The sequence below is a fragment of the Shewanella glacialipiscicola genome (assembly GCF_023283485.1).
In the GTDB taxonomy this organism is placed as follows: domain Bacteria; phylum Pseudomonadota; class Gammaproteobacteria; order Enterobacterales; family Shewanellaceae; genus Shewanella; species Shewanella glacialipiscicola.
Window position 1 is genome coordinate 1 of sequence record NZ_JAKILU010000016.1, and the last position, 57,671, is coordinate 57,671.

Genomic DNA, 57,671 nt, shown 5'->3' on the forward strand with positions numbered 1-57,671 from the left:
GCCTGTCACGCCGGGGGTCGCGGGTTCGAGTCCCGTCCGCTCCGCCAACATAAAGACAAAAGCCTCATCGAAAGATGAGGCTTTTTTCGTTTAGTAGATTGTCATTATCTATCAAAAAACGCCGCTTAGAATCATCTATTTGCGACGTCAACATTTCTCTATTCTCTCAAAATTAACGTAAAACTCGTTGGAAAAAAGCCACGGCTTGCAGGTACATTTGCAGTGCTAGTGCGGCATCGTAGCGTTCGCCTTCATCACGCATAAAAGCATGCTGTGCATTGACTTCAAGCCAAGTGACATTGCTATTTAATGCCATTAATCGTTGATGAATCAACACTCGACCTTCTGCGGATACATGGGGGTCTTGTTTACCAAACACGAGCACCAATTCCCCTTGAATATCGCCGCTGCGGCTCAGAGAATCATTACCATAAGCACAGGGTAGGGTATTCGAATGGATGTCAGTTGGATAGAGGCAAAATGCGCCGAGTATAATGGGATTGAGTGCGGCGCGGTAAGCTAAGTGCCCGCCGATACAAACGCCCATACTGCCAATTTTGCCGGTGCAATAGGTTTGTTGAAGAGCAAAGTCTACCAGTGCTTGAGTGTCACTATCATGATGCTCTAAAGGCTTAGTAAATTTATCGGCGTTACCTTTATCTTTACCTGACTCATCGTAGGCTAGCACTGTACCTATGGGATTGAGTTCGTGGAATACTTCGGGGACTAAGACCGAAAAACCGTGGCTCGCGAGAATATTAGCTGCGCGCGCGATAGGCGCCGTTTGTTGAAATATTTCAGAATAAAAGATAATGCTTGGGAATTTTCCCAGTGCTTCTGGGCGGTAGATATAAGTGCGCATTGGCCCTGAGGGCGTAAAGATATCCTGAGTTTCCTGAATCACTAACATATTAAGGTCCGCTAAAGTGAGGCTTCAAAGGTGAAGCCTCACTTTAGCAGTCAGAATTTTGTCTGTCAGTTAAAACAGTTCGTTACCTGATAGTTCACCTGCAGAGAGTGCTTTTATGTTACTTAAAGTCGTTTTGGCAATGGCGCTTAGGGCTTCTTCGGTGAGGAAAGCTTGATGCCCCGTGAAAATTACGTTATGGCAGGCTGATAAACGGCGGAATACATCATCTTGAATGATTTCATTCGATTTATCTTCAAAAAATAAACCTTTTTCGTTTTCATATACGTCTAAGCCAAGTGAACCAATTTGACCTATTTTTAACGCTTCCATGGCATCAAAGGCATTTAGCAGGCCACCGCGGCTAGTGTTAATCACCATCACGCCGGGTTTCATTTTGGCGAAACTGGCTTGATTGAGTAGATGATGGTTATCGGCTGTGAGTGGGCAATGTAGGCTGATAATGTCACTGTTAGCATAAATGGTGTCAAGATCCTCATACTCCACATTGAGCGCTAACACTTCTGGATTAACGTAAGGATCCGCTGCGACGACTTTGCAGCCAAAGCCAAGGAGTACTTTAATTGTTGCTACACCGATTTTACCAGTACCAATCACACCGACGGTTTTACCAAACATGTTAAAGCCGACTAAACCTTCAAGTGAGAAGTTAGCATCGCGGGTACGTTGATAGGCTTTATGGATTTTACGATTGAGAGTCAACATTAATGCGACTGTGTGTTCAGCAACAGACTCAGGGGAATAGGCCGGTACGTTAACGACTTGCATGCCCAAACGCTTGGCAGCGACTAAATCAACATTGTTAAAGCCAGCACAACGCATCGCGATCACTTTAGTGCCCCCCTTAGCCAGCTCGACGAGTACTTCTTCGCAGAGTGAGTCGTTGACAAAAGCGCAGATAATTTCAAACCCTTCTGCAAGTTTTACTGTTTGCATGCAAAGGCGATAATCAAAATATTCAATTTGTGCACCAAAGGCGGTATTAGTGTGGTCAAAATACTGCATGTCGTAATGTTTTGCGCTAAAAAATCCAATTCTCATTTCAGTCTCCTACCGAGTTTGCAGATAGTGTTATCTGCTAAAGAGTGTAAGTGACTTAGGGCTTTTTGTCCTAAGCCTTAGAAAATCTCCCGTTAAAAGAGTGAGCTTTGTCATCAATTGTTTAATGGTTATAAAAAAAGCGAGCCAAGATGGCTCGCTATGAATTATGACATTTAGCTTTATGTTCTTTAGTTTATAACTTTGGGCTAGTGATCCTTGGCAAATTTAGCCGCTTCAGCACCGGCAATACGGCCGTAAGTGACGATATCGGATACTGCGTTACCACCTAGGCGGTTAGCACCGTGAACGCCTCCAGTTACTTCGCCCGCGGCATAGAGACCTTGGATGGGTTTACCCGTTTTTTCACTCTTCACTTCGGCTTTAGTATCAATTACAACACCACCCATAGTGTGGTGAACAGCGGGTGCAATTTCTAATGCGTAGAAAGGTCCGACATTAAGTTCACGCGGTAAATCAGGACGTTCAAATTGAGCATCTTTACCAGATTTCACAAAGCCGTTATAGGCAGCGATAGTTTTTGCCAGTTCAGCAGCAGGAATATTAAGGTGTTTAGCCAACTCTTCAACGGTTTTACCTTCTTTAACAATATTCAGATGCACATAACCTTCAATTGCTTTTAAGCTCTTGCGGATTGAGTCATCAAATACTAGATAAGCACTTTCACCTTTTTGTTGCAAAATGGCCGCAGAAGCTTTGTCACGGGTGGTAATTTCATTCATAAAGCGCTTACCTTCACGGTTAACCACAATAGCACCGTTACCACGAACCGCTTCGGTAATCATCACGCCACCCGCTGGTGAATAGGTTGGGTGAGCTTGAATGAACTCTAAATCACGAGTGGCTGCGCCAGCTTGCTGAGCTACGTCTAAGCCATCACCGGTTGCGCCTGGGTGGTTAGTGGCTTTAAAGCCTTTTAGCTTAGGATCGTATTTAGCTACGCGATCGTTGTTTTTGGCAAAACCACCGGCAGCAATAACAACGGCATCGGCTTTGATGACGTAATAGCCAGTGTATTCGCCTTTGACTAGTACACCAGTCACATTGCCTTTAGCATCTTCAATAATGCGAACAACACGGCTATTTAAACGGATATCAGTACCGCGCTTAACGGCGTTGTCCCACAGGACTTGTGCCACATGTGCACCCACACCAGCGCCACCCGTTGGACGGTGACTGCGGTTAACACTAGCGCCACCCATACGGCCAACGTCTGTCATATCGGCACCCATAGAGGTTAGCCAATCGATAGAGTCAGAAGAGTTATTCGCGAGGACTTTAACCAGTTCAGGATCGTTGATGTTACGGCCACCTTTCATGGTGTCGTCGATCATGATTTGCTTTTTGTCTTCAATATTTAACTTAGCTTGTGCCTTGGTTTCGGCAGCGTTCATTCCACCTGCAGCAAGTTTAGTATTCCCCCCTGGAACTGGTTCTTTTTCTAACAGGATAACTTTAGCGCCAGCATCACGGGCTGATACCGCTGCGGCAAGACCTGCACCACCTGAACCAATAACGACCACATCAGTGGTTTCTTTTACGCCTGCAGCAATGGCTTTATCTTGTGCTGCCTTGTCGGCATCAACAGGGACAAACTTACGTTCCCATTTACCACCGTAAGGCATGTTGAAGTCAAAACTATGGCAAGCATCGCAATAGGTGACTGACTTTTCGTGACCTTTATGGCAACTGGTACAAGCAATTTCGCCTATAAGGTGAGATTTATGTGGTGATACTTTATCTTTAGGTGCGGCGGCGGCCAGTTCTTTTAAATCGCCGTGACAGCTAACGCATTGAGCATTTTCATGGCTAAGATTGTCATCGCTGACGCCACCTTTGTCTGAAACATGGCAGCTATCGCAACTGCCCATTTCACCGTGAAAATCAGCTAGCACTTCTGGAGCTGCATAGGCTGTTCCTGCCATTGCACCAGAGATCAGCATGGCTAGTGCTGTTTTTTGAATTTTTGTTGTGAACATGATAGTTCCTCCGCCGTACATTCATCTACTTAAATAAGGGATATTTATCGTGGCGTGATATTGTACATAGATCACGCGCTTTTAGAGTATTCTCCATTTGCAAATTTAGCACTATCTAAAGAGGTATATATGTGTTTAGGTCACATAACCTTTTTATAGCGGAAATATCTTATTTAAAATGTGCAACACAATGGAAAATAGACATGTAGTTGAGGCTAATCACTAATCGAATACGGTATAACTTGCGTGAGTTAACAAATTCTGAGGAGTAATTATAATTTGGTGAAATATAAGAAATGCTGATTAATATGTTAAACATTATCCTTTTGTTTTTATAAATATTATGATTTTATCATCGCGAATGATATGTATGATTTATTATTGAGTGTTCTCTTAATAATATAATTTCATCAAGATTCATTACATCCAAGTAAAATCAATATTGATATTATTGATTTTTAAAGAGTTATAATGCAAAAAAAAACTATATCAGAAAAGCGTTTTTGGTTTCAACGTTTGAGCAAAACCAGTTTAAGGGCATTACATATTTTAGGCATCATTGGTGTTGGCGGAGGGATTTTATTGGGTGTTGATAAAGTGCAATGGTTCAATTATTGGTATCTTGCTATGACGACGGGCTGCATATTAATGCTATGGGAAATCGTACGGGATTGGCGCTGGCTTATCCAGCTTAAGGGTGTGTTAACGATAGTCAAAGTAGGCTTGCTGAGCTTGTTTGTACCTTTGGCAAATTTTAAGCCTGAGCTGTTGGTTGCGATCGTTTTTCTTTCAGTGATTGTATCCCACGGCCCAGCGGGGCTGAGGCACTATTCTATCGTGCACCGTCGGCAAATCGACTCGAAAAAAGAAATTAAGGGCTAATCATGATGTCAGTCACTCATGCATCAACCGTAACGCCGGCAGCATTAATCACAGAATTTGCTTGGCCTAACTTATGCTTTGATGGACTTAAGGTGCTTGATCTTGCCTGTGGTTCTGGACGCAATGGGTTATGGTTTTTAGCGCAGGGGGCTGAGGTGACGTTTATTGACAGAGATCTCTCTGGTATGTCACACATTGAGCATGTGAATGCCCACAAATATCAATATGACTTAGAAGCAGAAGCTGCGCCATTATTGCCAATTGAGGCCTATGATATTGTCTTAGTGTTCAATTATCTGCATCGGCCATTATGGCCGCAAATCATTAATGCGGTTAAGGCTACAGGCGTTATAGTCTATGAAACCTTTACAGCGCAACAGGCTCAGATAGGTAGGCCACGTAACCCCGATTTCTTACTGACTGAAAATGAACTTAAATCAGTGTTTGCTAACTGGCAGTCTTTACATTACTTTGAAGGTCAATTATGTGATCCGCAGTCCACTTCTATTAGTTATAAAGCACAGTTGATTGCACGAAAGCCTAAAACGTAAGTTTATCGATTGATATAAAAGAGGCCGTAGGATGTTTCCCTATCCAGAGCAATATCGCATTGCAACACCACCGCTAACCACTGCCACTATGGTTGTTTGGGCTTTATTAAGTCATAGCTTATTTTCAGATGCCAGCCCTGTCGCACTTTATCCGCTGTTAGTGCTTTTTCCGCTAGTGATTACCATACACTTATATTTGATTTGGCTAGCAAAAGGAATGGGACGACTCGATCAGTGTTTTTATGCTTTAGTGCATATCCCACTGGCATTTGTAGTGTGGACATTTACCATTATGCATGTGAATGGTAATGCTTTTTCTTAAATGACTCTGACTGTCTATCAACAAATAAGCAAAAAAAGCGCCCTATGATTAGAGGCGCTTTTTTGATGCTAACAAGCAAACAATTAGGCCGTAGTGTTGATATTGTGGCCTGCATTGCCTACTGGCTTTGGCGCTGCGGCAGCAATTAAATCTACCGCAATTTTACCTTCGGCTTTTTGCTGCTCTTTGGCTAATTGAGCAACCTTAACGCCAATTGCACCATTTTCTAAATTAGGTGCGATAGCTTGGGTGTTCAGTGAAATTGACATAACTAACCTCGATTGTAAGCTGAGCCCATTTATCGGCGGATCCTATATTTACTTTAGTCATAATAGGTTAATTTGCCTATTTTCGATTACTTTTTATAAGTTGCTAACCATTTTCGACCCAGTAAGATTATCGCGGTAATCCCGAGTGAACCAAAGATTAATCCGAGTGCCAACCCCACATTTTGCAGTGCTGTTGGGTCGATAACCAGCGCAATCCCCATACCGCACATCATCACACCTGACATGAGTTTTAGCGTTTGTCCTTCTTTTTCAGTCAGTTTGCGTTTACCTAAAGTCGCACTGAACACGATAACAATAATCGCTAGCGGTATTACATAAACAATATTGTACAAAACCAGGTACATATAGCGTTCAATGTCAGGTAAATTGTGCATAGACAGTACGCTGGTGTAGATCATCGGGAAGCCCGCGGTACAGAGTAATTCATAGGCATTAGCGAGAATGGCTAATACGGTAGAGCCGATAAGTAACGCGCCTAAGCTGCTGGAGTTAGACAGTTTGCCCATACGCTTGATCAAACTGGTGCGATTTTCTGCCGACATCGACAGCGTGACATCTCCCTTAGTAAAGAAGTAATCCTTGACGTTGATAACCCCAGCTATCAAGGCTAAGCAACCCGCAGCTAGGATAATCATGCCACCATCGCTACCCGCGCCCAGTAACTGGAAGATGTTCAACCACGCCGTCATAAATAAGAAATAGATAAAGCCTGAGAAGAACACGAAAATTCCGCCAACCAGCAACATGCGGCCGCGACTCTTGGCGTTGACCATGATTGACAATAAAAATAACAATACGAAAAAAGCGCAGGGGTTAAATGCATCAACACCTGCGAGCACTAGGGTAAGTAGCGGTAGCGACATGGTCTCGGGCGTGACGACGCCAATTAAGGGTAGTTCAACAGGCTGAACTTCAGATTGGTCATTTGACAGCGTAGCTGGCTCATTCATGCTTGTTGTATCGCAGGTACCGTCGCCAGTATCGGTGCCACAAGTACCAAAGAGTGGTGCATCCGCTGCTGCGTTTTGGGCTGTATTGGCCAATCCCTTAGTTGGTAAGTCTACTTCGCTTAATTTACCGCCAAGGGATAAATAACAATTCTTCAGGCGATTGACTAAGAACTCCCCGGTCACCGCGGCACTTGAGTAACCGATAATCGCTTTTTCACAACTGGCCATATAGGGCACAGAACGCGCTTCTGTGCTGGTTTTGGCGGCGATGTTCTGCCAAATATCCTGCACGCCGGTGTCGGACACTTTATGGGATACGAGCTCTATCCAAGGGTATTTTTGTGGTAAGGAATCAATAAAAGGATGAGCTTCTGCACAATGGGGACAGGTTTTTGACCAAAAGAAATATAGCTTAATTTTAAGCTCACCCTGTTCATTCACATAATGCCATGTTTGATCTGTTGTGTCTGACGACGCTATCTCGGCCCAACTTGGGATAGAAAAGGTAACGAGCAATAACAGTGAGAAACAGAGGGATAATTTCGATAGGTATTTTGTCATAGTGCCTCCCACTCATAGTGGGTTTAAGTATCGTCACACGATTTGGTTAACTCTTACTCTACTTAAATCAATCAGTTTGCTTAAATTAGATATGAAGAAGTGTTAGTTAACTCGCGAATAACCATTTTTTGGGAACTGAAACAAGTTTATCTTTAGCTGTGGTAGTGCGTTGCGCACTTCGGGGGCCACGAGTTAGGCTGTACTCACCAGCTTAACTCTTTATAGTGTCATAAAAATAAAGCACCCTAAGGTGCTTTATTGCTGGTTAGATCAATGTTTATAGACGATAGGGTTAACCTAACGCTACGCCATTTACGCTGAGCTTAACGTCGATATTATTACGTGTTGCGTTTGAGTATGGGCAAACTTGATGTGCATGACGCACTAAAGCTTCAGCCGCCTCTAGCGGTAAATCTAAGCTGACCTCTAAGGCAACCGCTAATGCAAAACCACCGGCATCATTGGCACCTATGCCTACATTTGCACTCACTGGAGCTTCGGTAATATCCACTTTGTCTATTTTGGCTACATGTAAAATCGCATTTGAGAAACAGGCTGCATAACCTGCGGCAAATAGCTGTTCTGGGTTAGTAGCAAGTCCACTTCCCCCCATGGCCTTTGGATAGGCCAACGCGACATCGAGTAAACCATCATCAGTACTGACTTGACCCTGGCGACCGGCTCTAGCTGTGGCGCGTGTTTCATAAAGTGTTTTCATAGTATCGACCTTTTAAGGTTAAGGATTAATTTTGGTTGTGCGCAATTCAATTGTGGTAAACTATAATTCGATCTTCAGTGTGAATGCAAGTATATTGTGCACAACATAGTTAATGTGTCGGATCTTCCTATGACAACAACCCAGTCCAATGTTCGTGTTAATTCTGTCGATATAACCAAACATGCCAGCACAGATGATGCGTTATGTCTTGAAAATCAAGTCTGTTTCTCACTTTATAGCGCTGCGAATGCGATGGTGCGGGCCTATCGTCCTTTGTTGGATAAATTAGATTTAACCTATCCGCAGTATTTGGTCATGCTAGTGCTGTGGGAAGAGCAGGGGATCAATGTTAAAACCTTAGGCGATAAACTTTTTCTCGATTCAGGCACGTTAACGCCATTGCTAAAACGTTTAGAAGCTAAGGGATTAGTGACTCGTGGCCGCAGCGAACAGGATGAACGAGTGAGAGTGCTAGCCTTAACCCCAGCTGGGTTTACTCTCAAAACACTGGCAAGCGAAGTCCCCCATTTAATGCGTTGCAAAGTAGGGGGTGAGGCGAGCGAGTTAAAAGCCTTAAAGGCTATTTGCGATCAAACACTTAAGCAATTACAAGCTAGTGCTGATGCGCCTACTGCTTCAGATATTTGATCTAAGACTCACTTATTGACATATTAACGCTTATGAACTGTTCGATTAAGCCTGATTGCCTGTATGGTTGAGCCTCACTGTATGGTGAGGCTCAGTAGGTCGACCGTCTATTAAACGTGAGCGAGAGTGAGTTATGGCCTGTTTCGATATAGCGATTGTTGGCGGAGGGATTAGCGGTGTCGGCATTGCACAATATGCGGCTGCAGCCGGCTATTCCACTCTGTTGGTCGAAAAAGGCGAGATTGGTGGCCAAACGTCGGCTAATTCCAGCAAACTTATCCACGGCGGTTTGCGTTACTTAGAAACAGGTCAAATTAATTTAGTCCGTAAATCCTTACTTGAACGACGTCATTTGCTCGATCTGGCGCCCACTCTGGTTAAAGCTGTGCCGTTTTATATTCCCGTATATGACAACAGTCAGCGCAGTCCTTTGACCATACGTGCTGGGCTGAGTTTATATGCGCTGCTAAGCCAGTTTGATCCCTTAGGACAATTTGTATCATTACCCGCTGTACATTGGCACCGCTTAACCGGGCTAAAACTCATAGGATTAAAGGCGGTATTTCAGTATTGGGATGCGCAGACCGACGATAAATTGTTAACACAAGCCGTCGCACGTAGCGCACAAGCGCTTGGCGCTGAGGTTTATGCAGATGCTGAGTTGGTAGCATTAACGCATAGGCGCGAGGGCTGCGAGCTGAGTTTTAACCATCGAGGCGAGACCCACAAAGCCGAAGCTAAATTAGTGATTAATGCAGCTGGCCCTTGGGTGAATACGGTTTTGAGTAAAGTGTTACCTCCGCTGGCGGGGGTTGAACTCGATTGGGTGCAAGGCGCCCATGTGCTACTGGATATTCCTGCGCCTGATGGCATCTTGTATTTAGAGTCTTGTTTTGATAAGCGAGTCATTTTTGTGATGCCTTGGTATGGGCAAACTTTGGTTGGCACCACAGAAACTGAACTGGCTTCTTTGGATAAACCACCCGAGGCGACCGAGTCTGAAATTAATTATCTGCTGGGGATTTATAAACATTACTTTCCGCTAGCGCCAGAGTTCGATGCACTTAAAGCAAAGATAAGCCAAACCTTCTGTGGTATTCGAGTCTTGCCTAAGCAAAATAGCCAAGCCTTTGAACGGCCGCGGGATACCCTGATGCAGACATCGATTTCCCATCCCCGAATACTCAGTTTGTACGGCGGTAAGTTAACCACTTTTCGTAGTACCTCGGCAGAAGTGCTTGAATGGATTGAAAAGGCCATTGGTAAGCGAGTATCGATTGCCGATGTGAATAAACTCACCTTATCTTGAATACGTCATAAATTGTGTGCTTGATGCGGATTTGAGTGCGCTTCAAGGTGATTTTTATCCGTAAAACCGCTACAGTATGGCGCTTTTTACTGATACCTAGGATTTTTTGTGAGTGCTGCCACCGTGAACACTGTCATTGTTAATACCGTCAAACAATGTGATTATTTTAATCAAGGCCAGTGTCTTTCTTGCCGACATATTCAATTGCCTATGGCGCAGCAAGTGGCGGCTAAAAGCCAAATATTACAGCAATTACTCGCACCTTTTATTCCTGTCAATGCCGCTGATATTTTTCAGCCTCCCATTATTAGCGATGACAGTGGCTTTCGTAATAAGGCTAAAATGGTGGCCTTAGGTGCTGCCCATGCGCCAGTGTTAGGGATTATTAGCCCAAATGGCGAAGCCGTTAATCTTTGCGACTGCCTATTATATCCCACTGATATGCAAAAGTTATTACACCGCTTAACCCGATTTGTGCAGCAGGCAGGCATTCCTCCTTACCGCGTCGATAAAGCTAAGGGCGAACTTAAATTTATTCTGCTCACCCGAAGCCAAGTGCGCGGCGAGTATTTGCTACGTTTTGTTTTACGCTCTACCAATGGTATCGAACGTATCGAACGTGAATTGCCAACATTACTTGCGGAATATCCACAGATCAAAGTGGTGTCAGTTAATATCCAGCCCGTTCATATGGCAATTCTCGAAGGTGAGGAAGAGATTTTTTTAACCGAGAATACCCGCCTCGAAGAGCGCTTTAATCATGTGCCTTTGTTTATCAGGCCTAAAAGTTTTTTTCAGACTAATCCGCAGGTAGCGGCAAAGCTGTATCAAACAGCCAGAGAATGGGTTGCCGAGTTTTCCCCTGACTCATTATGGGATTTGTTCTGTGGTGTGGGCGGTTTTGGACTGCACTGTGCATCGAAAGATATCAAGTTGACCGGAATTGAAATTGAAGCCGAGGCGATTGCCTGCGCACAAATGTCAGCGCAAATGATGGGGCTTAAAAATATGCAATTTATGGCGCTTGATTCCACCGACTTTGCTAAGGGCAAAAGCGCTGCCGAAAAGCCCGATTTGATTATTGTGAATCCACCGCGGCGTGGTATTGGTGAGGCGTTGTGTCAGTCCTTAAGCGAGTTTTCCCCTAAAGCGATTCTCTATTCAAGCTGTAATCCTAAAACCTTAGCCAAAGATCTCGAGCACATTAGAGGTTATCACTTAACCAAAGTGCAGTTATTTGATTTATTCCCGCATACGGATCATTTTGAAGTGTTAGCCCTGTTAGTGAGAAACTGATGTTTTATTGCTTCTCTATTTTAAGCTAACTTACTGTACCGGTTTATTTTATTAATCTTTTCGTTCCAGTTAATCATCTTAAGGGCTCTGCCGTGTGGAGCCTCTTGCCTTACGTTTATCAACATTGCTCGCGCGATACTTCATCATAATGTCTTTTTAGTGGCATAATCTTAAGTACTTTAAGCATTGATGGGCGGCATTTTATGCTACAGATTTTCCTACGCTTTTTTACCTTGGGCTTAATGAGTTTTGGCGGGCCTGCGGCGCATATTGGTTATTTTCGGCATACTTTTGTCAACGAACTCGGTTGGCTCGATGATAAGCGTTATGCCAGTTTGGTTGCCTTAAGCCAATTTATACCCGGACCAGGTTCGAGCCAAGTGGGCTTTGCCATTGGTTATCAAAGAGGCGGGCTGGTGGGGGCGCTTGCTGCCTTTGCTGGTTTTACGCTACCTTCCTTTATCTTGATGTATTTACTGGCAGTAACGACGGCCGCATGGCTCGCTAACCATTACGTTCAAGGAATGATTTACGGGCTTAAATTGATGGCAGTCGTTGTGGTTGCCGATGCTGTTATTGCCATGTTTACACAGTTTTGCCAACGTCAAACCGCGCGTTTATTAATGTTAGCCAGTGCTGTAGCTATGTTGATGGCACCATTTATGTGGACACAAATGGCGCTGTTACTCGTTGCTGCGACTGTGGGTATTTATAAATTGAGCGCGACGCAAGATGATGCGACTCCATTTGCGCCGATTCGATTGAACTACATCTATTTATTGCTGTTTTTAGTGTTACTCATCGGTAGTTTTTTTATCGTGCCGCTTGGGCCAGAGGCGTGGATATTTGGTAAGTTTTACCGTGTGGGGAGTTTAGTGTTTGGCGGCGGGCATGTTGTACTGCCGCTGTTAGAAACGGCAGTGGGCGATACGCTCAGTGGTGATCGCTTTCTAACAGGTTATGCCTTTGCCCAAGCAGTGCCTGGACCTATGTTTACCTTTGCCAGCTTTTTAGGCGCTGAGATGTTGCTCGATAGCCCATTGAAGGGCGCTGCGATTGCGACCGTTGCCATTTTTTTACCGGGCTTTTTATTGATGCTGGTGGCCCTAAAAAGCTGGCATGCCATTGCGGCAAAACCTAAAATTGCTGGCGCTATCGCGGGAGTGAATGCCTGTGTTGTGGGGTTACTCGCCGCGGCGCTTTATCAGCCGGTTTTTTCCCAAGTAGTATTTTCGGGCAAGGATATGGCTTTAGTATTACTCGGTTTTGGTGCCTTAAAGTTATTTAAACCATCGATGTTATTACTGGTAGTCGGTTTTAGTCTGAGCGGAATGTTACTGCATTCATTCTAATTTATAATTAAAGGAAATTTTCTGAGTAAAATTAATAATCTGTTAACTAAAATGCATCGGTATGTATCAATTTTAGCTATACTCCAAAAAATATAAGTTGTATTCCTTTGGAGTATTTAGGTATGTCGAATTTTAGTTTGCGCAACAAATTACTGATGTTATCGCTATTTCCGTTGATCTTAGCGTTACTGGTATTGATGTCGGTATCATATTATATCGAGGAAGATGCGCTTACTGATACTGTCGCGACCTTCAGAACTAAGCTGGTTGATGAGCGTAAACAACAAATTAAAGAAGCCACTGAAATTGCCGCTGGGATTGTTAGTTATCAACTGTCGTTAAAAGAACAAGGTGATGTAAATCAAGCATTAAGGGATGTACGTTTTGGCAGTGCTGGTTACTTTTTTATTTATGATTCTCAAGGAAAAAGTATTTTTCATGCCACGATGCCCAATCTTGAGGGGCAAAATAAGATGGATATGACCGATCCTCGCGGCACTAAAATTATTGTTGGCTTGCTGGACGCCGCTAAACGTGGTGATGGTAGTTTTTCCTATTATTACCAAAAACCCAATACCAATGAGCAGATTGAGAAAATAAGCTACGTGATGATGGTGCCAAGTACTGAATGGATGTTAGGTACAGGAGCTTACATTGATGATATTGAGGCGGTTGTTGAGGATTATCGAGCGACAGCGGCAGCAAAAATGGCTGATAAATCCTTTACCATTTTAGTCATCGCATTGTTACTGACCATGATTACTGGTTTCATTATCATGATAGCGGCCCATCGCATGGTATTGCCAATTAAGAATATGGCGGATAACTTAAATGATATCGCAAAGGGAGAGGGAGACTTAACCAAGCGACTTAGCGTAAAAGGCGAGGATGAAATTGCGCAATTGGGGCAATCCTTTAATCTTTTTGTCGATAAACTCCAAACGATTATTGGGGATGTCGCCAGTGCAACATCCCGTGTAAAAGATGCCGCTAATGCGATTCACAACCAAACTAAAGTGATGTCAAGTCAGTTGGTGAGTCATAACAATGAAACCGACCAAGTAGTGACTGCTATTACTGAAATGTCATCTACCGCTAACGAAGTGGCTAAAAATACCACTCAAGTGGCTGAAGCGACCCATGCCGCTACGGGTGATGTGGCCAATGCCCAGCGCTGTGTTGATGCTTCGCTAGAAGAGATTGCCTCGTTAATGTCGCAAATAAATAATGCGGCGGGTAGCATTCAATCTTTGAGTGAGCAATCGCAAAAAATCAACAGTGTGTTGTCGGTGATTGGCGGTATTGCTGAGCAGACCAACCTCTTGGCATTAAACGCCGCTATCGAAGCCGCTCGCGCTGGCGAACAAGGCCGCGGTTTTGCTGTGGTGGCCGATGAAGTGCGTAACTTAGCGAGCCGAACTCAAGCAAGCACCTTAGAAATCAACGAGATGTTGTCGGCACTACATAAGTTAGTGGCGCAGGCCGTTAAAGCGATGGAAGAGAGCCAGCAAAGCTGTGTACGTTCGGTGGATTCTTCTCGTACGATTTCAGAAAGTTTAGGTTCAGTGACATCTGCCGTGACGGCGATTAATGATATGAGTACCCAGATTGCGGCTGCGGCGACAGAGCAAAGCTCAGTGACTGAGGAAATTAACCGCAACGTGTATGCAATTCAAGAGATTGTGAATGAGCTGCTTCATTCCAGCGAAGATGCCGCTAGAGTGAGCCTGACAGTCTCAGAGGAAGGTATTCACTTAGGTAAGTTGGTGGGACAGTTTAAGATTTAACATAGAATCAATCTTAACCAATAACGGGAGATTTTATGTCTCCCGTTTTTATTTGGCTTTTTTTAATAGTCATTTATCAGTAGCTTCCATGCTGCCGTTTGAGTGCATAAATCGGAGTTGAATTCGGGAGTGAGTCTCTATTCTACTGAAAGTCTAACTAACCTGTAGAGACACAGAGTTTATTCCGAGTTAACTAAACAATGCATCGCCTCAGAACCCCGACAGCGTTAGCTCTGCGTTATAAACTCACGTTAATTGAATATGAGTTTGAGTAGGAGGAGGCGTTCAGTTCATTTGCCTTGCATTAAAGATTAAGGTTAAGTTGATTTAGCCCTTTTCGCTAATGTGGCTTAATGCTTAGAAATAATCGGTGTTATCCCATTTTATGAACAGTGCCCCACTAGGTTTACCCGCTGTGTTAGGTTAAAATGTGCGGTTATAGATACTGTTAATCATCGCCTCTTTTAGTGGGAAATCAATTAAAGCGGCCAAATAAAGAAAGTAGAAAATTCATGTTTGAAGTTAATCCCGTAAAATTCAAAATTAAGGAGCTTGCCGAGCGCACGCAGCTTCTTAGGGGGTATCTTTGACTACGATGCCAAAAGTGAGCGTCTAGAAGAAGTGACCCGTGAGCTTGAAAGTTCAGAAGTATGGAACGACCCTGAGCGCGCCCAAGCCTTAGGCAAAGAACGCGCCGGTTTAGAAGCTGTAGTTAAAACTATCGACGATATGGACTCAGGTCTTGAAGATGTTGAAGGCTTACTTGAGCTTGCTATTGAAGAGGAAGACGAAGATACCTTCAATGAAACCAGTAAAGAGTTGGATTATCTCGAAAGTCGCCTTGCTGATCTTGAGTTCCGCCGTATGTTCTCCGGCCCGCAAGATGCGTCAAACTGTTATTTAGACATTCAGTCTGGCAGTGGCGGTACAGAAGCCCAAGATTGGGCCAACATGGTACTGCGTATGTATCTACGTTGGGGCGATGCCCATGGTTTTAGCCCTGAATTAATGGAAGTCACCGATGGTGATGTCGCTGGTATTAAAGGCGCGACCATTAAATTTACTGGCGAATACGCCTTTGGTTGGTTACGTACCGAAACAGGCGTACACCGTTTAGTGCGCAAATCGCCATTTGACTCATCGGGTCGTCGTCATACCTCATTTTGCTCAGTATTTGTTTATCCAGAAATCGATGACGATATCACCATTGATATCAATCCATCGGATCTACGGATTGATACTTACCGCGCATCTGGCGCGGGTGGTCAGCACGTTAACAAAACGGAATCAGCCATTCGTATTACTCACTTACCGACGAACACCGTCGTGCAGTGTCAAAACGACCGTTCTCAGCATAAAAACAAAGACGCTGCGATGAAACAGTTGAAAGCCAAGCTGTTTGAGTTAGAAATGCATAAGCAAAATGCGGATAAGCAAGCTGCTGAAGATGCAAAGTCTGATATCGGTTGGGGTAGCCAAATTCGCTCTTATGTATTAGACGATGCCCGTATTAAAGACTTACGTACAGGCGTTGAGACCCGTAACACGCAGGCGGTGCTCGATGGTGATCTGGACAAGTTTATCGAAGCCAGTTTGAAATCTGGGCTGTAATTAATTCAAGCTATAGACGAGAAATTAAGATGACTGAACAAGTAATAGACGAGAACAAACTGATCGCCGAGCGCCGTGCTAAGCTAGATAGCATTCGCCCAAACTGCAGTGCTAATGCACATCCTAATACGTTCCGTCGCACTCATAAAGCGGCGCAACTGCAAGAGTTGTATGGCCATAAGACGAAAGAAGAACTTGAAGCCTTAGGTTTTAAGACCAGCATCGCCGGCCGTATCATGGCCAAACGTGGTCCTTTTTTAGTGATCCAAGACGTATCTGGCCGTATTCAAGCTTATGCTGAAAAGAGTGTACAGGGCGATTTGAAAGAGCGTTACCAAGGTCTAGATATCGGCGATATTATCGGTGTGACGGGCCAGCTGCATTTATCTGGTAAAGGCGATTTATACGTCAACATGGAACAGTACGAGTTACTGACCAAGGCACTGCGTCCATTGCCTGCAGATTATTATGGTCTTGCCGATCAAGAAATGCGTTACCGTCAGCGTTACGTTGATTTGATTGTTAACGAAGATTCGCGTAATGCCTTTATTATGCGTTCTAAAGTGGTTTCTGCAATCCGTAACTTCATGATCAAAAAAGACTTCATGGAAGTTGAAACCCCTATGATGCACGTGATCCCAGGTGGTGCTTCGGCCCGTCCTTTTGTCACTCATCATAATGCCTTAGACATGCCAATGTATCTGCGTATCGCACCAGAATTATATCTGAAGCGTTTAGTGGTGGGGGGGTTTGAGCGGGTGTTCGAAATCAATCGTAACTTCCGTAACGAAGGTCTATCGCCACGCCATAATCCTGAATTCACTATGATGGAATTCTATATGGCTTACGCTGATTACAATGATTTAATGGACTTAACCGAAGAAATGCTCAGCTCAATTGCGATTGAATTGCTCGGCAGTGCGCAAATGCCGTACGGTGAGCACACGGTTGATTTTGGCGGTCCATACGCGCGTTTAAGCATGTTAGAAGCAATTCAGAAATACAATCCTGATAATGCCACTATCCAAGCTATGACCTATGAACAAGTGAAAGATGTTGAGTTCATGCGCGATTTAGCGAAAAGCTTAGGCATGAAAATTGAGAAGTTCTGGACTTGTGGTCAGTTGCTTGAAGAAATCTTCGGTGAAACAGCTGAAGGGCAATTAATGCAGCCTACCTTTATCACTGGCTATCCAGCAGATATTTCACCATTGGCGCGTCGTAACGATAACAACCATTTCATCACTGACCGTTTTGAGTTTTTCATCGGTGGCCGCGAAGTGGCTAACGGCTTTAGCGAGCTGAACGATGCCGAAGATCAAGATAAACGCTTTAAAGCACAGGTTGATGCTAAAGATGCTGGTGATGATGAAGCTATGTTCTACGATGCTGACTATATCACTGCACTAGAGCACGGTTTGCCACCAACGGCAGGTCAAGGTATTGGTATTGACCGTTTAGTGATGTTGTTCACTAACACCCACACAATTCGCGACGTGATCTTGTTCCCAGCCATGCGCCCACAGGCGTAAGGCTGTCGGATAACCCAAGTTAGCTATCGCTGTTTGGGTTTATATGCTCTGCAGTGAATCGGTGGCTCTTGTCCACGATTGCAGATATGAATGCGATGTAAAAAACCAGCCAACGGCTGGTTTTTGTTTTTTAATACATTTATAGGCGATGAGTGACTTAGGTAAGCATAGGGAATTGGTGTCACGGTAGAAGAACCGCTGGAGAATATCTTCGCGGCAGAAGGTCATTAGCTATATTGATTAAGCTCCTTTGCACAAATACTGAGCGTCAGTCTTTCGTGGGAGGGATTGTTAAACAGTATGGTGCACTATTTTTCAAATGCTTTTAGGTTAAAAGCCATTGGCGCGGCGGTTTCAAATAATCTACTCGACCTTAGTCTAGTGCCCTGTTGCTTGACCTAGGTGTCTAACTCAATGAAACTCTACATTAAATAACTTCATAATAAAGCATGGATTAAATAATGTTAATTTTCTTTATTTGTATCGCACTTCTTGTGCTCGCGTACAAGTTTTATAGTCCCTTTGTCGAACGTCAAGCGGGCATCGACCCAAAAGCACTGACGCCACAGGCAAAATTCGAAGATGGCGTCGATTATGTGCCAGTTCATCCCGCAAAAGCGTTTTTAATCCAGTTTCTTAACATCGCAGGAATAGGACCTATTTTCGGTCCTATTCTGGGTGCACTATATGGACCCATCGCGTTAGTGTGGATTGTGCTAGGTAATATTATCGGTGGTGCAGTACACGATTACTTTTCTGGTGTGCTGAGTATTAAAGAAGATGGTAAAAGTTTGCCAGAAATTGCAGGCCATTATTTTAATATCTACTTTAAAGGTGTGATGCTGTTATTTACCGCCATGTTGTTGTTTTTTGTGGGCGTTGTTTTCATTATGAGCCCAGCAGGATTACTAAGTAATCTTGACTTTTTTAAAGATACTATTTTTAGTAATAATACCTTTTGGGTGTTAGTCATTTTAGCCTATTACTTTTTTGCTACTATGCTGCCAATTGACAAAATTATCACTAAGTTATATCCCGCATTCGGTTTACTGATGATCGTTATGACCACATCAATTGCGGTCGCATTATTAATGAATGCGCCTCAGTTGCCAGAAATTGGCGATATATTCGCTTATTTTGATCACAGTCATTACAACAACGATTTACTGGCACCAAACCCTGATGGTTTACCAGTATGGCCGCTGCTATTTGTAACTATTACTTGTGGTGCGATTAGTGGTTTCCACTCAACTCAAGCGCCTATTATGGCCCGTTGCTTAACTAACGAAAAATATGTTCGCCCTGTGTATTATGGCGCTATGGTGGCTGAAGGTGTAGTGGCGTGTGTATGGGCTATCGCTGGTATTGCAGCATTCCCAGGTGGCTATGTTGAACTTAAAGCCATACTTGACCAAGGCGGCCCAGGATTAATCGTTAACCAGGTTGCAACCTCATACCTTGGCGTATTTGGTGGTGTGATGGCAATTCTTGCAGTGGCAGTGTTCCCTATAACCTCGGGTGATACCGCGTTTAGATCGCTACGATTAACCATTATCGACGCATTTAATATTCCACAGAGCATGCGAAATCGCTTATTCGTGGCAGTACCAATTCTGACCATTGCCTATTTTATGACTAAAATCGATTTCACATTGATTTGGCGTTACTTTGCCTTCTCAAACATGCTGTTGTCGACCAGTGTCTTGTGGCTAGCAACTAAATATTTATTTGATCGTGGTACTTTCCACTGGATTGTTAGCTTACCTGCGATTGGCGGTACTAGTGTGACAGTGTCTTATATCATGACTGCGGGTATTGGTTTTGGTTTACCACAACCTTTGAGTCAACCAGTCGGTATTGCTGTTGGGGTTATCTGTCTAGTCGCATTAATTATTGCGCATAACAGACGTAAGCCACTAGCCGAGGCTAAGTAGGCTTCAGATGAATGGATTCAATTAATCTATTCAATAACTGACCGAGTATAAGTAAGGGCTGCATTTGCAGCCCTTACTTTTTTTCATAGGTACTAAAGCAACTCTTTTTAGTACCCCACCTCGGATTGCCTTCTACCTATATTGTAGGTTCAAGCCAAAGAAAAATAGCGGTGTTTCCATACCGAGGCTGATGGCAAGTTACTTAATTACGGGATGGAGGTTTATGTTCGTTGCGCATTTGTGTAGTGAAAAAGCGTTAAGTTTGTTAATCATATTTTCATAAATAAGGATTACCATTGAAAATAGCTAACATGACATATTCCATTCAATAGAAAGTATGTTAGATTCTGGCGAATTGTTGCCGATAGCTGTATTGTTACCGCTGTCATCAACAGTTCTCCATAGGGCCATCGCTGCAAATTAGTTAAACTTGCAGAGAAGTGTCAGGAAGTTACACCAATTCAGAGTCTGCTTATGCTACCCAACTTATTTCCCGAACAAAAAAATGTTTACCCACAATCGATGATGACTGCATCGTCGATTGAAGCTCAATCCTCTAGTCGTCGCGGCCGTTTGCAGCGTATGGTTGGCAGCGTATTGTTAACCTGTAGTGTATTACTGAGTCTTTCAGCTTGCGCTGCGAGCAAACAAGCATCGCCAGAAGGTGAAGAGTTTAGTTATGCTTGGCTTAAAGGTTATGCCCGAACTATGGCATCACAACCCTATGAGAGCCATAAAGGCGAAGTGCCTAAAAGTCTTCAGGGTATGAGCTGGGATGATTACCAACAATTTCATTTCAAGAAAAAAGCCGCATTGTGGCGTGATCAAGAGTCGCAGTTTCGCGCAGAGCTATTCCACCTTGGTCTGTATTTCGACACGCCAATTCATATTTATGAGTTGAACGATGGCAAGGCGAAGCCAATCGAGTATTCGTCTTCCATGTTTGATTACGGTAAATCAAAGGTCAAAGGCAGTCAGTTACCTAAAGATCTTGGATTTGCGGGTTTCCGTATGCAATTCAATACAGATTGGGAGCGCGATATCGTGGCTTTCCTCGGTGCCAGTTATTTCCGCGCCGTGGGCCAAGAGATGCAATATGGTTTATCGGCGCGTGGTTTAGCGGTCGATACGGCGTTGCCTAAGCCTGAAGAATTCCCAATGTTCACCAACTTTTGGTTAGAAAAACCTAAACCAGGGTCAAATATCACCACAGTATATGCCTTGTTAGACTCACCGAGTGTAACGGGTGCTTATCGTTTTGATATTGAGCCGGGTGAACGCTTAAAAATGAAAGTTGATGTGGCTGTCTATCCACGTAAAGCGATTGAACGTTTAGGCGTGGCGCCACTGACCAGTATGTTTATGGTGGGTGAGAATGATCGCCGCACGGGTTATGATTGGCGTCCAGAAATCCATGATACTGATGGCTTAGCCATGCATACGGGTAACGGTGAATGGATTTGGCGTCCGTTAGGTAATCCAGAAAATCTGCGATTCAATGCCTACAGCGATGAAAACCCTAAAGGTTTTGGTTTACTGCAACGTGACCGTAACTTTGATCATTACCAAGACGATGGCGTGTTTTATGATAAACGCCCCAGTTTGTGGATTGAGCCTACCAGTAGTTGGGGTAAAGGTTCGGTGCAGTTAGTTGAAATTCCAACACTGGATGAAACCTTCGATAATATCGTGGCTTTCTGGAATCCGGCAGAGCCGATTTTACCAGGGCAAGAACTGCTGTATAGCTACAACATGTATTGGGGCGGCATTCCACCGGTTCAATCACCTCGTGCCCGTGTTGTCGATACCTTCACTGGCATTGGCGGTGTCGTTGGCCAGAAACGCAAATACTACAGTAAGCGTTTTGTGGTTGATTTTGCCGGCGGTACTTTACCTATGATTGGTAAAAACACCCAAGTTAAAGCTGTGATTAGTACCTCTGCAGGCAAAGTAGAAATTGAATCTGCACGCCCATTGGCGTCTATCAATGGTTACCGCGCGATGTTTGACGTAGTGCCACCAGAGGACAGCCTTGAGCCGATTAATTTACGCGTCTATTTAGAAGTTGATGGTCAGCCGTTGTCTGAGACATGGATGTATCAATGGAGCCCACCGGCTCAAGATGACCGTGAACTGCATAACGCAGGTCATCTGCAGTAAATAATTAGTCTATGATTACCCTAAAACGTCAGCTAAGTCAGCTGGCGTTTTTATTTGGGCAGTAGCGTTACGGTTTATGGTGTAGAGCGACTCTGTTCAATTGCAAGTTTAGCGCTGAATTATTGGGGTCTAATTCACTTTTTGGCGATCTAAACAATTTATCACTGTAACAGAAGCCAAACTTGGGCGTAATCTGTAGCCGTTATCACCTAGGGTCAGTATTTTATGTTTGAGATGTTCACTACACTCGGTTTTGCTTGGTCAGTGGGATTAGTGCTTGCAGTACTTTTTGTATTGGCATACGAATTTATTAATGGCTTTCACGATACGGCTAATGCTGTTGCGACGGTTATTTATACCAAGGCTATGCCGGCAAACCTCGCTGTTGTTTCTTCTGCATTGTGTAACTTTGCTGGTGTGTTGTTAGGCGGCTTAGGCGTTGCTTATGCGATAGTGCATTTGCTCCCGGTAGACTCCTTGCTGGGTATGGATTCTAGTCAAGGTTTATTGATGGTGTTTTCGCTGTTGTTTTCGGCCATTATCTGGAACTTAGGCACTTGGTATTTTGGCATTCCGGCATCGAGTTCTCATACCTTGATTGGCTCGATTATGGGCGTGGGTGGAGCATTTGCATGGATGAACCATCTACCTATTCTACAAGGCATTAATCTTTCTAAAGCATCACAGATCATGTTGTCCTTAATCATTTCTCCTACGTTAGGGTTTGTGATGGCCGCAATATTTCTACTCGTGATGAAATTGATCTGGAAAAAACATAAAATTCACCGCACTCCCGATGAACAGATGCAGGTTAATGGCAAAAAACATCCGCCGTTTTGGGCAAGGGTAAGTTTGATTGTCTCTGCTATGGGCGTAAGTTTTGCCCATGGTTCTAACGATGGGCAGAAAGGCATTGGCTTAGTGATGCTGGTGCTTATTTGTGTTGCGCCAGCTTATTTCGCTTTGGATATGGGTAGCCAAGCCTACGATTTAGAAAAAACGCAAGATGCGAATAGACGCATTATGGCGATTTACGATCGCAATCAAGCGGTTATCGCTGAGATGATCGACTTTAATGCTCCGGTAAATCCGCCTGAAAATATGCTGGTCCATTGCTCTTCGGTCAACGTATTGCCCGCGATGTCGCTGCTCGATCGCCGCTTAGCTAACGCTTCTACTTATAAAGACATGAGCATAGAAGAGCGACGAGAAGTGCGACGATTATTACTCTGTATTGATGATACTGCTCGCCAGGTATCGAAATTAGATCTGCCGGCTAAAGATTTACGTTCATTAGCTAAGTGGCGCCAAGATCTCACTAAAACGACGGAATATGCGCCCCTTTGGGTGATTATAGCCATTGCGACAGCGCTGGGTTGTGGCACCTTAGTAGGCTGGCGACGCATCGTTTATACCGTTGGAGAAAAAATTGGCTCATCGAGTATGACTTATAGCCAAGGTATTGCTGCGCAGGTGACCGCCGCGGCCTCGATTGGAATTGCAAGTTTAACGGGGATGCCAGTATCGACGACGCATATTTTATCCTCTGCCGTAGCCGGTACTATGGTTGCAAACCGCTCAGGTTTACAGAGTCAAACGATTAAACAAATCATGCTTGCCTGGATACTTACGTTACCCATTACTATGCTGCTTGCTGCTGGAGTGTTTATCCTCGCCAATACACTTTTTGGCTAGTTCACTTACCCCATTATCTCGTTCAATACTAAGCGCCAACACCATTATCTGGGTTGGCGCTTTGCGTTTCGGTTGTGACGTTTACCAAATAAGTCCCATCTGTGTGCTGGTTTGTTCAGTTTTTTTCTCAAGCAGGTTTATCTCGGCGAGTTGAATTTGCGCAGCAATTTGGCTGCGCAGTTTTTGATATAAACGAATCGCGAGTTCGGGTGCGTGGTGATTATCGGGCGTATGGATAAATAGATAGGGCTCTCGTCCTTCTTTAAGCCACTGCGGCAGTTGGGCTAACCAATTATCGAAAAAGACATCGTTATCTTTGGGTAAAGCACTCACACCTTGCTGTGATAGTTGCGCTACGGCATCGTCAGGTTGCCCGATAAAACGCACGACAGGATGATTGGCGGTCGCGATAGCATGCACGGGTACCCGAGGTTTTTTATTATGAGCATCGATAATGGCGGCGTTATGCGGTGGCAGGGCAAACAGTGGGCGACTGTCCATGATGATACGATTGGCTTTCTTTTCTATTAACAATCGATTCAGTTCCCGCTCTGCATCACCCTTAGCGAAAAAGGCGGGATGCCGTACTTCGACACCATAGGTAAGCCCCTGTGGGACTTGCGCTAAAAATTGTTTAAGTACGGGGAGTAACGCTGGGCCAAAATGTGCTGGGAGTTGAATTTTCCACATGCCAGTTTTATCGATTAATGGCGCCATTACGTCAAAGAAGTCCTTCAATTCTTGGGCGCAATATTGCAATAACTTTTGGTGTGTAATCGTTTGCGGTAGCTTAAAAGTAAAGCGAAAATCATCGGGTGTGGCACTGTGCCAATTCAGTACGGTTTTCTGTGCTGGCGTAGCATAAAAACTGGTATTACCTTCTACAGTATTAAACATAGTCGCATAGCGTGCGAGCCTTTCAGCCTGCTTTATCCCTTGCCCATAAATACTCTCTTGCCAATGTGGATGTGACCACATGGCAAGCCCAAGGCGTAAACTCGTCGGATTATGGGGTGAAGAAAAGCGTTGTTCCAAAAATAGATTCCTTCAGTCTGGTTAGCGTTTAGGGAATGTACATATCGACTATAGTGCGAGGCTATCACTTTAGGTATGGTGCCGACATCATTTCATCTGAGATTAAACGAGCCCTTATGCACGCTGCTATCATTGCATTCTGTTCGGGTTGTTGTGAATTTAGTTTAAGTTAAGTCGAACTATCATGGAACGTTTTAGAGAATTAACCTACTCTAATAGTATGATTTATGTTTATTATTAGACCTAGTTGGTTATCGATATTAATTGGAGCCTTGTGTGAATAATGATGGCTACACTTCCTTAAGTAATTTTATCGATCTTCTTTTAGATGCTATTTGTGTTGTTGATAAGACGGGACGATTTGAGTTTGTCAGTGCTGGTGCCGAGCGTATTTTTGGTTATACCCCAGAAGAAATGGTTGGCATGCAAATGCTTGAGCTTGTCTTACCTGAGGATAGAGAGCGCACCCTTGTAACGGCTAATGAAATTATGGCAGGTCGATTTAAAGTCGATTTTGAAAACCGCTATGTGCGCAAAGATGGTGTTGTTATCGATATTCTATGGTCTGCCCGCTGGTCTGATGCTTATCAACAGCGCGTAGCCGTTGCCAGAGATATCACTAAAAGCAGAAATGCAGAGCGCAGGCAAGCGGCCTTATATGAGATTTCTGAAGCTGTGCATGTTGCAGAAGATCTCCTTGCCCTCTATCGTCGTATTCACGAGATTATTGCTAAACTTTTACCGGCAACAAATTTTGCTATCGCATTGTATGATCAAGATTTAAACGAGCTCAGTTTCCCCTATAAAGTGACGGCTCAAGAAAATACATATATTGATATTAGTCGTTTTAGTATCTTTACCGCACAAGTCATCCACAGTGCAGAATCTTTATTAATTTGCCCAACGTGCTTAGCTGACTATCCTGAGATGATGCAGGAAGGGCTTGATAATGGCAGTTTAAGTTGGCTAGGAGTGCCGCTAAAGCTACAAAAAGGAGTTATCGGTGCTTTGATGATGCACAATGAGCCAGATTCTGCTTCTTACACGCACCAAGACCGTGAACTGTTGGAATTTGTATCGACACAAATTGCCTTTGCCATTGAGCGCCGACAAATGCTTGCTCGACTAGAGCATATTGCACTTTATGATCAACTGACGTTGTTACCCAATAGAGAGCTCTTCTACGATAGATTTCAAAAAGCGTTATCTCGTGCACATAGAGAGTCAAGTTACTTCTCTTTACTTTATTTGGATTTAGATAAATTTAAATGGATTAATGACACCTTTGGCCATAGCGTGGGTGACTTATTATTGCAAGAAACAGCACAGCGGATAGTGAGTTGCGTGAGAGACGCTGATACGGTCGCGCGTTTTGGCGGTGATGAGTTTGTTATTTTACTCGAACGTGTTGACTCAGCGCACAATACCTTAATGGCGGCTCAAAAAATATTACAAGCATTGAATCAGCCCTTTGAACTTGTTGATGAGCAGCTGTACATACTTCCAAGTATTGGCATTGCCTTGTATCCAGAGCATGGTGCGGATGAAAAACAGTTACTCTGTTGTGCAGATGCAGCTATGTATAAAGCAAAAAAGAATGGCGGAAATCGAGTTGAAATGGGCTATCAAGGATTAAGAACCGTACATGTGATGTCTCAATCAGTTCGTTCTGACTTTGATACTCCAGATGACGTGACAGCTAAAATGAGTTAAGTCTAATTTATTTGGATTATTCATGTGGTTATAGAGGTTTCGTCGTTTGATAGCTGAGTGTTAAAAGAATATAGTCACTTATTAAATGCCCGCGTATGTCAGTGACATACGCGGGCATTATTATACTAGCGGTCAGGCAGCGTCTTGCTTTAAAGCTTAAAGCTATTCACTTCTTGCTGTAGTGAGGCGGCTAAATGAGCCAGTTCCTGAGCTTGAACCATAGAGGTTTGTGCTTCAATTGACAGGTTTTCAGATACTTCACGAATCGACTCCGTATTGCGGTTGATTTCGCTCGTGACTGAAGTTTGTTCTTCTGCTGCTGTTGCTATCTGGCTAGCCATATCTGAAATATCATTAATCGCTTTACTGATAAGCAGTAAACTTTCGCTGGCTGAATTAGCATCATTCACGCTGGTTTCTGCCATCTCATGGCTCTGGGTCATAGACTTAACGGCTTTGCCCGCGGTTTGTTGTAGGGTTTCGATCATGGCTTGAATTTCTTGTGTCGATGAATGGGTGCGTTGTGATAGTACGCGAACCTCATCTGCAACGACTGCAAAGCCCCTACCTTGGTCACCTGCTCGTGCGGCTTCGATGGCTGCATTGAGTGCGAGTAAGTTGGTTTGCTCGGCGATACCACTGATGGTCAATAAGATACTGTTAATTTTCTGTGAGTGCTCATTCAACTCACCAATAATACGCCCAGCGGTTTCAACTTCACTGGCTAAATTACGGATAGATTGCTGACTCTGTGTGACTTGTTTATGGCCATTCTTTGACAGCCCAACCGCATTTTGTGCTGTCTGCGCCGTATGTTCTGCATTGCTGGCAATTTCTTCAGTCGCGCTGGCCATTTCGGTCACAGCGGTGGCGACCATAGTTACTTCATCTTGTTGTACTTCAATGCGCTGGCTGTTATCTGTTGCCGATGCACTGCTGCCCTTGGCTTGATACTCGAGTTGACCTGCAATCTTATGCATGCGAGAAATCATGCCGTGAAGACGTTCGACAAAGCGGTTAAAGCCCGATGCTAGCATACCAATTTCATCGTGCTTGTTGGCTGTATGAATACGTACGGTCAAATCACCTTCACCTTCGGCTATGTCGTTGAGGGCTTGAGCAACGCGTTCGAGGTCTTTAAATTGGACTTTGAATATCGCGAATAAAATCAAACCGAATAGTATTAGAAGAGCGATACCCACGGCAGACATCCACCAAGCTAATGTCGTGGCGTGTGTCATAATCTCTTGTTTATCCATCACGAAAATCAGCGCCCAATCCGTCGAAGGGATTGCCGCAACATAGACTAATTTAGTTGCACCATCGAGAGTGCGTTCTTCTATGGTATTGGCAGTAATGTGTTGTGATAACCAACTATTATTGAAATTAGTATCAATGTCAGTCAGTTGCTGAGCGTTTAACTCACTTTTAGGGTGGCTGATAATCATTCCCGCACTATTGGCCATTAGTGCATAGCCTTTACCGGGCACTTCTAAGCGTTGCACCGCATCAGTTAGTTGATCTATCGTTAAGTCTGCGGCCGTGACCCCAAAGAATGTTCCCGCGTTCATGACGGGTTCGGCAATGGTCACGACTTGTTTTTTTAAGGTTGCACTGGAGTAGGGCGCCGTCATGATCATTTTTTTTGCGGCTTTAGCACTAATATACCAAGGGCGTGTGCGGGGGTCATAATTAGCGGTATTCAACGAGGGATCTTGGCGATACATGTCGCCTTGCTCGTTACCATAGTAGGTGAGCGAAAAGTCCATCGTATTATGTGCTTGCTGTAAAAATGGCGTAACGTCAAGGTTTGGATTCGTTTCGATTGTTTTTTTTAGGCTGGTAATGGCTATTTTTCTATCTTGCATCCATAAACCCATTCCTTGCGCAAAGGTGTTAGCCAATTGATCAATTTCATTCTGAGTATTTATTAATGCGTTACTTCGAATAAAATAACTGGATATGCTGACTAGCACCGCGATGGTGAGTACTACAGCGAAGAGACTGCTAAATAGCAGTCGTGTTTTGAGCGTCGTTTGCATAACTCATTCCTTATTTATGTTAGTTATTTAACGTTTTAATATCGCGGCGGAAATCGTTAAGGTATTAATCAATAATAGGATAATTCAACATAAACAGCTTTAATTCATTGATATTAAGCTTTGTTAAATTAAATATTGAAAATACCGATTATAGAGAACAATACTAAGCATGCTTTGAGGTTAATCACTTTATCAAATACAATGTATTCTTTAATAATGCAAAAAATATGTTGAATTAAAATATAATTAAGACAGAGTGAGATGTCTTAAAGGGACTACATTCATCACCTTAAAAGTATCAGTTTATATAAGTGAGTGTTGTGATATGAAGTGGATTTTACCGTGTTAGAGTTAAATAGCTTTTGGCCACGAATCAAATATGGATATAGTGGCAGAAGGCGTTGAAACTCAAGTGTAAGTTGATTATCTCGCCGCTAAAGGTGTGTACCTTCATCAAGGTTATTTTTACGCAGAGCCATTACCGTTAGATAAATTGATCCATTTTTATAATAATTCCTCCCATTAATAAAAAAGAGGCTCAGTAGAGCCTCTTCAGTAATGGCGATGACTCAGTTTAGTGAGCCATAGTATTTTTTATTAGTACACAACGCTGCTCTTTTTGGCGGGTCTCGAGTAAAGTGCGACGAGCGAGATTCGATAATCCGGTTTGGCTATCGAGAACTTTATTTAATGCGGCAATACTTGTGTAATTACAATCTGTAGGGATCAGGTTGTAACCGTAGTTGCGCATAAATACCGGCCCTTTTTTGTCCATATCGTTCAAGCTCGACAGGCGTTCTTCGGCGGTTGCTGCACTTAATAGCTTTTGCTCTGCAGGATAAAGGTTGGCCATGACAATCCGTTGTTTAGCAAAGGGCAAGCTGTCTTGGTGGACTTTACTTAACCAACGACGTTTTGCGCTAGCCTCTGGGCGAATAACCTCGGCAGCAAGTGCCGCTTTTTGGCCTGCATCAGAATTATCTTTGGTAGCTTCAGTGGTTAAACGCTGCAATGCATTAGGGAAATCATAACGATTCAGTTGAATGATGATTGCCCAACGCAAATCTTGATCTAAGGTTAATCCTTTAATTTTGGTGTCGCCGTCCAGTAGCTGCGCTAAATGACGCAGTGAATCCCTATCGCTCGCTAAACTGACATAGGCATTAAACCAGCGGCGCTGAAAGTCATTATCGTCTTTACTTTCCATCGTCTTTCTCAGGCTCATTTGGCTTAAGCCTTTTATGGCATTTTCAGCGTAATTTTGTTGAATTGGTGCAATTTGCGCTAAATATTCCTTTGAGCGCAACATACTATCAATGATCTGACCGACGATAGTGTAATCGGACTCTGCTGGCGCGTTCACAAAAACAGTACTGAGATATTGTTCTAGGCTTAATTTACCCTCGCGAACACTGTCCCACAGGCTTTGCCATAGCATAGAACGTAGCAGTGGATCTGATACATTACTCAGCTGTTGTTGAGCTGTTGTAAAAGATTTTCTATCGAGCTCGACTTTGACAAAGCCCCAATCATCAAAGTTTGGATACACTAAATCAGGGCAGCGTTCGCCAACCAGTTGTTTGACTTCAGTACGCCTGCCCTTGTAAGTCACAGGTACGATAATGTCATTTCTCAAGCCAGAACGTGATTGAGTAAACAAAGCCACTTGAACTTTTTGTTCGCGCAAGGTGGGCAGTTCAGCACTTGCTGGCAACTGCACCAGGCTAAATGCGCTAATGCGGTTACCATTACAACGGTATTCCGCTTTAATCGTATTAACACCTGCGCTATAGAGCCACTCTTGAGTCCACGCCGTTAAATCACGGCCTGCGGCTTTACCTAGGCTATTAATAAAATCGTCTAATTCGGCATTTTGATAGCTGTATTGTTTTAAATAATTACTTACACCGCGCCTAAATACCATGTCGCCTAGCAAGTGGCGCAGTTGTTTTAGTGTGGAGGCGCCTTTTTGATAAGTAATCGCATCGATATTATCGAAGGCATTTTGGGTTGTCGCGACGGGTACTTCAATGGGATGAGTGGTGACTAGGCTATCTTGCTCATAGGCTTTTTGTTTACCTGTGGCGTAAAAGTTGCGCCATGCATTAGTAAACTCAGTCGCTTCTTGAGTCGCGAGTGTGCCCATGAAAGAAGCAAAGCTTTCATTAAGCCACAGACCATTCCACCATTTCATGGTGACGAGATCGCCAAACCATTGGTGTGCCATTTCATGCATGATAACGCCAGCAAGACTTTGCTTTTGATCGGCTGTCATCGCCGCTTTATGCAGGAAAATATCTTCTGAAAAGGTCACCGCGGCTGCGTTTTCCATGGCGCCATAGAGGAAGTCTGGCACTAGAATTTGATCGTATTTCTTAAACGGGTAAGCAATGCCAAAGTAGTTATCAAAGAAAGTTAACCCTTGTTTAGTGTAGGTAAACCAATCTTGTGGCGTTACTTGATTTGCCACAGACTCACGGGCAAATAAACGCATTGGATAACGGCCTGAGTTATCTTGCCACACATGGTAAGGACCTGCGTGCATCGAGAAGTTATACGGACTCAGTTTAGGCGTGTCAGGAAAGCTCCAGCGATTATAAGCACCAGCTGGAGTGACTTGTGTTTCACGCATTGAGCTAATGACTTGCCAGTCTTTGGGGGCGGTGACAGTAATTTGATAGTTAGCTTTGATATCGGGTTGGTCAAATACCGCAAACATCTGCTGGGCTGCAGCGGGTTCAAAATGAGAATAAAGATAAACTTTGTCATCAACCGGATCTTGGAAGCGATGTAAACCTTCACCATTGGTACTGTGGGCGCGGGTAAATTGTACCTCGACCGTGTTTGCACCTGAGGTCAGTAAACGCGTGTTCAAGCTGATATAGGCACCATTATAGTTAGGATATATCGCTGTGCCATTGATTATAAGGCGTTTTATCTGTGCTTTATTTAAATCCAGACTTAACTGTTTGGGTACTTCACTAAGCCTAAATGTGACCTTTGACGTGGCAGAAAACTCGGTCTCACCCGTGAGTTGAAAATCCAACTCATAGCGAACATCGGAAATGACCTGTGAGCGAAGTGATGCCTGATATTGGCTGATATAAGCACTGTTATCGCGCGGTGCTGTATTCAATGTGCTATGGGTTGCGCACGACATTAATGCACTACAGGTAAGGGCAAGCAAACTGGCTTTAAACAAGTTCACAACTTAAATCCTTCAAATAATTGATTTTTAAGCTGCAGAGTGAGCGTTCGCTATCACACAGGCTGGCATGACTAAGGCGAGCCTTAGCTGGCAGAAGGGTTAAGTTATAGCGGCATCATTGCAGGGTATTTTGGCCGAGTACACTACCTTATTTACCTAGGATAACCAATGTTAAAAATGTAAAAAAAAGCCAGCATCTAAGCTGGCTTTGTGAGAACGCAATACTTTAAATATTGCGTTCTATAGGATAATTACATACCTAAGAAAGACTTAGACTTTGTTTTACGGATTTCTTTTTCATCAGACCATTCAATCAAGCCTGTTTCTAAATCCATTAAACGCATTGTCATCTTGTAGTACACATCTTTGGTGCTACCGTCTTGCTTAACGATGCTGGATAAATTGCCGTATAACATGTATTGAGCGCCGATTTGACGACCAAACTTAATGGCGGTTGATGGATCAACCATGCCAGTGTTGTTTTGGTAGTCTAGTTGCTTACGAACGGCATCTACTTTGGTCATATCGATAAAACGGAACTTGCCTGAGCGTAATAGTTTGTTACTGATAGAGTCTGTCACTGACTCGGTATCAATATGCTCAGAAGTTTTATTCTTAATGCTATCGATAAACAAAATGGGGCGATTGTTAGCCGTTATTGCGACTATCGGTGGGAATGTCATCATGCTATCGACCATTTTGGCCGCAATAGCTTGTAGATCGGTTGAGCCAAAGTTTTCGTTGACGGTTTCAACTTCGGTGGCATCGCCATATTCAACTTTAGATTGACATGCAGCCAGCCCGATCACCGCAGCTAGCACAAAAATCAGTTTAAATTGTTTCATAGTCAGTTCCATTTTGTGATTGTATAAACCCAATAACACTCGTCTTATCCAAATGCATCTTGCGCTAGGCTAGATGATTATTGAATAAATACGGGTGTAATTACCAGTATCAATTGCCCAGACTAAGGTGGTTTTGCCTGCTGCAACGTCAATTTTTGCTGGTGGCGCTTTATCTATCTGCAAAGTGTATTCACCCGCATTCAAATAACGCCGCCCTATTTGTGCTTGTTTTGGGAGCGTTAGCCAACTACGACGGTCAGCTTGCTCTGTTACTACGTTAAAAATCTGCATTACAATACTACCGATATTAGCCGCGTTATTACCAGGGCTACCGCTTTTCTCGATTTGATAGGCCATTTCTGATTTAGCATATACCCGAGCTACTTGGCGCACTAAAGTGGCGGGCAGTTCTTCTTTCAGTGCAGTGATAGCTAACGCATCTATATTAGCAATCGGTTCTGTTTTTAGCACTGTACCTAAACCCTGTACTTGCGTCTCTGGTACAAAAGTATTGTTAGGCATGTAAGTCGCTAGCGATACGGTTTGCCAGTTGCCATGGATGGTAAAAGGCACTGTGAGTGATTGTTTTGCGGGTACAAAACCGCGCTCAACCATTAAAATAACTTGGCCATCTTGTGGATTGGGTAGCTTAGCATCACCCCAACGGCGTTTAAATTCATCATATTGTGGCATACCAAGTTGTTTAGCCAGGCGCACAAGATCTTGTTGTAAATAAGTATTATCGGGAGTGATTTGTGCGGCTTTACGATAATCGATATAAGCATCATTAGGCTCACCCAAAACCTCATGCAGCAGGCCGGTAGTGTAATAACTGTAGGCGTTTAAAAAAGAGCTAGTCACTGTACCTGCCGCCTGACCTAACTTATTGACTTCGGCATCGATAGTGCCATTTGCCATAGCTTGTACTGATTTTTGTGACTCTTGATAGCGCTCTTGCTCGCTGCTTTGCAGCTCGTTACTGCGACGAACCTCAACTAAAGCACCTTGAAAATCACCGCTAAATAAATAGTTAAGAGCCTGGTATTGGTGCAGCATAATACGTTCATATCCAGGGCCTCGATAGGGGATCGCATTATCGTTTAACACTAAACTACTTGCGGTAGCTCCTATGCCACTGGCACTGATTTTAGCTTTCTCATCAAAGGCGGTGTAGGCATCGACCGCTTGTTGGTAATATTGTTTACTGCGCGCAAAATCACCTGCAACTTGGGTTATACGGCCTGCCTCTTGGGCGTAGAGTAGGCCATCTTTATCTGTAATATTACTGACCAGTTTGTCAATATCCGCCAAAGGGGTTGCGCTATTGAGCTGTTGTTTAATCGGTTCAATTTGTGCGGGATAATTGATAAGAATGCTGTTGTAAGCGCATCCTGATAAGCCGAACACTAAACCTAGCGTTAAAACTGATGCTATAAAAGGTCGACATAAAGGGGCAACGAAGGACAGTTTCATTATTGTGCTTCACCTTTTACGGTAGTAGGTTGGGCTGACAAAGTGTGTGTTTGTTCTGGCATCCGCGAACGTTCAAGTAAGGTGATCCCTTGAAGGTGATCAAATTCATGTTGAAAAATACGCGCGATAAAATCAGTTAATTCTGCCTGTTGCCACTCACCTTGTAAATTCTGGTAGCGTACTTCAATCGTTTTATGTCTTTGTATGATAAATCTTTGCCCAGGGACTGATAGGCAACCCTCTTCCCCGCTGACTAAGTCACTCGACACATGAATAATGTGCGGATTAACCACCACCACTGGCGCCATGTTGGGCGCATCGGGGTAACGCTCGTTGGGGCGTGAGGCCATAATAAATAAGGCTAAAGGACTGTGTACCTGTGGGGCTGCAATGCCAACACCTTGGGCCGCTGCCATACTGGCAGACATTTGCTGGGCAAGCTCAGTAAGCGCGGCGTCAAAGTGCTGCACCGCGATAGCCTGTTGCTTGAGAATGTCTTCACCCACTAACGCTATGGGCAATAGAGCAGAGGGGGTTGGCCTTAAAAATGTAAACATCGCATTCCCTGGATATTTTGCGTTGACCGTCTGTTAATTAAAGTTTCAATCAACAGTATCGGGTTAGTAATGAGGTGGCGGCGTTTCTTCAGCCTGAGTCGCCATATTACTCGGCTCCATGTCTTGCAACTTACCAATTAACATATGAATTTGGTGCTGCTGATGGGCGACGAGTCGATTCAACTTGATCACTTCTTGGTTTAACTCTTCGACGGTAAGCTCCTGAAAAGCTAATTTAGTTTCTAGCTCTTCAATCTGTGTTTGTACGCCTTGCATGACTAACCTCTATTGCTGCCAAGTTTCAACTAAGCCTTGGCTACTGATACTAACAACTTTATTGGTATCTCGAATTGCTACTGAGTATACAACGGCTCCTCGACTTTGGCTGTTTTTAGTAAGTGAAATCTGCCATTTACCGATTTCTTTACCAGTACCACGTTGCCAGAGTATGACTTCTCTGGCGGGGGTTCCCGTCAGTATTTGAGTGTCATTATTGACAAATCTTACCGCTGAAAAGTTCATTTGACGGCGCTGAATATCCAATTTATTTAAAAGGTTACCACTTGTATTATCCCAAATCTTGGCTTCATTGGTGCTGCCATTGGTGAAGCTTAAGCTGCCACTCTCATTGAGCGCGACTTTGGTAATGCGGCTGCTTAAGGTCCAAGTATGTAACGGTTGTCCGGTTTGTGCTTGCCAAAGAATGGCCTGCATATCATTTGAGCCTGTTAATGCTAATCGACCATCCGCGGAGAGCGCCACGCTATTGACGCGATCTTTATGTCCTAGAAATTTGATTAAGGCACTTCGGGCTGAATTGAGTGACATGACCGAACCATCGTTTAAACCAACGAGTAGTGCGCCATTATCCGCTACTGCAACGCTTTCACCGGATGATGGTAAGGACCACCAGCCTAAAGATTTGCCATCAGCCATTCTCCATATCGCGACAGAATCTCGACTTAACGACGCGGCAAATGCCCCGTTGGGAGAAATCGCTGTGCTTGTGACTCCGGTATTGATATCACCGTGTATCCACTGATATTTAAGTGTATGAGTACTGAGATCCCAACATTGCACGCCGCTATTTTGGGTTGCGACTAGGGCAAATTCCCCATGACTTGACAGGCTAGCGCTATAGCTAGGTTCTGTGGTGAGAATGCTAATATCTTCCGCTTTGGGGCTACAAGCGGCAAGAAGAATAGTACAAATTACCAGCAGTAGGTGTTTCTTCATGAACTTGCTCCCTAAGTTGCTGTCTTTAGAGTTGATCAAGTGACATTAATCACTATTAACCCATAAAGAATCTAGTTGGTATAACTGAGATAACTAGTATAAAGTTGTCGCGCTTAGGTTATTGTAACCGCTTGAGGATGCTGAGGAAGCTTTAATGAAATCGATTTATAAATTATCGTTAGTAGCATTAGCCGTTATTGGGCTATCTGCTTGTAATAAAGAAGAAAAAACAGAAAGTGTTGGCGCAAATGTTGAATTAACGACAGAAGCGCAAAAAGAAGCTTACAGTGTCGGCGCTTCAATCGGTCGTTACATGTCAGGTCACATTAAAGAGCAAGAAGAGTTAGGTCTACCAGTAGATCGCACTTTAATTGTTACCGGTTTCACTAATGGCTTGAATGACCAGCTGAAATTAACTGAAGAAGATATGCAAACCATTCTTCAGAGTTTAGATAAAAAACTAAACGATAAGCGTCAGGAACAAGCGACTGCTATTTCTGCAAAAAATATTGAAGATGGTAAAAAATACCTAGAAGAAAACAAAGCTAAGCCTGGTGTTGTTACCACTGAATCGGGCTTGCAATACGAAGTATTGACACCAGCGACGGGTGAAAAGCCAGCAGCTGAAGACACTGTAGAAGTAGATTATGTGGGCACTTTGCTCGATGGTACTGAGTTTGATAGCTCTTACAAGCGTGGCGAAACGGCTAAATTCCCGTTAAATCGCGTTATTCCTGGTTGGACTGAAGGCGTTCAGTTAATGCCTGTTGGTGCTAAGTTTAAGTTTGTTATCCCATCAAGCCTTGCTTATGGTGATCGCGATACTGGTACTATTCCACCAAACTCGACACTGATTTTTGAAGTTGAATTAAAGTCAGTTGAGAAAGCAGCCGTTGAACCTGTTGCTGCACCTGCTAAAAAATAATTGGCTTTGTAATATATAGCTATTAAAAATACCGCTCTTTGATGGGCGGTATTTTTTTGTCTTTTAAAAAATTATTATCTGAACTCTGGCTTAACTCAATGCTTAGATTTAACGGGTTTGCAGACTTTTGTAATGTTTCATTTCTTGTTTATTACCTATGTAGTAAACATATCGCCATCAGTGTTAATCGCTAATTATATTTCAAAATAATGAACGCTAAATTAAGCTTTAATGATATTTTTAATGTATCTAAAATATCCTGTTTTTTTATTTATTATTAAGTACCTCATACTGAATAATATTTTAAAAATATCACATAAAAAGGTTGTCCATCATTTAAAGTATTCAACGATAGATTTTGTCTAACATGTATTTTGCTTACTGATTGTTTTCACATGGTTAATATTTTTAATTTATTATGTTGTTCTGTTTTATGAACAAGCATTTGCGCATAATAACTTACTCATCAATATGTTACGTTTGTAATGTGCGAGCTGCGCCTCTATTTTTTCGTATCCAACTCTGGAATAATCCCTTTGCACGTTAACAGAACGTTAGCGGCAAAATTATAATAATGGGGTTGATGGTATGGAAAGTGTTAACAAATTAACGGCTATTTCTTTAGCTGTCGCGGCGGCTTTGCCTATGATGGCAAGCGCCGATGTGATGATTACCGAGTATGTTGAAGGTAGCTCAAATAACAAAGCAATTGAACTCTATAACAGCGGTGATACGGCAATTGATCTTGCGGGTTATAAACTGGTCCGTTATAAAGATGGTGCAACCACAGCATTAGATATGGTGGCACTCGATGGTCAATCGATCAAATCTAAATCCACTAAAGTCATTTTAAATACGACTGGCGCAATTACGCTTCCTCAAGGCGTAGATAGTTACTCTGGTAGTTTAAGCTTTAATGGTGGTGATGCTGTTGCTCTGCTTAAAGATGATGCAATTGTTGATATTATTGGCGATGTACCAACACCAGTAGGCTGGGGATTAGACGTTACCCTAAAGCGCAAGTTAGATTCATTAATCGCCAATACAGTATTCAACGCCGCGCAGTGGGAACAATTACCTAAAGATACCTTCTCAGGTTTAGGTTCACTAGACACGCCAGTAGAGCCAGAAACCCCCGTCTTTAGCTGCACTGGCGCTAAAATTGTGCCTATTTATCAAGTGCAAGGTGCGGGTGAGTCTAGCCCATATATTGCTGACGGTACGTTTGAATCGGAAGCTGAAGTTACCGTGCGCGGCGTAGTTACTGCCCGCGGCGAAAGTTTATTTAAAGGTTTTTATTTACAAGAAGTTAAGGGTGATAATTCACCGTATACCTCTGATGGCGTGTTTGTACTACTCGGTGAGGCAGTACCTGCAGAAATTCAACCTGGAGTTGAGGTTTGCGTACAGGGTAAGGTAAAAGAATACTTTGGCTTAACTCAAATCGATATTAAAAACGATAATAAATTTGAAGTCGGCGCTAAAGGCAATGTTCCTGCCCCAGTGCCATTTTATGTGGCCGATGGTGAAACCTTAGCCCAAGCGTTAGAGCGCTATGAAGGCATGAATGTCGTGTTAGATGCGGGTAGCGATCTTAAGATCAGCCGTACCTTTAGCTTTGACTATGCGGGTAAGCGCAACAACATGTTAGTGTCTTATCAAGCGCCTTTGATGAAACCAACACAGTTATACCCCGCGCTTTCTGCCGAAGCGACTGCGTTAGTCAAGTCTAACCTCGAAAACCAACTTTTTATTGAGTCCGATTACAAACCTGCCGATGGCGAGATCCCATACTTCCCCGATTTCAACGTTGAAACGGGTTACATCCGTGTTGGCGATCAACTGACTAATCTGCAAGGTGTTATTGGTTATAGCTACGGCGCTTATCGTTTAGTGGCAACTAACCAAATCACAGCGGGTGATTTTATCCGTGGTGATGACAGAACCGATGCGCCTAGCGTTGCGACTAAAGGTGATATTCGCGTTGCCAGCTTTAACGTGTTGAACTTTTTTAACGATGTCGATGGTGGCAACACTAATCCCTCTGGTAGCAATCGTGGCGCATTAACGCTTGAAGAAATGGTATTGCAACGTACTAAAATTGTTAGCGCAATTACTGCCATGAACGCTGATATCGTTGGCCTGATGGAAATTGCTAACAATGGTTTTGGTGAAAAGAGTGCGATTAAAGATTTAGTCGATGCGCTGAACGACAAACAAACGCCTGAAAATGCTTATAGTTTTGTTGAAATTGCAGATGCCGATAAATATGACGGTCAATACTTTGGTTCTGATGCTATTACTGTAGGCATGTTATATCGTGGCGGCAAAGTGACCTTAGCGGGCGCTGCACAAGCGATTAAAACGCCAGAGCAACATGCTAGTGCAGGTTCTGTCACGCGCACTAAAGATGATAAAGCTGAGATTAACCCAGGTAACGATGCTTACCAACGTCACAGCTTAGCGCAGGCATTTAAGATCCATAACGAATCCCTAACTGTTGTTGTTAACCATCTGAAATCTAAAGGTTCAGGATGTTTAGAAGATTGGATGAATTTCGAAGACTCAGTCGATCCAGCCGATCAACAGGGCAAGTGTAATGCTTTCCGTGTGTCTGCTGCTAAAGTGTTGGGTGAAACGCTAAAGGACGTCAAGGGCGATTTACTGGTTATTGGTGATATGAACGCCTACGGTATGGAAGATCCAATCCGTGTGCTGACTGACTTTGATGCGAGCAAGTCAGATCGTGACATCATGACGGCTTCATGGACGACGCTTGATGGCAAAGTGTTTGAACGCCAAGGTAGTAAGATTGAAAAAGGTTATGGCTTGATCAACCTCAACACTAAAGCTCATGGCGTAGGCACATATTCTTACAGCTATAACGGTGAGTTAGGTAACTTAGACCACGCTTTAGCTAATGCTAGCCTTGCTAATCGTTTAGTGGATATTGAGGATTGGCACATCAACTCAGTAGAATCTAACCTGTTTGAATATGGTAAAAAGTTCTCTGGCAAGTTAGCCAAATCTGAAAATGCTTTCTCGGCATCAGATCACGACCCTGTGATTGTTGCCTTAAGCTATCCTGCCCCTGTTGTGACTCCCACACCGACACCTAAACCTAAAAATGATGGCGGTGCTTTGGGCTACTTAGGCTTAGCCTTACTATCCCTGTTTGGTTTGCAGCGTCGTCGCCGTTAGGCTGGCTTGTGCTCACAAGGTAAATTTGTGAGCTAAACTGATGTAAAAAGGATGGGTAACCATCCTTTTTTGTGGTTGTTATTAAATGGGGTATTTTTAGGTGGTAGTCATTTTTGAGCATAAGTTAATAACCTGAGTATTAAGTAAACTAGTTGAACTTGATTTACTTCGCAGTAAACTGCAGATTGGTGTTATTGATTAGGAAGTTATAATGAGTATTTGGTTCAGACCCATCACTTTAGAAGATTGTGTGCGTTTAGATGCAGGTATGGGCGGTAAAGGCACATTAATGCAAACCTTAGGGATAGAGATTAGTGAGATTGGCGACGATTATTTAAAGGCAACGATGCCAGCCGGTCCTGCGGTACATAATCCTTTGGGCATAGTGCATGGCGGTGCGAATGTCGCACTTGCCGAAACTGTTGCCAGTTATGCTGCAAATTTTGCGGTGGATTTTGAACAATATTACTGTGTTGGACAAGAGATTAACGCCAACCATCTACGGGCTTCCCGTAATGGCGTGTTAACAGCTACAGCTAAGCCTATCCATCTGGGTAAACGCAGTTCAGTATGGGAAATTGTAATCCACAACAGTGCGGGTGAACTGACCTGTATTTCTCGGATGACAGCAGCGGTCGTTAAACGCTAAATGCAATAGGCTAGCCTATTTCCAGTCGTGTAAGTAGCGTATCAATCGTTTGATTTAAATAACATATGATTAAGGATTAGCTATGGATAATGCAACAATTTGGGAATGGGTTGGTTATTTAGCCTCGGTAGTCGTGGCGATTTCGCTGATGATGTCAAACATCAAAAAGTTACGCTGGTGGAATCTCATCGGCGCGGCCTTATTTGTGGCGTATGGTATTGCAATTAGTGCTTATCCTGTTGCCTTAGTTAACTTTTTTATCGTATTAATTGACGCTTATTATTTGATTAAGCTTTACCGCGAAGCCGATTCACCCGCCCATTAGCCCCAATATATTACCTTCTGTTTGCTCGTATCTAACAGCCCCCTTTGATTTTCGATAGCAGCTTTAATAATGCCGTCTATCGCAGGTCATGGCTGTTTAGCCTACGCCATTGTTCAATTATCTTGTTGCACTACCGCTAATCTTATTTACAGATTGAGCGAATCTAATTTAATCGCTTTCTTGTTTTGTGGTGATTGTCTATTCTTGCTCTATAGGCAACATGTCATCCGCCAAGGAGATAAGCCATGGCTACCATTTATGATCTAATTGAAACGTGGTTAATTACCCATCAAGACTAAGGAATAAGATATGAGTCAACAGAATTTAGCAAGTCAATACTTAACGAGCCAAAACGGTGCACCTGTCGCTGATGACCAAAACTCATTGTCAGCGGGCGAACGCGGTCCTTTATTATTACAAGATTGGCATCTGATTGAAAAATTAGCCCATTTTAACCGTGAACGTATTCCTGAGCGCATCGTGCATGCTAAAGGTACCGGTGTTTACGGCACGTTTACCCTGACCAAAGAGTTAAGTGATTTTACCATTGCCGACCATTTCAATGGTGTGGGCAAGCAAACTGAAACCTTTATGCGTTTCTCTACCGTAGGCGGTGAAATGGGTTCGGCCGATGCCGAACGTGATCCACGTGGCTTTGGTCTGCGCTTTTATACCACTCGCGGTAATCACGATATTGTAGGTAACAATACGCCGACGTTTTTTATTCGTGATGGCATAAAGTTTCCTGATTTTATTCACACGCAAAAACGTAATCCGCAGACCAACTTAAAAGATCCACAGGCCATGTGGGACTTTTGGTCGCTAAACCCTGAAGCTATGCATCAAGTGACTATTTTGATGTCGGATCGCGGTATTCCGGCCAACTACCGTCAGATGCACGGTTATGGTTCACACACGTTCTCGCTATGGAATGCTAAGGGTGAGCGTTTTTGGGTGAAGTTTCACTTTAAATCTCAGCAAGGCGTGGTCAATTTAACCAATGAACAGGCAGATAAATTAAAAGGTATCGACCCTGATTCATCACAGCGCGATATGGTTGTGGCGATTACTGATGGTAATTTCCCGCGCTGGAGTGTCAATGTTCAGATTATGCCCGAGGCAGATGCGAATACTTACGCGATTAATCCATTTGATTTAACTAAGGTTTGGCCGCATAGCGACTATCCCCTGATTGAGATTGGTGTGTTAGAACTGAATCGACTGCCACAAAACTACTTTGCTGAAGTTGAGCAAGTGGCATTGGCACCGAGCAATTTAGTGCCCGGCGTAGGCGCTTCGCCAGATAAGATGTTACAAGCGCGTTTATTTGCCTATGCTGATGCTCAGCGTTACCGTATTGGCGCTAATTACAACCAGTTACCGGTAAACTGTCCACACGCAGCTAAGGCAAATCATCATCAACGTGGCGGCGCAATGGCAGGTACACAATGCCCGTTTAGCCATAGTCAAACCGGTGGTGATGCCAGTGCCAATTATGGCCCGAACAGTACCCCATCAGCCTTAATTGAGCCGGTTAACTTTACAGAGCCACCACTTCGATTAGAAGGTGAGGCTGCGCGTTATAGTCGTTATAACCAAGACGATTACACTCAGGCGGGTAATTTGTATCGAATCTTTAGTGAAGATGAGAAAGCACGCTTAGTGGCTACGATTTCAGGTTCCCTGTGCCAGGCGAGTTTAGATGTGCAGCAACGCATGGTAGGGCATTTCACCCAAGCCGATGCTGATTACGGCCAAAGTATAAAGCAAGCGTTAGGTTTATAGAGTATTAGTCATACTTATATAATGGCTTAAATGAAAAAACCGAGGTGATATTCACTCTCGGTTTTTTACCTTTAAATAGCGTTCATTCGTTGATTAATAGGCAAGTAACGTCTAAATCAATGTCAAATTAGGTAATGCCAACGCCATCATTAAGCTGCCGCGAGCACAGTATTCGGGCTATTGAGTTGCTTTAATAATCCAAAAGCTTGTTTCATTTTATCTTCTGTTACGATAAATCCGAGTAATATTTCATCTGCATCTAATGCTTTAATACAGGTGCCTTGGGCATCAATATCGACGCGCCAGCGGTGAACGTTACTAACCGTAATACCGCCTAATTGCATCGGTAATAAGGGAGTTTTTACTTTAACAAGCATCGCAGGGAAATTCACCGCAGTGGCTTGATTTAACAAGGTGCTTGCCAGTGCGTTGGCACTCAGTAATGCTGGTTGCAAATAGGCCATGCTTTGACCATTGATGTGAGCACAGTCTCCTAGTGCATAAATATCGCTATCACTTGTTTGTAAGTACTCATTAACTATGATGCCTTTATTGACCTCAAGACCCGCATTTTGCGCAAGTTGGCTGTTAGGTATTAGGCCTGCTGCGCAGATCACCGCATCACAAGTAAAGTGCAGGTCGTTATCGAGACTTACAGCAATACAGCTATCTTGGTGTTGCAGTTGACTTACCCGAGTTTGTAATTGCACGGTTACCCCTTGCTTGGCTAACACCGCAGCAAGTTTTTGGCTTAGCATTTCAGGCAATAAGTTTGCCATTAGGCTTGCCTGCGGGTCGACTAAAAAGACCTGTTTACCCGCAGTCGCTAGATCCATTGCTAACTCAACCCCGACTAACCCCGCACCGATAACGAGTACTTTTGCTGCACTACGTATATTGGCTTGGCAGGCTTGATACTCGCTTAAGCTGTTAAATGTATGAATAGCATTAATGGCATCGCCACTCATTTTAGGAATAAAAGGCCGTGCGCCTGTAGCGAGCACTAACTTCTCATAGGCGACTTCGCGGCCCTGAGTGCAAAAGACCACTTTGCGATCTTTGTCTATGTGAGTGACTTCACTGTGATTGATCAAATCAATTTGTTGTTCTTTAGCAAACTCTGCGGCCGTTAATTTAATCAGATCTGCCGCCATTTGCTGGCGACTAAATACATGGCTTAAATCTGGTTTATGATATTCATCACCCGAGTCAGCGGTAATCAAGGTAATAGCCTGCTCAGTGTTTAATCGGCGCAGCGTTTTCACTAATTGATACGCCGCAAAACCACTACCAATAATGACGATAGGTCTAGGCATGATTCACCTCACTTTTCTTTACCGCAAAGACGCTTTTACCAAGACCACATTCAGGGCAGAGGAAGTCATCAGCCACTTGTGCCCAAGGTGTCCCAGCCGCAATATCCTGATTGGGCTCACCGTCTTTAGGGTCGTAAACCCATTGGCAAACAGTACAAATCATAGATTGTGCATCATCCACTACAAGGCTTGCATTTTTTGCTGGCGCTGGCGTAATGGCAGGTGCTGCGTTTTGATTAACGGCTTGACTAGGTTTAGACATAACCTGATTGATAATCGAGCGACTATTTGCGCTGTCGAGTGGGCGCAATGCCCATTCTTTGGCAATACGTTGTCCGTGTTGACGGCACTCTTGCATCGCGTCACGATCAGGGCGCCATTTAACTTTTAAGCCGACAGAGGTTTCAAATCCAGCATCCATTAAACGGGTATGAATTCTATCGACAGCGCCACCATTCCAGCCATAACTACCGAAAGCTGCGGCTTTTTTATTACGAAAGCGTAAGCCAGTGATTTCTTCTAACATAGCGGCAATTTTAGGCATCATCACGTTATTCATAGTGGATGAGCCCACCAAAATACCTTTAGATCTAAATGCTTGCGCTAGAATTTCATTCTTGTCATGGCGGGCAACGTTATATACTTTTACTGCAACATTTGGGTCAACATCATGAATGCCTTGGGCAATGCCATCTGCCATCATGCGGGTGTTGTTTGACATAGAATCGTAGAAAATAGTGATGCGATCTTCTTGATAAGCATCAGCCCAAGCCAAATACTGGTGAATAATTTGCGCAGGATTGTCGCGCCACACAATACCGTGGGCTGTCGCAATCATATCTACTGGTAAATTAAAGCTTAATACTTCGTGAATTTTAGCGGTTACTAGGCTGCTAAATGGCGTTAAAATATTGGCATAGTAACGTAGGCATTGTTCCATCAATTCATTTTGATCGACTTCATCGTTAAAAAGACGCTCATCACAATAATGTTGACCAAAGGCATCATTACTAAACAAAACCGCATCTTCAGTCAGATACGTCATCATGCTATCAGGCCAATGCAGCATTGGCGCTTCAATAAAAATCAGTTGCTTACCATTACCAACATCGAGACTGTCGCCAGTTTTAACGGTAATGAAATTCCATTCTGGATGGTGATGGTGACCTACGATAGAGTCGACAGCATTTTCAGTGCAATAAATCGGTGTATTAGGGATTTTGGCCATGAGAGCCGTCAGCGCGCCGGAGTGATCTTCTTCGGCATGGTTCATCACAATATAATCGATATCGTTTAAATCAATTTCAGCTTCAAGGTTTTGTAAGAATTGCTGACTAAAGCGATGATCAACCGTATCAATTAGCACGGTTTTTTCTTCACGGATCAGGTAACTGTTGTAGCTAGTACCTTTGGTAATTTTATATTCAGTGCCATGAAAATCTTGAACTTCCCAATCGCGTTGACCAACCCAGTGGATATTGTTTTTTACATGAATTGTCATAAATACACCTATTAGATAAGAAAGATACGTTAGAGGATCAGTATGTTATAGCCGCGGCTTAACTCTCTGCTTCCCTTAAGACTGCACTTCCCATGCCAAATTTGTAATCAATTGAAAATTATTGATTTTATATTTAAAGCAAAATATAAATGTCATTATGACTGTCTATAGCAGTATCATAATGACAGTCTATATTGTCATTATGATACTGCGAGCCATCAATATGTATGTTCAAGCCGATCTCACCCAACTTGCCTTAGATTTAACGATTGGTCTTTCAGCCCAGGATAGATTCGAGCGCCTGCTTGCCGTTGTTAGGCGACGGGTCAATTGTGATGCCGCGGCATTATTGGTTTTTAAGGATCAACAATTTGTACCGTTAGCGATTGATGGTTTATTTACTGAGGTGTTAGGGCGGCGATTTAAAATTAGCGAACACCCAAGGTTAGAAGCCATTGCCCGTGCGGGTGATGTGGTGCGCTTTCCTTCGGATAGCCAACTACCTGATCCATATGATGGTTTAATCCCTAATCATAGCGATAACTTACAGGTACATGCGTGTATTGGCTTACCGTTAATCGCCCATGATCGCTTGATTGGTGCATTAACTATCGACGGTTTTAATCCACAGCAGTTTGATAGTTTTAGTGATAGCGAACTGCGAGTGATCAGTGCACTTGCCGCAGCCAGCTTAAATACGGCTTTGTTAATGCAAAAGCTAGAATCCCAAGTCGTGGAAGTATCAAGCGATACCGAAGTGTTAAATCGCCATGCTAGTCAGCAGGAGATTATTGGGCAATCGACTGAGATCCAATCGTTAAAACAACAGATTAGCGCGGTAGCCAACACCGATTTATCGGTTTTAATCACCGGTGAAACCGGAGTGGGTAAAGAGTTAGTCGCAGCGGCGATACATAATCAGTCGACGCGAGCCGATAAGCCCCTTATCTATTTAAATTGTGCAGCACTGCCAGAATCCGTTGCTGAAAGTGAACTCTTTGGGCATGTCAAAGGCGCGTTTACTGGTGCGATTAGTCACAGACAAGGCAAGTTTGAATTAGCCAATAATGGCACTTTATTTTTAGATGAAATCGGCGAGTTACCCTTAAGCTTGCAAGCTAAGTTATTGAGGGTTTTACAATTTGGTGAATTACAGCGGGTAGGCAGCGATAAGAGTCTAAAAGTAAATACTCGGATTATTACGGCAACTAATCGTATTTTACATCAAGAGGCGACAGAGGGCCGCTTTCGCTTTGATCTCTATCATCGTTTAAGTGTGTTTCCTATTCATGTTCCGCCATTGAGGGAGCGTGGCCGAGATATTGTGCTACTCACAGGTTTTTTTCTGGAACGCTGTAAGACGAAGTTGGGGCTCACCCATGTGAGTATCACGCCATCAGCGCAGCAGTTATTAGAGCAATATGCGTGGCCGGGTAATGTGCGCGAATTAGAGCATGCAATACACAGGGCGGCAGTGTTAGCCAAAGCCGAACTAAAAACAGCGTATATCAGCTTAAGTGATAAACATTTTCAGTTTGATCCTGTGGTTACTCAACCCCAAGTTAATGTGAGTAATGATCCCGCGGTGCAAGTCGTGCCCGTGGTGCAAGCCATTGAAGCCCCATCTGCAATAGCGGCCGAATTTCGCGAATCGTCATTATTAGATACCACAATACTAGGGCTTAAGGCATCAACAGAGGCTTATCAGCGTCAACTTATCCGTCAAGTTTTAGCTGCCAATCAACAAAATTGGGCTGTGTGCGCCAGAGTTTTGCAAGTCGATACCGGTAATTTGCATCGACTCGCAAAGCGGTTAGGTCTGAAAACGTAAAAAGTAAATGGTGATGTTTTATCTCCATTTACTTACATTGTGCCGTTCTTAGAGAAACAAGGTCGCTACCCCTAATAAAGCAAATAACATCGCGCAGCCACGGTGTATCCATAGCATGGGTAATTTATCGGCGCTGAAATGCCCCACAATCACTACCGGTACGTTAGCAAGCAACATACCTAAGGTTGTACCAGCAACCACCATAGTTAATGAATCGTATTTTGCGGCTAACACTATCGTGGCGATTTGTGTTTTATCGCCCATCTCGGCGATAAAAAATAGGATAAAGGTGGCTAAAAATGGGCCCATCTTATAAAAACGGCTCTCTTTTACATCGATTTTGTCGGGGATTAATACCCAAAGGGCGATGGCAAAAAACGATGCGGCAACTAAATAACGTGCGACATCGGGGCTGACCCAGTTGATCGCCCATTGGCCAAGCCAAGCGGCGGAAAAATGGTTAATTAGAGTCGATAAAAACATGCCTAAAATAATCGCAGTTTTATTTTTAAATCTCGCGGCTAGTATAAGGGCAAGCAGTTGGGTTTTATCACCAATTTCGGCAATGGCAACCGTAAAGGTTGAGGATAGTAGGGCTTCCAAGTGTGATCCTTTAGGGGTGGTTAAGACATAAGCACAACAAACCGTCCACCCCTAGGTGCAGTTATTGTGCTCAGGTCTTGCCGGGCAAATCGATGATTTGCTGTGAACACCATGGCGTATGGCCAAGTATGTTGATGTTCACCCTAGATGACGATGGCTCGAAATCCAGTTAGCTACTCCCCCGAAGCGAGGCGGGCATTATACCTAAGTGAAACGCGCTTTCAAGCGGAAGCGGATGAAAGTGGGTTAAATGAAGGCAAGTTTGTATTTTTTCGTTTATCGCCTCGCTATAAGCTTGTTACTGTATTTAACGCCATTCATCTTTGTTCACAACTGGCTTGCCCACTGGGTTTGGCTCTGTTAATGTCCCAAACAATCTATTTAATCGATATCGTTATCGGTTTGTTAATTGGATAATCACCATTGAAACTCATGCCATTTTTCAGCGCTCGATTTAGTTAGCCTCAATGGCGACTGGATTGAAACATTCACAGCTATTGGGGCCAATTGATCCGTTATGCACAGATCCGCTTGGATGCTTTAGGTGATATGTCGCTTAGTTTGTTTTAAGGCATAGAGTTTATCGGTTCAAATCTTACTGAGATAACACTCAACTAAAATTTAAATAAAATAATAATTAATCATTGAACAGGACTATTGTGTGAATCCAAAAATGTTAGGTTCAGTCGCCATTGTTGCCGGAACGGCCATTGGCGCAGGTATGTTAGCTTTACCTCTTGCGACTGCAGCCTTAGGTATTATTCCGGCGTTAGTATTACTGGTCGTTATTTGGGGCGTATCTGCCTATACCTCATTGCTCATGCTTGAAATTAACTTACGTACTGGTGTAGGTGATAATTTGCATGTTATTACCGGTAAATTACTGGGTAAAAAAGGCCAGATAATTCAAGGCGCTTCTTTTTTAAGTTTATTATTTGCTTTGACAGCGGCTTATCTCACGGGTGGGTCATCGCTATTAGTGCTTAAAGCGAAAAATATGTTTGATATCGCACTTGATAATCAAGCGGCAGTATTGATATTCACCTTAGTGCTTGGCGGGTTTGCGGCGCTCGGTGTGGCTTGGGTTGATAAAGTTTCACGTTTCTTATTTTCGTTGATGATTCTATTGCTGGTGGTCGTCGTATTATTTTTATTGCCTGAAGTCAGTATTGCCAGCATGGCAACAGGCGCTATTGCCGAGTCGATGACCAGCAGCTGGATGGCGGCGATTCCAGTGGTATTTACCTCTTTTGGTTTCCACGTTTGTATTGCGACGTTAGTGCGCTATCTCGATGGTGATGCGGTATCTCTGCGTAAAGTATTATTAATTGGTTCGACCATTCCGTTGGTGTGTTATGTGCTTTGGTTATTGGTGACGTTAGGCACAGTGGGAGGGTATGACATTAATGGATTTGAAGGTTCATTACCTATGCTTATCACCGCATTGCAAGAGATTGCCCATACGCCTTGGATCAGCAAATGTATCTCGTTATTTGCTGATTTAGCGCTAGTGACCTCATTTCTTGGGGTGACCTTAAGCTTGTATGATTTTGTCGCCGAGTTGACCCGCGCTAAAGAAACATTTGTAGGCCGGATTCAGACTTGGCTATTAACCTTTGTTCCGCCAGTATTGTGTGCCTTGTATCTACCAGAAGGTTTTGTAGCAGTGCTCGGATTTGCTGCTGTGCCATTGGTGGTGATGATTATCTTTTTACCTATTGTGATGGCGCTGCGACAACGTCAATTACAACTGGGCGGTTATCAAGTGTCTGGTGGTGTAGGTGCGTTAGCCTTGGCAGGTTTATTGGGCGCCGTGATTATTGGTGCCCAGCTATTTGTTGCTATCTAACTGGTTGTCATTAATTGGCGATTAGAAGAAGTAGCTTTAGCGAATGCCATCAGGTAACTTTGATGAGATGTATTTGCTTTGTAAGCGAATTTGTCTGAGTCTGTTATAGCGTGTGCTCAATGTGATAAAGTCAGGCCCTGTGCCTGACTTTTTGCTTTTTAGACTTTAAAGCGCGTTATCACAGAGTTTTACGCTAAATATTTAAAATTAAAACAACAAGATTAACACCATAAAATAGCCCAGCTTGCGTTTGGCTTCATTTACATAAAACGGATTTAACACAATGAAAAAATGGTTACTCACAGTTGCCGTAGCCGCCAGTTTTGGCGCTCAGGCTGACGAAGGTATGTGGCAGCCCCACCAATTGCCTGCTATGGCCGCTGAGCTAAAAGCAAAGGGGTTAGAAATTGATGCAACATCAATTTCTAAACTGACGCAATTCCCGATGAACGCCGTAATAAGCCTTGGCGGCTGTACCGCTTCATTCGTATCACCAAAGGGACTGGTGGTCACTAACCACCACTGCGCCTATGGTGCGATTCAATACAATTCAACGCCGGAAAAAAACCTGCTTGAAGAAGGCTTCTTAGCCAAAACCTTCGCCGATGAATTGCCTGCCACGCCAGGCTCTCGCGTGTATGTCACTGAAGATGTGACCAATGTAACTGAGCGCGTACAAAGCGGGCTTGAAGGTAAAGTGGGTAGCGACCTTTATCAAGGCGTTGAAAACCAAGAAAAAGCCTTAGTTGCCGAATGTGAAAAAGAAGAGGGCTACCGTTGCCAAGTGTATAGCTTCCACGGCGGGCTTGAGTACTATCTGGTAAAACAGTTAGAAATTCGCGATGTACGTTTGGTTTATAACCCCGCAGCGAGCGTGGGTAAATATGGTGGCGACGTTGATAACTGGATGTGGCCACGTCACACCGGCGATTTCTCTTTCTATCGTGCCTATGTGTCCAAAGCAGGAAAACCTGCCGATTTCAGCAGCGATAACGTGCCATACGAGCCCAAAAGCTTTTTAAAAGTCTCGGCTAAAGGCGTGAGTGATGGCGATTTTGTCATGGTGGCAGGCTACCCAGGTCGCACTAACCGTTATCGCACCGCCAATGAGGTACAAAATCAATTCGAGTGGGCTTATCCAGAAGGTAAGTTACTGCGCGAACGCTTTATTGAGATCATTAAAGATACCGCCCCAGAGGGCAGTGACGAGCGAATTAAGTACGAGAGCCAAATTGCTGGCCTTGCTAATTACGCAAAAAACTTCACCTCGATGATCGAGTTTTACGGCAAATCAACCATGTTGAATGACCGTAAAACCCGTGAAGCAGAGCTTGCAGCGTGGATTGCCAAAGACAGTAAGCGTGAAGCGAAATACGGCAAAACCTTAGCGCAGTTAGACGCGTTAATTGCTAAAGGCAAGGCGCATCAAGAGCGTGACATGCTGCTAAGTTACATCGGCAATACCACTCTATTACCGACAGCACGCGATTTATATCGTTTAGCGAATGAGAAACAACTACCTGATATACAACGTGAACCAGGTTTTCAAGAGCGAGATATGCCGCGGCTAACAGCCAGCATGGAACGTATTGACCGTCGTTATGCGCCAAGTGTTGATAAAGCCGTGCTGTTCGATATGTTAAAACGCTACGCCGCATTGCCAGAGGACAAACGTCTACCTGCATTGGATAAAGCTTTTGGTATCGATAAAAAGTTCAGCGAAGCTAAGCTTTCGAAAACGCTGGATAAAATGTATGCCAAAACTGAGTTAGGCAAAAAAGACGTGCGTCTGGCGTGGATGGATAAATCGGTTGCCGATTTTAAAGCCTCTAAAGATCCGTTCATTCAATTCGCTGTCGCTATGTACGACACTGATATGGCAGAAGAAAAGCAACAAAAAGAACTGGATGGCGAGCTGATGAAAGTGCGCCCGCAGTACATGGATGCCATCATTGCCTACAATCTTGAGCAAGGTAAACCTGTGTATGCCGATGCAAACTCAAGCCTACGTGTCACGGTCGGTCATGTGAAAGGCTACTCGCCAAAAGATGGTTTACAAGCTTTGCCCTTCACTCGCCTTGAAGGCATAGTGCAAAAGGATACTGGTGTTGAACCATTCGATGCGCCGAAAAAAGAGTTAGCGCTGATTAAGCAAAAGCAATACGGTGATTTCTATGTGAAAGCCATCGATTCTGTACCCGTTAACTTCCTGTCGACGTTAGACACAACTGGCGGTAACTCAGGTTCACCCACCCTAAACGGCCGCGCTGAATTAGTCGGTCTGCTGTTCGATGGTGTGTATGAAAGCATTATCGGCGACTGGGCATATGACGATAACATCAACCGTTCTATCCAAGTGGATAGCCGCTATATGTTGTGGGTAATGAAGTATTTAGATCATGCCGACAATTTATTAGCTGAGATGGAAATCGTTAAGTAAGCCATTGCCGCACCAGCAATGGTGCGGCCTAGCGTTATTCGGATTACTAGCATTTAAGCGCTCTTTGAATCCAGCCATAACAAGATAATAAAATAGCGATAAACTCACTGGGTTTATCGCTATTTTTTTGTGTAATCGCTTCTGATAGCAGCTTTGATAGGCTTGCCATGGCATTAGCTCACCGACACGCAGCAAGTCCATCCGTGGATGCTCGACCGCCTCGTCCATGGTGCGGACGGTCGTCTCGCAAATCACCACGGCTCACCTTTTTAGCATTAGCGTGAGCTGTGGATTGAAAAGATTACGTAACATACTTTTGGACAGAAACGTGATTGATACTTTGCTCTAACTCGTCTGTTTCGGATTAAAATTACTATGGATTAACGCTCCGCGCATACTCGCGAACTTGTGAGCGTCTAAGGGCCGAATAACACGGTTTGTTAACTGCCTGTACCAACATTTCTCTTTTCCATGTAAGCACATAAACTGGCAGCATTTAAATCCTTAGATTTTTGTAAACCCGCAAATACTCCCTTTTGATCCTCTGGTTTGCGATGTTGTCCTAATTTTTCTTTAGCTTGAATCTCGTCAATTGCAATTTTGAATCCGACAACACCGCTACGAAGCTTTAACTGATAATCAGCAGGCATAATATCAATGTTATTTAACAACTCAGGTTCATATTTAACAATAAGTTCAGCCATAACCTGCTGATTCTCATCGTCATCAAGAATACTGAGGTAACCATAACAATGAACCACTGAATAATTCCAAGTTGGTACAGCTGGTTTAGTTACATACCAACTTGGTGAAATATAGGCATGTGGCCCTTGAAAAATAACTAAAACCCTCTGATTCTCAGCAATTTCCCAATGGGTATTTGATTTAGCAAAGTGACCAAATAGAAAACCAAGCCCTTTATCATCCGGTTCGTAAATGAGTGGTAAATGTGTAGCAGTTAGATCAGCACTGATTAGTGTTCCAAATCCATTTTCAGCTATTAGCTCACTGATTACTAATGGATCTTTTACTTCAAGATTCTTAGGTATGTACATGATTCTCTACTACGATAGCGGTTAACGGCTTAGTATTTATGCGTTTCGCTGTTTGCAGGGCATAAATCGTTTGTTGACTCAATCTTAAATATGGCCACTGCCGCATCCATGTCAATTGGTATAAATGATGCTATAGGAATTTGCTTTTTTGCGGTAGCTGTTTTTTATACAGTTTGGTGGGTAATTACTTGATATCGTTTTAGCTTTCTCATTTTTCGCGCTTATTTTTGCTGATGAATCGCTATCTAATGACTCAAAACTCCAAGGAATACACCTCCCCCCGGAGTTGCCGCAGGGCGAATAGACAGATTGCGTGAGTTCGGTCATGGATGACCGACTAGCTTTCGCAGGTGCAGGGACGCATCCTTCGGAAGCGATAGCAAATTTGTCAATGAGCACAAGGGGCTTTCAACTCCGTTGGGGGCGTCTTGGAGCATCCAAGGAGGATAGGACGAGCAGTCCTCCTTGGTCGGGTGTGGGGTGAAGCCCCACGACTTTGATTTTGATTAAAGCATTCAAACTAAACTTGGAAGGCTCTAAGATCTTGCTTTGGGGCAGGCGATTAACAACTATTGGCTTAATGTAAAATCCCAACCAATCATCTATTTATACTATCGTCAGCGCAGCTTTTAGTTCTGCAATTTCCGATTCTGTTAATGGCCGCATTTGGCCTTCTTGTAACTCACCCAATGCCAATTCGCGTAAATTCAGTGTCATTATGGCAATACGCTCAAGATCGATAACGCGATACCCGAGCGCCTTGGACATACGCCGAATTTGTCGATTTAGTCCTTGAGTCAGTACGATTTCAAAGCTGTCCGAACTGAGTAGGTGGACGTGGCAGGGCAGGGTTTGCAGGTCTTTATAACGTACTCCACTGGCCATTTGTTCAACAAAATCATCAGTGAATGGCCTGTCGAGGCGCACATGGTAGGTTTTGCTGTGGGAAAAACTGGGGTGCATCAGTTTATGGGTTAGCTCACCATCGTTAGTTAACAGCAACAGGCCGCGAGAATCTTTATCGAGCCTGCCGACGGGATAGAGTCTTGGCACTTTAGGAAGCAAGTGTATAAGGCTCGTTTCATCCTGCTCCAGCAGGCGGCAGTCTGTGCCCACAGCTTTGTTAAATATCCAATAGGCGAGTGTTTCAGCTTTAGTGATGGGCGCGCCATCAAGCTCAATGTTATCGAGGCAGTTTAATGACTCGTCTAAATGGATAGGATCTGTGTGGCGGGCGATGTGGCCATTGAGCGTGATGCGCCCAGCCTCAACCAAACGGCAGGCTTCACGGCGTGAGCCTATGCCACATTGGGCGAGGTATTTTGCGAGGCGCATAGTAATCCAATGTTGATGAATTTAAACATAAAAAAGGAGCCGAATCCGGCTCCTTTAGTGGTACTTATCGGTATTTAAATGAGTTATTACAAGCTGCTTTTTAACACGCGATAAGTACAGTGCTACCTATCAATGACGTTTGCGTAAAATCACAATCGCAACGGCTACTACGGCTAAAATCATGCAATACCAAGCGTGTGATACCGCAGCCAGTGGTGTGATGCTAAAGGTCGAGGCGATAAGTAAAGCTTGGGCGCCGTAAGGGATTAACCCCTGGATAATACAGGCAAAAATATCTAATATACTGGCGGCACGTTTTGGACTCACTCCATGTTTTTCGGCTAAGTCCTTGGCAATATCGCCGGTTACAACGATAGAAACCGTGTTGTTGGCCACGCAAGTGTTAGTCACTGCGACTATGCAAGCCATACCGAGCTCTGCTGCGCGGCACGATGCTTCACCTTGTGCTTTTGAAAAGCGCGCAATCAGCTTTTCAATCTGTTTGCTAACGAAGGCGAGCCCACCTTGTTGCTGCATCAGTGCTGCTAAACCACCAACCAACATAGACAGAATAAAAATTTCCTGCATGTTACTAAAGCCGGCATAAATATCTTTACCAAATTGGATCACGCCGTAATCCATGGTCAATAAACCGGTTGCGCCCGCGAGCAAGATACCTAAGGTCAACACCACAAATACGTTCAGACCCGCCACGGCTAAGATCAAAATGGTCAGATAAGGAATGACCTTAATAAAATCGATATTCTGTGTGGCTAACTCCGCTTGGCCTTGGCCTGCGAATACAAACGCAATTAACGTTAGCAATGATGCTGGGATAGCGAAAATCAGGTTTTCACGGAATTTATCTCTCATATCACAGCCTTGGGTACGAGTGGCAGCAATGGTGGTGTCGGAAATAATCGATAAATTGTCACCAAATAGGGCTCCAGACATCACGGCGCCCGCCATCAGTGCATAGTCGATTTGGGCTTGGTCGGCGACGCCAAGGGCGATGGGTGCGACAGCAGCTATGGTGCCCATTGAGGTGCCCATAGCAGTTGCAATAAAAGCGGCAATGACAAAAAATCCGGGTAATAACAGATTTGATGGGATTAATGATAAACCTAGCGCAACCGTGGCATCGACGCCACCAGTAGCTTTAGCGACGGCAGCAAAGGCGCCAGCTAACAAATAAATCAAACACATCGCAATAATATTGCTGTGACCAATACCGCCAATAAAGGTATCAATCGATTGATTTAATTTTTGCTTCGATAAAATTATCGCCAGCATGATCGCGGGTAAAATAGCGATAACACTCGGTAATTGATAAAAAGCAAAGTCGACACCTTGGCTCTGAAAATATACGCCAGCGCCAATAAAAAGACCTAAGAAGACAAATAATGGCAACAGGGCAACGAAAGATGCCGGGCTGTGCTGTGATGTTACTGTTGATGAATCGCTCAATGTTATCTCTCTTTCGCTTGGCGTTTTTCCGCAATATCCTTAGCGGTAAAACTCGTTTAAATGGGTGTCGCTTTAGCATCGTATCCTAGCAACTTAAGGCGAAGCATATTTGATCCTCAGTATCGTGTCAATTTAGACGTCTAGACGTTTTTACTGCCAGTGTGATCGTGAGGTTATCATTTGGTTGTATAACATAATGATCACTAATTATTGGTGGTAAAAATCAACTGCTTATTTATTTTTATTAACGGGAAAATAGTTGGTTTTGATATGATTTTTTTCTATATAAAAAACAAATATAGAATTGAATTGGGATATTTAGGATGATTTTTGAACGAATGATGGCGCGAGTTTACTGCGTTTATACGAGTATGTTTTGATGTGGGTTGAAATTTAGCTTCAATTTGTAAAGCCTAAAAAAGTGGCATCCGTTTTAGCTGTCGTGGCATAAACAGACTTATAAAAGGCTTAAATAAAGAGTGCCAACACTGAGCACTCTTCATTGCGACAATCGTTTCCTGTTATAAACTATCTAGACTATGCAACTTTAAAGCGCGCCACTTCTTTTTGAAGATTACTACAAATGGTTTTTGTGTTGATCACGATTTGCTGTGTTTCTTGAATCACTGAATTACAGTATCTTGTTTTATCAGATAATTCTGTCAAGTTACGGTTAATCTCCTCAGTCACGTGGGTTTGTTCTTCAGTCGCAGTGGCGGTTTGGGTGGACATGTCACTGACCTTAGCGGTGGAATTTAAGATTTCATCTAAGGCATCTTGAGTTTGGTTGGCTAGGCTGACTGTGGACGCGGTCAAGCTGGCGCCTGATTCAATACTTCTCACCGCATCGTTTACACCGCGTTGTAATTCTTCAATCATGCGCTGAATATCTTGGGTTGAAGAGCCTGTTCGGCTCGCTAAGGTACGTACCTCATCGGCGACAACAGCAAAGCCGCGGCCTTGTTCACCTGCGCGAGCGGCCTCAATAGCAGCATTAAGTGCTAAAAGATTTGTTTGCTCTGCAATGGAGCGGATCACATCGAGTACCGAGGCGATATTGGCTGAGTTAACGGCGAGTTTTTCGATCACGACCACCGCATTTTTTACCGATTCAGAAAGTTGCTGAATATGATCGACTGACTGCGATAATACTTTTTTACCTTCTATCGTTTGATCATTCACCTTAGTAATTTCGCTGGCTGTGTGCTGAGCATTTGTGGCAACTTCTCTCACCGCCGCACTCATTTGATTAACAGCGGTGACTATAGTATCGACAAACTGCTCTTGTTCATGGCTGATGCTAATTGTTGTCGCCGATTTTGTTGCTAAGTTTTCAACAGTGTGACTCACATCTTTGGTTTGACTAATAATTGCGATAACCATTTCTTGTAACTGCGCGACAAATAAGTTGAAAGCATGGGCAAGAGCACCTATTTCATCTTGGCGAACGATGGGAATGCGCTGGGTTAAATTGCCGTCGCCATCAACAATATCATTGATTCTGCTGGTAATATCCTTAATAGCATCAACGATGATTTTAGGGCCGAAATAGGCAATTAGGAGGGCGACAATGGCCACTAAACTGGCAATAGTTAAGGATATTTGGCTTTGAGTCGTCGCTTGTTCAGTTGCTTGTAAATCTAACTCTTTCACTCTGTTATCAGCAGCTTCCCCGGCGGCATTATAGATGCTTCTTAACGCATCAAACTCTTGTTT

Annotated in this window: 44 protein-coding genes (1 of these 44 running past the window's edge); 22 read left to right on the forward strand and 22 right to left on the reverse strand. The window is 43.7% G+C overall.

All coding sequences use genetic code 11. From position 1 onward, the window contains the following. Positions 1–172: 172 nt before the first annotated feature. The 3 genes from L2717_RS12490 to fccA form a co-directional block, all read right to left on the reverse strand. Positions 173–910: a dienelactone hydrolase family protein gene (locus L2717_RS12490; protein ID WP_220774981.1), complete on the reverse strand. Its 738-nt coding sequence runs from the start codon at positions 908–910 to the stop codon at positions 173–175. Positions 911–979: 69 nt separating this feature from the next. Continuing rightward, positions 980–1,969, reverse strand: coding sequence for a 2-hydroxyacid dehydrogenase (locus L2717_RS12495; protein WP_220774980.1), 990 nt, complete (start codon positions 1,967–1,969; stop codon positions 980–982). Between the two features lie 206 nt (positions 1,970–2,175). Then, positions 2,176–3,966 carry a fumarate reductase flavoprotein subunit FccA gene (gene fccA / locus L2717_RS12500; protein ID WP_220774979.1) on the reverse strand — a complete coding sequence of 597 codons (1,791 nt, stop codon included), beginning with the start codon at positions 3,964–3,966 and terminating at the stop codon, positions 2,176–2,178. Positions 3,967–4,437: 471 nt separating this feature from the next. Here fccA and L2717_RS12505 point away from each other — a divergent pair, with 471 nt between their 5' ends. Genes L2717_RS12505 through L2717_RS12515 form a run of 3 tightly spaced genes read left to right on the forward strand, consistent with a single transcriptional unit; the run spans position 4,438 to position 5,721 of the window. After that, positions 4,438–4,848: a hypothetical protein gene (locus tag L2717_RS12505; RefSeq protein ID WP_220774693.1), complete on the forward strand. Its 411-nt coding sequence runs from the start codon at positions 4,438–4,440 to the stop codon at positions 4,846–4,848. A 5-nt stretch (positions 4,849–4,853) separates the two neighbouring features. After that, complete coding sequence (locus tag L2717_RS12510) at positions 4,854–5,399, forward strand: methyltransferase domain-containing protein (protein ID WP_220774692.1); 546 nt, start codon at positions 4,854–4,856, stop codon at positions 5,397–5,399. A gap of 31 nt (positions 5,400–5,430) precedes the next feature. Next, positions 5,431–5,721, forward strand: coding sequence for a hypothetical protein (locus L2717_RS12515; protein ID WP_220774690.1), 291 nt, complete (start codon positions 5,431–5,433; stop codon positions 5,719–5,721). Between the two features lie 83 nt (positions 5,722–5,804). On the opposite strand, the gene L2717_RS12520 is transcribed toward L2717_RS12515, so the two are convergent. The 3 genes from L2717_RS12520 to L2717_RS12530 all read right to left on the reverse strand — a co-directional run bounded on the left by L2717_RS12520 (position 5,805) and on the right by L2717_RS12530 (position 8,240). Continuing rightward, positions 5,805–5,990 carry a hypothetical protein gene (locus L2717_RS12520; protein ID WP_028759392.1) on the reverse strand — a complete coding sequence of 62 codons (186 nt, stop codon included), beginning with the start codon at positions 5,988–5,990 and terminating at the stop codon, positions 5,805–5,807. Between the two features lie 86 nt (positions 5,991–6,076). Beyond that, positions 6,077–7,522, reverse strand: coding sequence for a cytochrome C biosynthesis protein (locus tag L2717_RS12525; RefSeq protein ID WP_220774689.1), 1,446 nt, complete (start codon positions 7,520–7,522; stop codon positions 6,077–6,079). 292 nt (positions 7,523–7,814) lie between these two features. After that, a complete protein-coding gene (locus L2717_RS12530) occupies positions 7,815–8,240 on the reverse strand; it encodes an organic hydroperoxide resistance protein (protein WP_220774688.1) in 426 nt (141 codons plus the stop codon). Between the two features lie 129 nt (positions 8,241–8,369). Here L2717_RS12530 and ohrR point away from each other — a divergent pair, with 129 nt between their 5' ends. The 10 genes from ohrR (at position 8,370) to L2717_RS12580 (ending at position 23,564) form a co-directional block, all read left to right on the forward strand. Continuing rightward, positions 8,370–8,888, forward strand: coding sequence for a transcriptional regulator OhrR (gene ohrR / locus L2717_RS12535; protein WP_220774687.1), 519 nt, complete (start codon positions 8,370–8,372; stop codon positions 8,886–8,888). 133 nt (positions 8,889–9,021) lie between these two features. Continuing rightward, the gene (locus L2717_RS12540) at positions 9,022–10,197 is read left to right on the forward strand and encodes a glycerol-3-phosphate dehydrogenase/oxidase (RefSeq protein ID WP_220774686.1); all 1,176 of its coding nucleotides are present in this window, start codon (positions 9,022–9,024) and stop codon (positions 10,195–10,197) included. A 123-nt stretch (positions 10,198–10,320) separates the two neighbouring features. Next, complete coding sequence (gene rlmC, locus L2717_RS12545; RefSeq protein ID WP_220774691.1) at positions 10,321–11,493, forward strand: 23S rRNA (uracil(747)-C(5))-methyltransferase RlmC; 1,173 nt, start codon at positions 10,321–10,323, stop codon at positions 11,491–11,493. 203 nt (positions 11,494–11,696) lie between these two features. After that, complete coding sequence (gene chrA, locus L2717_RS12550) at positions 11,697–12,845, forward strand: chromate efflux transporter (protein ID WP_248938065.1); 1,149 nt, start codon at positions 11,697–11,699, stop codon at positions 12,843–12,845. A 122-nt stretch (positions 12,846–12,967) separates the two neighbouring features. Next, positions 12,968–14,632, forward strand: a complete 1,665-nt coding sequence (locus L2717_RS12555) for a methyl-accepting chemotaxis protein (RefSeq protein ID WP_220774085.1) — start codon at positions 12,968–12,970, stop codon at positions 14,630–14,632. 512 nt (positions 14,633–15,144) lie between these two features. Continuing rightward, positions 15,145–16,243 (forward strand): peptide chain release factor 2 gene (prfB, locus tag L2717_RS12560; protein ID WP_167368899.1). Its coding sequence is split into 2 segments (ribosomal slippage): positions 15,145–15,219 and positions 15,221–16,243, totalling 1,098 coding nucleotides; the frame shifts between segments, so codons are not numbered across the junction. 29 nt (positions 16,244–16,272) lie between these two features. Further along, positions 16,273–17,775: a lysine--tRNA ligase gene (gene lysS / locus L2717_RS12565; protein WP_220774083.1), complete on the forward strand. Its 1,503-nt coding sequence runs from the start codon at positions 16,273–16,275 to the stop codon at positions 17,773–17,775. Between the two features lie 461 nt (positions 17,776–18,236). After that, complete coding sequence (locus L2717_RS12570) at positions 18,237–19,709, forward strand: carbon starvation CstA family protein (RefSeq protein WP_220774082.1); 1,473 nt, start codon at positions 18,237–18,239, stop codon at positions 19,707–19,709. Positions 19,710–20,183: 474 nt separating this feature from the next. Further along, the gene (locus L2717_RS12575) at positions 20,184–21,869 is read left to right on the forward strand and encodes an OpgD/OpgG family glucan biosynthesis protein (RefSeq protein WP_220774081.1); all 1,686 of its coding nucleotides are present in this window, start codon (positions 20,184–20,186) and stop codon (positions 21,867–21,869) included. A 225-nt stretch (positions 21,870–22,094) separates the two neighbouring features. Further along, complete coding sequence (locus L2717_RS12580; RefSeq protein ID WP_220774080.1) at positions 22,095–23,564, forward strand: inorganic phosphate transporter; 1,470 nt, start codon at positions 22,095–22,097, stop codon at positions 23,562–23,564. Positions 23,565–23,645: 81 nt separating this feature from the next. Here L2717_RS12580 and L2717_RS12585 read toward each other — a convergent pair whose 3' ends face one another. Then, positions 23,646–24,599 carry a DUF72 domain-containing protein gene (locus tag L2717_RS12585; RefSeq protein WP_487250673.1) on the reverse strand — a complete coding sequence of 318 codons (954 nt, stop codon included), beginning with the start codon at positions 24,597–24,599 and terminating at the stop codon, positions 23,646–23,648. A gap of 276 nt (positions 24,600–24,875) precedes the next feature. Here L2717_RS12585 and L2717_RS12590 point away from each other — a divergent pair, with 276 nt between their 5' ends. After that, on the forward strand, positions 24,876–26,312 hold the full coding sequence (locus L2717_RS12590) for a GGDEF domain-containing protein (RefSeq protein ID WP_220774079.1): 1,437 nt from the start codon (positions 24,876–24,878) through the stop codon (positions 26,310–26,312). A 149-nt stretch (positions 26,313–26,461) separates the two neighbouring features. Here the strand turns inward: L2717_RS12590 and L2717_RS12595 are convergent, their stop codons facing one another. The 7 genes from L2717_RS12595 to L2717_RS12625 all read right to left on the reverse strand — a co-directional run bounded on the left by L2717_RS12595 (position 26,462) and on the right by L2717_RS12625 (position 35,673). After that, the gene (locus L2717_RS12595; RefSeq protein WP_220774077.1) at positions 26,462–28,354 is read right to left on the reverse strand and encodes a methyl-accepting chemotaxis protein; all 1,893 of its coding nucleotides are present in this window, start codon (positions 28,352–28,354) and stop codon (positions 26,462–26,464) included. A gap of 574 nt (positions 28,355–28,928) precedes the next feature. Next, positions 28,929–31,562 (reverse strand): aminopeptidase N, encoded by a 2,634-nt coding sequence (gene pepN, locus L2717_RS12600; RefSeq protein WP_220774700.1) that lies wholly within the window; start codon positions 31,560–31,562, stop codon positions 28,929–28,931. A gap of 251 nt (positions 31,563–31,813) precedes the next feature. Continuing rightward, a complete protein-coding gene (gene lpoB, locus L2717_RS12605; RefSeq protein ID WP_220774699.1) occupies positions 31,814–32,407 on the reverse strand; it encodes a penicillin-binding protein activator LpoB in 594 nt (197 codons plus the stop codon). A 69-nt stretch (positions 32,408–32,476) separates the two neighbouring features. Continuing rightward, positions 32,477–33,880, reverse strand: a complete 1,404-nt coding sequence (locus L2717_RS12610) for a COG3014 family protein (RefSeq protein ID WP_220774698.1) — start codon at positions 33,878–33,880, stop codon at positions 32,477–32,479. Then, a complete protein-coding gene (gene def, locus L2717_RS12615) occupies positions 33,880–34,437 on the reverse strand; it encodes a peptide deformylase (protein ID WP_220774697.1) in 558 nt (185 codons plus the stop codon). The genes L2717_RS12610 and def overlap by 1 nt, the downstream gene beginning before the upstream one ends. Before the next feature lie 63 nt (positions 34,438–34,500). Further along, on the reverse strand, positions 34,501–34,713 hold the full coding sequence (locus tag L2717_RS12620; protein WP_220774696.1) for a SlyX family protein: 213 nt from the start codon (positions 34,711–34,713) through the stop codon (positions 34,501–34,503). Between the two features lie 9 nt (positions 34,714–34,722). Beyond that, a complete protein-coding gene (locus tag L2717_RS12625) occupies positions 34,723–35,673 on the reverse strand; it encodes a WD40 repeat domain-containing protein (protein WP_220774695.1) in 951 nt (316 codons plus the stop codon). 154 nt (positions 35,674–35,827) lie between these two features. Here L2717_RS12625 and fkpA point away from each other — a divergent pair, with 154 nt between their 5' ends. The 5 genes from fkpA to katB all read left to right on the forward strand — a co-directional run bounded on the left by fkpA (position 35,828) and on the right by katB (position 42,558). Further along, a complete protein-coding gene (gene fkpA, locus L2717_RS12630; protein WP_220774694.1) occupies positions 35,828–36,598 on the forward strand; it encodes an FKBP-type peptidyl-prolyl cis-trans isomerase in 771 nt (256 codons plus the stop codon). Between the two features lie 588 nt (positions 36,599–37,186). Continuing rightward, positions 37,187–39,799 (forward strand): extracellular exonuclease ExeM, encoded by a 2,613-nt coding sequence (gene exeM, locus L2717_RS12635; RefSeq protein WP_220774875.1) that lies wholly within the window; start codon positions 37,187–37,189, stop codon positions 39,797–39,799. A gap of 211 nt (positions 39,800–40,010) precedes the next feature. Continuing rightward, positions 40,011–40,448: a PaaI family thioesterase gene (locus L2717_RS12640; protein ID WP_220774876.1), complete on the forward strand. Its 438-nt coding sequence runs from the start codon at positions 40,011–40,013 to the stop codon at positions 40,446–40,448. Between the two features lie 82 nt (positions 40,449–40,530). Further along, positions 40,531–40,773 (forward strand): YgjV family protein, encoded by a 243-nt coding sequence (locus L2717_RS12645; protein ID WP_220774877.1) that lies wholly within the window; start codon positions 40,531–40,533, stop codon positions 40,771–40,773. Positions 40,774–41,082: 309 nt separating this feature from the next. Next, entirely contained in the window at positions 41,083–42,558 is a 1,476-nt protein-coding gene (katB, locus tag L2717_RS12650; protein WP_220774878.1) for a catalase KatB, read from the forward strand. Positions 42,559–42,707: 149 nt separating this feature from the next. On the opposite strand, the gene norW is transcribed toward katB, so the two are convergent. Together norW and norV are read right to left on the reverse strand one after the other, a co-directional pair. After that, positions 42,708–43,874 carry an NADH:flavorubredoxin reductase NorW gene (gene norW / locus L2717_RS12655; protein WP_220775072.1) on the reverse strand — a complete coding sequence of 389 codons (1,167 nt, stop codon included), beginning with the start codon at positions 43,872–43,874 and terminating at the stop codon, positions 42,708–42,710. Further along, positions 43,867–45,375 carry an anaerobic nitric oxide reductase flavorubredoxin gene (gene norV, locus L2717_RS12660; protein ID WP_220775073.1) on the reverse strand — a complete coding sequence of 503 codons (1,509 nt, stop codon included), beginning with the start codon at positions 45,373–45,375 and terminating at the stop codon, positions 43,867–43,869. The genes norW and norV overlap by 8 nt, the downstream gene beginning before the upstream one ends. Before the next feature lie 181 nt (positions 45,376–45,556). Between norV and norR the strand changes: the two genes are divergently transcribed. Next, entirely contained in the window at positions 45,557–47,206 is a 1,650-nt protein-coding gene (gene norR, locus L2717_RS12665) for a nitric oxide reductase transcriptional regulator NorR (protein WP_248938066.1), read from the forward strand. Positions 47,207–47,254: 48 nt separating this feature from the next. On the opposite strand, the gene L2717_RS12670 is transcribed toward norR, so the two are convergent. Continuing rightward, complete coding sequence (locus tag L2717_RS12670; RefSeq protein ID WP_220774527.1) at positions 47,255–47,809, reverse strand: TMEM165/GDT1 family protein; 555 nt, start codon at positions 47,807–47,809, stop codon at positions 47,255–47,257. A gap of 673 nt (positions 47,810–48,482) precedes the next feature. Between L2717_RS12670 and L2717_RS12675 the strand changes: the two genes are divergently transcribed. Continuing rightward, positions 48,483–49,658, forward strand: a complete 1,176-nt coding sequence (locus tag L2717_RS12675) for an aromatic amino acid transport family protein (RefSeq protein WP_181317917.1) — start codon at positions 48,483–48,485, stop codon at positions 49,656–49,658. Between the two features lie 283 nt (positions 49,659–49,941). Next, positions 49,942–52,098: a S46 family peptidase gene (locus L2717_RS12680; RefSeq protein ID WP_220774526.1), complete on the forward strand. Its 2,157-nt coding sequence runs from the start codon at positions 49,942–49,944 to the stop codon at positions 52,096–52,098. On the opposite strand, the gene L2717_RS12685 is transcribed toward L2717_RS12680, so the two are convergent. The 5 genes from L2717_RS12685 to L2717_RS12705 all read right to left on the reverse strand — a co-directional run. After that, a complete protein-coding gene (locus L2717_RS12685) occupies positions 52,072–52,353 on the reverse strand; it encodes a hypothetical protein (protein ID WP_220774529.1) in 282 nt (93 codons plus the stop codon). The two genes, L2717_RS12680 and L2717_RS12685, sit on opposite strands and share 27 nt — an antisense overlap. Positions 52,354–52,538: 185 nt before the next feature. After that, positions 52,539–53,153, reverse strand: a complete 615-nt coding sequence (locus L2717_RS12690; RefSeq protein ID WP_220774525.1) for an FMN-binding negative transcriptional regulator — start codon at positions 53,151–53,153, stop codon at positions 52,539–52,541. 606 nt (positions 53,154–53,759) lie between these two features. After that, entirely contained in the window at positions 53,760–54,488 is a 729-nt protein-coding gene (locus tag L2717_RS12695; protein WP_220774524.1) for a 23S rRNA pseudouridine(2604) synthase RluF, read from the reverse strand. 129 nt (positions 54,489–54,617) lie between these two features. Further along, complete coding sequence (locus L2717_RS12700) at positions 54,618–55,955, reverse strand: Na+/H+ antiporter NhaC family protein (protein WP_220774523.1); 1,338 nt, start codon at positions 55,953–55,955, stop codon at positions 54,618–54,620. A gap of 537 nt (positions 55,956–56,492) precedes the next feature. Then, positions 56,493–57,671, reverse strand: partial view of a methyl-accepting chemotaxis protein gene (locus tag L2717_RS12705; RefSeq protein ID WP_076496250.1) — the 3' portion only. 453 nt of this gene lie beyond the right edge of the window; the window shows 1,179 of its 1,632 coding nt (coding positions 454–1,632); the start codon falls outside the window, past its right edge; the stop codon is at positions 56,493–56,495.

Coding starts and splice junctions, on each gene's coding strand:
- katB (WP_220774878.1), top strand. CDS start 41,083: ATGAGTCAACAGAATTTAGCAAGTCAATACTTAACGAGCCAAAACGGT.
- chrA (WP_248938065.1), top strand. CDS start 11,697: ATGCTACAGATTTTCCTACGCTTTTTTACCTTGGGCTTAATGAGTTTT.
- L2717_RS12690 (WP_220774525.1), bottom strand. CDS start 53,153: ATGTACATACCTAAGAATCTTGAAGTAAAAGATCCATTAGTAATCAGT.
- exeM (WP_220774875.1), top strand. CDS start 37,187: ATGGAAAGTGTTAACAAATTAACGGCTATTTCTTTAGCTGTCGCGGCG.
- L2717_RS12555 (WP_220774085.1), top strand. CDS start 12,968: ATGTCGAATTTTAGTTTGCGCAACAAATTACTGATGTTATCGCTATTT.
- ohrR (WP_220774687.1), top strand. CDS start 8,370: ATGACAACAACCCAGTCCAATGTTCGTGTTAATTCTGTCGATATAACC.
- L2717_RS12620 (WP_220774696.1), bottom strand. CDS start 34,713: ATGCAAGGCGTACAAACACAGATTGAAGAGCTAGAAACTAAATTAGCT.
- L2717_RS12525 (WP_220774689.1), bottom strand. CDS start 7,522: ATGACAAAATACCTATCGAAATTATCCCTCTGTTTCTCACTGTTATTG.
- L2717_RS12610 (WP_220774698.1), bottom strand. CDS start 33,880: ATGAAACTGTCCTTCGTTGCCCCTTTATGTCGACCTTTTATAGCATCA.
- L2717_RS12580 (WP_220774080.1), top strand. CDS start 22,095: ATGTTTGAGATGTTCACTACACTCGGTTTTGCTTGGTCAGTGGGATTA.
- L2717_RS12515 (WP_220774690.1), top strand. CDS start 5,431: ATGTTTCCCTATCCAGAGCAATATCGCATTGCAACACCACCGCTAACC.
- def (WP_220774697.1), bottom strand. CDS start 34,437: ATGTTTACATTTTTAAGGCCAACCCCCTCTGCTCTATTGCCCATAGCG.
- L2717_RS12540 (WP_220774686.1), top strand. CDS start 9,022: ATGGCCTGTTTCGATATAGCGATTGTTGGCGGAGGGATTAGCGGTGTC.
- L2717_RS12570 (WP_220774082.1), top strand. CDS start 18,237: ATGTTAATTTTCTTTATTTGTATCGCACTTCTTGTGCTCGCGTACAAG.
- L2717_RS12625 (WP_220774695.1), bottom strand. CDS start 35,673: ATGAAGAAACACCTACTGCTGGTAATTTGTACTATTCTTCTTGCCGCT.
- L2717_RS12680 (WP_220774526.1), top strand. CDS start 49,942: ATGAAAAAATGGTTACTCACAGTTGCCGTAGCCGCCAGTTTTGGCGCT.
- L2717_RS12640 (WP_220774876.1), top strand. CDS start 40,011: ATGAGTATTTGGTTCAGACCCATCACTTTAGAAGATTGTGTGCGTTTA.
- L2717_RS12645 (WP_220774877.1), top strand. CDS start 40,531: ATGGATAATGCAACAATTTGGGAATGGGTTGGTTATTTAGCCTCGGTA.
- norV (WP_220775073.1), bottom strand. CDS start 45,375: ATGACAATTCATGTAAAAAACAATATCCACTGGGTTGGTCAACGCGAT.
- L2717_RS12695 (WP_220774524.1), bottom strand. CDS start 54,488: ATGCGCCTCGCAAAATACCTCGCCCAATGTGGCATAGGCTCACGCCGT.
- fccA (WP_220774979.1), bottom strand. CDS start 3,966: ATGTTCACAACAAAAATTCAAAAAACAGCACTAGCCATGCTGATCTCT.
- fkpA (WP_220774694.1), top strand. CDS start 35,828: ATGAAATCGATTTATAAATTATCGTTAGTAGCATTAGCCGTTATTGGG.
- L2717_RS12595 (WP_220774077.1), bottom strand. CDS start 28,354: ATGCAAACGACGCTCAAAACACGACTGCTATTTAGCAGTCTCTTCGCT.
- L2717_RS12520 (WP_028759392.1), bottom strand. CDS start 5,990: ATGTCAATTTCACTGAACACCCAAGCTATCGCACCTAATTTAGAAAAT.
- lpoB (WP_220774699.1), bottom strand. CDS start 32,407: ATGAAACAATTTAAACTGATTTTTGTGCTAGCTGCGGTGATCGGGCTG.
- L2717_RS12530 (WP_220774688.1), bottom strand. CDS start 8,240: ATGAAAACACTTTATGAAACACGCGCCACAGCTAGAGCCGGTCGCCAG.
- L2717_RS12505 (WP_220774693.1), top strand. CDS start 4,438: ATGCAAAAAAAAACTATATCAGAAAAGCGTTTTTGGTTTCAACGTTTG.
- L2717_RS12510 (WP_220774692.1), top strand. CDS start 4,854: ATGTCAGTCACTCATGCATCAACCGTAACGCCGGCAGCATTAATCACA.
- norW (WP_220775072.1), bottom strand. CDS start 43,874: ATGCCTAGACCTATCGTCATTATTGGTAGTGGTTTTGCGGCGTATCAA.
- L2717_RS12495 (WP_220774980.1), bottom strand. CDS start 1,969: ATGAGAATTGGATTTTTTAGCGCAAAACATTACGACATGCAGTATTTT.
- norR (WP_248938066.1), top strand. CDS start 45,557: ATGACAGTCTATATTGTCATTATGATACTGCGAGCCATCAATATGTAT.
- L2717_RS12490 (WP_220774981.1), bottom strand. CDS start 910: ATGTTAGTGATTCAGGAAACTCAGGATATCTTTACGCCCTCAGGGCCA.
- L2717_RS12575 (WP_220774081.1), top strand. CDS start 20,184: ATGCTACCCAACTTATTTCCCGAACAAAAAAATGTTTACCCACAATCG.
- lysS (WP_220774083.1), top strand. CDS start 16,273: ATGACTGAACAAGTAATAGACGAGAACAAACTGATCGCCGAGCGCCGT.
- L2717_RS12675 (WP_181317917.1), top strand. CDS start 48,483: ATGTTAGGTTCAGTCGCCATTGTTGCCGGAACGGCCATTGGCGCAGGT.